Origin of the sequence: Streptomyces sp. NPDC014861, assembly GCF_043081625.1 — a bacterium.
GTDB lineage: Bacteria > Actinomycetota > Actinomycetes > Streptomycetales > Streptomycetaceae > Streptomyces.
This window is the reverse complement of record NZ_JBIBWV010000022.1, coordinates 74,159-125,564: the sequence shown is the minus strand read 5'-3', so window position 1 is coordinate 125,564 and position 51,406 is coordinate 74,159. Positions and strand designations below refer to the sequence as shown.

At 74.5% G+C, this 51,406-nt stretch carries 46 protein-coding genes, 2 tRNA genes and 3 pseudogenes; 33 read left to right on the top strand and 18 right to left on the bottom strand.

The window, feature by feature from the left end:
* Positions 1-105: pseudogene (locus ACF1BN_RS30680) on the top strand (IS481 family transposase); the annotation flags it as partial.
* 3 nt (positions 106-108) lie between these two features.
* On the opposite strand, the gene ACF1BN_RS30675 reads toward ACF1BN_RS30680, so the two are convergent.
* Together ACF1BN_RS30675 and ACF1BN_RS30670 are read right to left on the bottom strand one after the other, a co-directional pair.
* Positions 109-2,028 carry an AAA family ATPase gene (locus ACF1BN_RS30675; protein ID WP_392334846.1) on the bottom strand — a complete coding sequence of 640 codons (1,920 nt, stop codon included), beginning with the start codon at positions 2,026-2,028 and terminating at the stop codon, positions 109-111.
* Positions 2,029-2,337: 309 nt separating this feature from the next.
* Positions 2,338-2,967: a uridine kinase gene (locus ACF1BN_RS30670; RefSeq protein ID WP_392334845.1), complete on the bottom strand. Its 630-nt coding sequence runs from the start codon at positions 2,965-2,967 to the stop codon at positions 2,338-2,340.
* Positions 2,968-3,149: 182 nt separating this feature from the next.
* Here ACF1BN_RS30670 and ACF1BN_RS30665 point away from each other — a divergent pair, with 182 nt between their 5' ends.
* Both ACF1BN_RS30665 and ACF1BN_RS30660 read left to right on the top strand, forming a co-directional pair.
* Positions 3,150-4,517, top strand: a complete 1,368-nt coding sequence (locus ACF1BN_RS30665) for a peptidase C39 family protein (RefSeq protein ID WP_392334844.1) — start codon at positions 3,150-3,152, stop codon at positions 4,515-4,517.
* Positions 4,518-4,592: 75 nt separating this feature from the next.
* Positions 4,593-4,748: an SCO1431 family membrane protein gene (locus ACF1BN_RS30660; RefSeq protein WP_392334843.1), complete on the top strand. Its 156-nt coding sequence runs from the start codon at positions 4,593-4,595 to the stop codon at positions 4,746-4,748.
* A 12-nt stretch (positions 4,749-4,760) separates the two neighbouring features.
* Here the strand turns inward: ACF1BN_RS30660 and ACF1BN_RS30655 are convergent, their stop codons facing one another.
* The gene (locus ACF1BN_RS30655; RefSeq protein WP_392334842.1) at positions 4,761-5,123 is read right to left on the bottom strand and encodes a hypothetical protein; all 363 of its coding nucleotides are present in this window, start codon (positions 5,121-5,123) and stop codon (positions 4,761-4,763) included.
* A gap of 413 nt (positions 5,124-5,536) precedes the next feature.
* Between ACF1BN_RS30655 and ACF1BN_RS30650 the strand changes: the two genes are divergently transcribed.
* The 3 genes and pseudogenes from ACF1BN_RS30650 to ACF1BN_RS30640 all read left to right on the top strand — a co-directional run bounded on the left by ACF1BN_RS30650 (position 5,537) and on the right by ACF1BN_RS30640 (position 8,890).
* Positions 5,537-6,598 carry a hypothetical protein gene (locus ACF1BN_RS30650; protein WP_392334849.1) on the top strand — a complete coding sequence of 354 codons (1,062 nt, stop codon included), beginning with the start codon at positions 5,537-5,539 and terminating at the stop codon, positions 6,596-6,598.
* A gap of 129 nt (positions 6,599-6,727) precedes the next feature.
* Complete coding sequence (locus ACF1BN_RS30645) at positions 6,728-7,831, top strand: phosphotransferase family protein (RefSeq protein WP_392334841.1); 1,104 nt, start codon at positions 6,728-6,730, stop codon at positions 7,829-7,831.
* Positions 7,832-7,934: 103 nt separating this feature from the next.
* A pseudogene (locus ACF1BN_RS30640) lies at positions 7,935-8,890 on the top strand (IS481 family transposase).
* Here the strand turns inward: ACF1BN_RS30640 and ACF1BN_RS30635 are convergent.
* Together ACF1BN_RS30635 and ACF1BN_RS30630 are read right to left on the bottom strand one after the other, a co-directional pair.
* Positions 8,887-9,084, bottom strand: a complete 198-nt coding sequence (locus tag ACF1BN_RS30635) for a DUF1918 domain-containing protein (protein WP_392334840.1) — start codon at positions 9,082-9,084, stop codon at positions 8,887-8,889. The pseudogene ACF1BN_RS30640 and the gene ACF1BN_RS30635 overlap by 4 nt on opposite strands.
* Before the next feature lie 171 nt (positions 9,085-9,255).
* On the bottom strand, positions 9,256-10,206 hold the full coding sequence (locus ACF1BN_RS30630; RefSeq protein WP_392334839.1) for a DMT family transporter: 951 nt from the start codon (positions 10,204-10,206) through the stop codon (positions 9,256-9,258).
* Here ACF1BN_RS30630 and ACF1BN_RS30625 point away from each other — a divergent pair.
* The 4 genes from ACF1BN_RS30625 to ACF1BN_RS30610 all read left to right on the top strand — a co-directional run bounded on the left by ACF1BN_RS30625 (position 10,205) and on the right by ACF1BN_RS30610 (position 14,064).
* Positions 10,205-11,638 carry a PLP-dependent aminotransferase family protein gene (locus tag ACF1BN_RS30625; protein WP_392334838.1) on the top strand — a complete coding sequence of 478 codons (1,434 nt, stop codon included), beginning with the start codon at positions 10,205-10,207 and terminating at the stop codon, positions 11,636-11,638. The two genes, ACF1BN_RS30630 and ACF1BN_RS30625, sit on opposite strands and share 2 nt — an antisense overlap.
* Positions 11,639-11,728: 90 nt before the next feature.
* Positions 11,729-12,193: a GNAT family N-acetyltransferase gene (locus ACF1BN_RS30620; RefSeq protein ID WP_392334837.1), complete on the top strand. Its 465-nt coding sequence runs from the start codon at positions 11,729-11,731 to the stop codon at positions 12,191-12,193.
* Positions 12,194-12,261: 68 nt separating this feature from the next.
* The gene (locus tag ACF1BN_RS30615) at positions 12,262-12,855 is read left to right on the top strand and encodes a histidine phosphatase family protein (protein ID WP_392334836.1); all 594 of its coding nucleotides are present in this window, start codon (positions 12,262-12,264) and stop codon (positions 12,853-12,855) included.
* 48 nt (positions 12,856-12,903) lie between these two features.
* Positions 12,904-14,064, top strand: coding sequence for a methyltransferase (locus ACF1BN_RS30610; protein ID WP_392334835.1), 1,161 nt, complete (start codon positions 12,904-12,906; stop codon positions 14,062-14,064).
* Positions 14,065-14,091: 27 nt separating this feature from the next.
* On the opposite strand, the gene ACF1BN_RS30605 is transcribed toward ACF1BN_RS30610, so the two are convergent.
* Positions 14,092-15,138, bottom strand: a complete 1,047-nt coding sequence (locus ACF1BN_RS30605) for a DUF4440 domain-containing protein (RefSeq protein WP_392334834.1) — start codon at positions 15,136-15,138, stop codon at positions 14,092-14,094.
* A 174-nt stretch (positions 15,139-15,312) separates the two neighbouring features.
* Here ACF1BN_RS30605 and ACF1BN_RS30600 point away from each other — a divergent pair, with 174 nt between their 5' ends.
* Complete coding sequence (locus ACF1BN_RS30600) at positions 15,313-16,965, top strand: SMI1/KNR4 family protein (RefSeq protein ID WP_392334833.1); 1,653 nt, start codon at positions 15,313-15,315, stop codon at positions 16,963-16,965.
* A gap of 140 nt (positions 16,966-17,105) precedes the next feature.
* Here the strand turns inward: ACF1BN_RS30600 and ACF1BN_RS30595 are convergent.
* Positions 17,106-17,546: pseudogene (locus tag ACF1BN_RS30595) on the bottom strand (MarR family transcriptional regulator); the annotation flags it as partial.
* Entirely contained in the window at positions 17,543-18,115 is a 573-nt protein-coding gene (locus tag ACF1BN_RS30590; protein ID WP_392334832.1) for a MarR family winged helix-turn-helix transcriptional regulator, read from the bottom strand. The gene ACF1BN_RS30590 and the pseudogene ACF1BN_RS30595, both read right to left, overlap by 4 nt.
* 175 nt (positions 18,116-18,290) lie before the next feature.
* On the opposite strand from ACF1BN_RS30590, the gene argC reads away from it, so the two are divergent.
* Genes argC through ACF1BN_RS30565 form a run of 5 tightly spaced genes read left to right on the top strand, consistent with a single transcriptional unit; the run spans position 18,291 to position 23,121 of the window.
* Entirely contained in the window at positions 18,291-19,319 is a 1,029-nt protein-coding gene (argC, locus tag ACF1BN_RS30585; protein WP_392334831.1) for an N-acetyl-gamma-glutamyl-phosphate reductase, read from the top strand.
* A complete protein-coding gene (gene argJ / locus ACF1BN_RS30580; protein WP_392334830.1) occupies positions 19,316-20,482 on the top strand; it encodes a bifunctional glutamate N-acetyltransferase/amino-acid acetyltransferase ArgJ in 1,167 nt (388 codons plus the stop codon). Before argC ends, argJ begins: the two co-directional genes overlap by 4 nt.
* On the top strand, positions 20,479-21,384 hold the full coding sequence (gene argB, locus ACF1BN_RS30575; RefSeq protein WP_392334829.1) for an acetylglutamate kinase: 906 nt from the start codon (positions 20,479-20,481) through the stop codon (positions 21,382-21,384). Before argJ ends, argB begins: the two co-directional genes overlap by 4 nt.
* Complete coding sequence (locus tag ACF1BN_RS30570; protein ID WP_392334828.1) at positions 21,381-22,577, top strand: acetylornithine transaminase; 1,197 nt, start codon at positions 21,381-21,383, stop codon at positions 22,575-22,577. The genes argB and ACF1BN_RS30570 overlap by 4 nt, the downstream gene beginning before the upstream one ends.
* A 7-nt stretch (positions 22,578-22,584) precedes the next feature.
* Positions 22,585-23,121 carry an arginine repressor gene (locus tag ACF1BN_RS30565; protein ID WP_360315468.1) on the top strand — a complete coding sequence of 179 codons (537 nt, stop codon included), beginning with the start codon at positions 22,585-22,587 and terminating at the stop codon, positions 23,119-23,121.
* Between the two features lie 7 nt (positions 23,122-23,128).
* On the opposite strand, the gene ACF1BN_RS30560 is transcribed toward ACF1BN_RS30565, so the two are convergent.
* From ACF1BN_RS30560 to ACF1BN_RS30550, 3 genes are read right to left on the bottom strand one after another with little or no spacing between them, the layout of a single operon-like run.
* A complete protein-coding gene (locus ACF1BN_RS30560) occupies positions 23,129-23,869 on the bottom strand; it encodes a L,D-transpeptidase (protein WP_392334827.1) in 741 nt (246 codons plus the stop codon).
* Positions 23,870-23,908: 39 nt separating this feature from the next.
* A complete protein-coding gene (locus ACF1BN_RS30555) occupies positions 23,909-24,514 on the bottom strand; it encodes a pyridoxamine 5'-phosphate oxidase family protein (RefSeq protein WP_392334826.1) in 606 nt (201 codons plus the stop codon).
* A 4-nt stretch (positions 24,515-24,518) separates the two neighbouring features.
* Positions 24,519-25,721, bottom strand: a complete 1,203-nt coding sequence (locus tag ACF1BN_RS30550) for a hypothetical protein (protein WP_392334825.1) — start codon at positions 25,719-25,721, stop codon at positions 24,519-24,521.
* A 418-nt stretch (positions 25,722-26,139) separates the two neighbouring features.
* On the opposite strand from ACF1BN_RS30550, the gene argH reads away from it, so the two are divergent.
* A complete protein-coding gene (gene argH / locus ACF1BN_RS30545) occupies positions 26,140-27,570 on the top strand; it encodes an argininosuccinate lyase (RefSeq protein ID WP_392334824.1) in 1,431 nt (476 codons plus the stop codon).
* Between the two features lie 119 nt (positions 27,571-27,689).
* Here argH and ACF1BN_RS30540 read toward each other — a convergent pair whose 3' ends face one another.
* The gene (locus tag ACF1BN_RS30540; RefSeq protein ID WP_392334823.1) at positions 27,690-29,045 is read right to left on the bottom strand and encodes a DUF2716 domain-containing protein; all 1,356 of its coding nucleotides are present in this window, start codon (positions 29,043-29,045) and stop codon (positions 27,690-27,692) included.
* 370 nt (positions 29,046-29,415) lie between these two features.
* Between ACF1BN_RS30540 and ACF1BN_RS30535 the strand changes: the two genes are divergently transcribed.
* Together ACF1BN_RS30535 and ACF1BN_RS30530 are read left to right on the top strand one after the other, a co-directional pair.
* The gene (locus ACF1BN_RS30535; protein WP_392334822.1) at positions 29,416-29,967 is read left to right on the top strand and encodes a TetR/AcrR family transcriptional regulator; all 552 of its coding nucleotides are present in this window, start codon (positions 29,416-29,418) and stop codon (positions 29,965-29,967) included.
* Positions 29,964-31,508: an MFS transporter gene (locus tag ACF1BN_RS30530; protein ID WP_392334821.1), complete on the top strand. Its 1,545-nt coding sequence runs from the start codon at positions 29,964-29,966 to the stop codon at positions 31,506-31,508. The genes ACF1BN_RS30535 and ACF1BN_RS30530 overlap by 4 nt, the downstream gene beginning before the upstream one ends.
* A 66-nt stretch (positions 31,509-31,574) precedes the next feature.
* Here ACF1BN_RS30530 and ACF1BN_RS30525 read toward each other — a convergent pair whose 3' ends face one another.
* Positions 31,575-32,249 (bottom strand): lysophospholipid acyltransferase family protein, encoded by a 675-nt coding sequence (locus ACF1BN_RS30525; RefSeq protein ID WP_392334820.1) that lies wholly within the window; start codon positions 32,247-32,249, stop codon positions 31,575-31,577.
* Between the two features lie 224 nt (positions 32,250-32,473).
* On the opposite strand from ACF1BN_RS30525, the gene ACF1BN_RS30520 reads away from it, so the two are divergent.
* From ACF1BN_RS30520 to ACF1BN_RS30510, 3 genes are all read left to right on the top strand, one after another.
* Positions 32,474-33,661 (top strand): glycerophosphodiester phosphodiesterase, encoded by a 1,188-nt coding sequence (locus tag ACF1BN_RS30520; RefSeq protein WP_392334819.1) that lies wholly within the window; start codon positions 32,474-32,476, stop codon positions 33,659-33,661.
* Between the two features lie 106 nt (positions 33,662-33,767).
* Entirely contained in the window at positions 33,768-34,310 is a 543-nt protein-coding gene (locus tag ACF1BN_RS30515; protein WP_392334818.1) for a sigma-70 family RNA polymerase sigma factor, read from the top strand.
* 25 nt (positions 34,311-34,335) lie between these two features.
* Positions 34,336-34,815, top strand: a complete 480-nt coding sequence (locus tag ACF1BN_RS30510; protein ID WP_392334817.1) for a GNAT family N-acetyltransferase — start codon at positions 34,336-34,338, stop codon at positions 34,813-34,815.
* Between the two features lie 6 nt (positions 34,816-34,821).
* Here the strand turns inward: ACF1BN_RS30510 and ACF1BN_RS30505 are convergent, their stop codons facing one another.
* Positions 34,822-35,247, bottom strand: coding sequence for a hypothetical protein (locus ACF1BN_RS30505; RefSeq protein WP_392334816.1), 426 nt, complete (start codon positions 35,245-35,247; stop codon positions 34,822-34,824).
* Between the two features lie 2 nt (positions 35,248-35,249).
* Positions 35,250-35,612, bottom strand: a complete 363-nt coding sequence (locus ACF1BN_RS30500; RefSeq protein WP_392334815.1) for a hypothetical protein — start codon at positions 35,610-35,612, stop codon at positions 35,250-35,252.
* 716 nt (positions 35,613-36,328) lie between these two features.
* Here ACF1BN_RS30500 and ACF1BN_RS30495 point away from each other — a divergent pair.
* The 8 genes from ACF1BN_RS30495 to ACF1BN_RS30460 all read left to right on the top strand — a co-directional run bounded on the left by ACF1BN_RS30495 (position 36,329) and on the right by ACF1BN_RS30460 (position 47,655).
* Positions 36,329-37,399: a methionine ABC transporter ATP-binding protein gene (locus ACF1BN_RS30495; RefSeq protein WP_392334814.1), complete on the top strand. Its 1,071-nt coding sequence runs from the start codon at positions 36,329-36,331 to the stop codon at positions 37,397-37,399.
* On the top strand, positions 37,396-38,064 hold the full coding sequence (locus ACF1BN_RS30490; protein WP_392334813.1) for a methionine ABC transporter permease: 669 nt from the start codon (positions 37,396-37,398) through the stop codon (positions 38,062-38,064). The genes ACF1BN_RS30495 and ACF1BN_RS30490 overlap by 4 nt, the downstream gene beginning before the upstream one ends.
* A 78-nt stretch (positions 38,065-38,142) precedes the next feature.
* Positions 38,143-38,997, top strand: a complete 855-nt coding sequence (locus ACF1BN_RS30485; protein ID WP_376603126.1) for a MetQ/NlpA family ABC transporter substrate-binding protein — start codon at positions 38,143-38,145, stop codon at positions 38,995-38,997.
* Between the two features lie 165 nt (positions 38,998-39,162).
* Positions 39,163-39,798 (top strand): GNAT family N-acetyltransferase, encoded by a 636-nt coding sequence (locus ACF1BN_RS30480; RefSeq protein WP_392334812.1) that lies wholly within the window; start codon positions 39,163-39,165, stop codon positions 39,796-39,798.
* A gap of 73 nt (positions 39,799-39,871) precedes the next feature.
* A complete protein-coding gene (gene cbiE / locus ACF1BN_RS30475) occupies positions 39,872-41,095 on the top strand; it encodes a precorrin-6y C5,15-methyltransferase (decarboxylating) subunit CbiE (protein WP_392334811.1) in 1,224 nt (407 codons plus the stop codon).
* Between the two features lie 312 nt (positions 41,096-41,407).
* Complete coding sequence (gene cobT / locus ACF1BN_RS30470) at positions 41,408-45,091, top strand: nicotinate-nucleotide--dimethylbenzimidazole phosphoribosyltransferase (RefSeq protein WP_392334810.1); 3,684 nt, start codon at positions 41,408-41,410, stop codon at positions 45,089-45,091.
* Positions 45,092-45,504: 413 nt separating this feature from the next.
* Positions 45,505-46,746: a uroporphyrinogen-III C-methyltransferase gene (cobA, locus tag ACF1BN_RS30465; protein ID WP_392334809.1), complete on the top strand. Its 1,242-nt coding sequence runs from the start codon at positions 45,505-45,507 to the stop codon at positions 46,744-46,746.
* 90 nt (positions 46,747-46,836) lie between these two features.
* The gene (locus tag ACF1BN_RS30460; RefSeq protein WP_392334808.1) at positions 46,837-47,655 is read left to right on the top strand and encodes a TrmH family RNA methyltransferase; all 819 of its coding nucleotides are present in this window, start codon (positions 46,837-46,839) and stop codon (positions 47,653-47,655) included.
* 3 nt (positions 47,656-47,658) lie between these two features.
* Here ACF1BN_RS30460 and ACF1BN_RS30455 read toward each other — a convergent pair whose 3' ends face one another.
* Positions 47,659-48,831 carry a protein kinase gene (locus ACF1BN_RS30455; RefSeq protein WP_392334807.1) on the bottom strand — a complete coding sequence of 391 codons (1,173 nt, stop codon included), beginning with the start codon at positions 48,829-48,831 and terminating at the stop codon, positions 47,659-47,661.
* Between the two features lie 509 nt (positions 48,832-49,340).
* Between ACF1BN_RS30455 and ACF1BN_RS30450 the strand changes: the two genes are divergently transcribed.
* The 3 genes from ACF1BN_RS30450 (at position 49,341) to ACF1BN_RS30440 (ending at position 51,098) form a co-directional block, all read left to right on the top strand.
* Positions 49,341-49,508, top strand: a complete 168-nt coding sequence (locus ACF1BN_RS30450; protein ID WP_031005464.1) for a hypothetical protein — start codon at positions 49,341-49,343, stop codon at positions 49,506-49,508.
* A gap of 284 nt (positions 49,509-49,792) precedes the next feature.
* Positions 49,793-50,779 carry a phosphotransferase family protein gene (locus tag ACF1BN_RS30445; RefSeq protein ID WP_392334806.1) on the top strand — a complete coding sequence of 329 codons (987 nt, stop codon included), beginning with the start codon at positions 49,793-49,795 and terminating at the stop codon, positions 50,777-50,779.
* A 46-nt stretch (positions 50,780-50,825) separates the two neighbouring features.
* On the top strand, positions 50,826-51,098 hold the full coding sequence (locus ACF1BN_RS30440) for a zf-TFIIB domain-containing protein (RefSeq protein ID WP_376602715.1): 273 nt from the start codon (positions 50,826-50,828) through the stop codon (positions 51,096-51,098).
* A 112-nt stretch (positions 51,099-51,210) separates the two neighbouring features.
* Here ACF1BN_RS30440 and ACF1BN_RS30435 read toward each other — a convergent pair.
* Together ACF1BN_RS30435 and ACF1BN_RS30430 are read right to left on the bottom strand one after the other, a co-directional pair.
* Positions 51,211-51,282: transfer RNA gene (locus tag ACF1BN_RS30435), tRNA-Val, on the bottom strand.
* A 27-nt stretch (positions 51,283-51,309) separates the two neighbouring features.
* Positions 51,310-51,384: transfer RNA gene (locus ACF1BN_RS30430), tRNA-Val, on the bottom strand.
* Positions 51,385-51,406: the final 22 nt, after the last annotated feature.

Here is a 51,406-nt window from a genome sequence, read left to right as displayed (position 1 = left end):
CTGGCAGACTTCCTCCACACCTACAACCACCACCGCTGCCACACCGCACTCGACGGACACCCACCCATCACCCGCGTCAACAACCCTGCGGGTCATTACATCTAGGCGTCAGAACGGGGGGTCCTGCTGGGGGCCGCGGTCCGCCGGACCGCGGCCCGACAGGACCTCCCCGTAGGCCTGCATCAGGTCCCCGAGCCGCAGCGTCGCCAGGTCCTCGCGGGTGAGCGTCCCGGGATAGCCGGACAGCCGCAGGTCCCGGTAGGCGCAGGACTTCTCGTACAGGGTGCGCAGGAAGCGGCCGTTGCCCAGCTCGTCGATCCAGCCCTGCTCCACCACGTGGGCGCTGATCGAGCGCAGCTCCTCCAGCGCCTCCTCGTCCCAGCCGTCGCCGTTGGCCGCGGCCAGCACCTTCCCGATGGCGGTGAGCTCCAGCGGCCGGTAGGAGGGGAAGTCGACCCGGGTGGTGAACCGGGAGGAGAGCCCGGGATTGGCGGCGAGCAGCCGGTCCATCCCCTCCGGGTAGCCGGCCAGGATCACCACGAGGTGGTCCCGGTTGTCCTCGGCCCGCTTCAGCAGCACCTGGAGGGCCTCGTCGCCGTAGGCGTCGCCCTTGCTGTAGCCGGAGTTGGAGAGCGCGTACGCCTCGTCGACGAAGAGCACCCCGCCGACGGCGGAGTCGATCAGCTCGTTCGCCTTCACCGCCGTCTGGCCCAGGAACTCGCCGACGAGATCGGCCCGCTGGGCCTCGACCAGATGGTCGCCGCCGAGCAGGCCGAGCGCGTAGAAGACCCGTCCCAGGATCCGGGCCACCGTCGTCTTGCCGGTGCCGGACGGCCCCGAGAAGACGAAGTGCCGCTTCGGCGGCTGCACCGGCAGCCCCTGCCCGGCGCGCAGCCGGGCCATCTCCAGCTGTGCCGAGAGCGCCTTGACCTGCCGCTTCACCGGCTCCATCCCGACCATGCCCTCCAGCTCCGCGAGGGCCTCGGCGAGCAGCACCGGATCGGTCGGCCCGGCCGGGAAGCGCGGCGGCCCGGGCTGCGCGGGCACCGGCGAACTGTGGCGTACGACCTCCGGCGGCGGCGCGGGCGCGCCGGGCGGCACCGGGTCGGGGGAGCGGCGCAGTCCGTCGCCGCCGGGCGGCCCGGGCTCCGTCTCCGGCCCGGCGGCGGTGTCGGTGCCGTCCTGTCCGGGTCCCGCGCCCGCGGTGCCGAGGGCGACGGCGGCGAGACCGGCCTGCTCGTCCATGCCGTCGAGCCCGTCGAAGCCGTCGTACTCGGCGATGGCGGCGAGCCGGGCGGCGGTGTCCATGAAGGCCGGATCGACGCGGTGCACCGCGCGGTAGAGGGGGAGTGCCGCGGCGCTGCGGCCGGTCCCCTCGTGGGCGCGGGCGAGCCAGTAGCGCAGCTCCTTGCGCTGCGGCTGCTCGCTGCGGCAGCGCATCAGCGCCGCCGACAGCAGCGGCTCGGCCTGCCCGTACATCTCCAGGCGCACCCGGGCCATGCCGCCGAAGAGCCCGGCCTCGATGCCGAGGAGCGGGTCGTCGACGAGGGGTTCGGTGTGCCGGACCAGCTGTTCCCAGTCCTTGACGAGGTAGGCGCGACAGGCGTGCAGGAAGCGGACCTGCGGGTCGGTGTCGACCGGCGGCAGCTCCGCGAGCGCCCGGTCGAGCTCGGGCACGTGCCGTCCGTCGAGCCAGTGGGAGGCGTGCGCGAGGAGCAGGTCGCGCGGGCTCTCCAGCACCGGCTGCACCCACCAGCCGAGCCAGTACCAGGAGTTGAGGGTCCGTCGGTGCCGGGTGCGCTGCTCGCCGAAGCGCTCGCGGTTGCGGTACATGCGCAGCAGCGCGGCCGTGGTGTCCACCCGGAGCGCGTGCAGCCCCAGCCAGGCGTCCGCCATGCCGGGGTCGCTCCTGACCGCCGCCCGGAACTCCTCCTCGGCCTGCGGATAGGCGCCCATCGTGTAGGCGTCCACTCCGCGCAGCCAGGCGAGCTCGGCGGGGCCCTGCCCGCCCTGCGTGCCGATGTCCATCGGGTCCCCCACAACCGTCGGCGTATGGACGGGATTTGACCGCACCTGGGGGCATCGTACCTGCGCAGGGGCGGTGCGCTCAGGGAGAAGCGCAAGATCCGGAATCGGTGACCCTGGGTGAGCGAAGAGGGTCGGAAGCCGTCCGGGAAGAGGGCTGGAGGGCAGAACGAAGCCCCCGATCACGGGGGAACAACCGGGGGCTTCGTGTCTGCGGCGGCTGTGGAAAAGCCGCACATTGAGAACGTAAGACCTGTACGCCCCCGGGGTCAAGCGCAGTTGAGGCACTTGCGGAAGCGGAATTCCGGGGGCTCAGTCCACCGCCATCACGCCGTCACGGTGGGTGATGATCTGGTCCGGGCCCGCTGTCACACCAGGCCCGGGGAGCCAGTCGTAGCCCTCCGTCCGCTCCCGCACCAGGGTGTCGGCGAAGGGTCGCGAGGGGTCCGCGGCGAAATGGCGAGTCTCCGCCACCACCCAGCCGTCCCAGAAGTCCGCCTGCTCCGGTCCGTCCCGGTGCCGGCCGCGGTCCCAGGAGGCCCCGGCCGGCCGCTCCATCCACAGCAGCCACGCCAGCCACGGGCGCAGCTCGCGCCGTCCGGACCCCACGCCCTCCACCAGCACGACCGGCGCGGGCGGCAGAGGGCGGGCGGGGCCGAAGCGCCGCCGGGTCCAGTCGTACGGGTGGTAGTGCGCGGTCGCGCCGCGCTCCAGCGGTTCCAGGACCTGCTCGCGCAGCCGGCCCGTCCAGGCGAAGAGCTCGTCGTGGGTGGCGAGGTCGTCGAGGCGCAGGACGGGCGCGCCGCCGAGCGCGGCGGCGAGCCGGCCGGCGAGCGTGGACTTGCCGGAGCCGGCGTGTCCGTCGACCGCGACCAGCCGGACGGGGCCGAGCGAGGGCGGCAGCCGGCGCAGCGCGCGGGCCGCGCGGTCGAGGTCGTCCATGCGGCCCAGCGTAGGTCAGGGGTGCCGTCGCAGGTCAGCGAGGTGCCGCCGTCAGTGGTCTCTACCCATGTCGATGGCGGCGACGCGGGCCGAAGTGCTGGCGGAGCCCCCTTCCAGCCGGGATAGTGGGCCCGCGCAGCCCCGCCCGATCGCCGTTCCGTCCTCGACTGGGGGTCCTCGCCATGCCCGGATCAGCCTCACGCCGGACCGTCCTCGCCGCAGCGCTCGCGGCCGCCGCGGGCACGGCCTCGGCCGGTGCCGCACCGGCCTCCGCGTCCGCACCCGGCGGTACGGGGGAGGGCGCCGGCGCGGCGGCCCCGGAGACCGTCGCCAACCGCTTCTGGTCCACCTTCACCGACTGGCGGTCCGGCGCGGCCGACGGCACCCGGGCCGTCGCCGGGATCCGCCCGGGCCTGGTCCTGGACGCGCCCCTGGGCCGTACCGACTACACCGATCCGCACACCGGGCTCACCTCGTCCTGGGAGTACGCCCGCTGGACCTCGCCCGCGCACGCCCCGGCGGTGCCGGCCACCGAGCTGATCGCCTCCTGGAACGCCCGCACCCCGGCCGGTACCTGGCTCCAGGTCGAGCTGTCCGGCACGTACACGGACGGCACGGCGACCCCGTGGTTCGTGATGGGCCGCTGGGCCTCGGGGGACACCGACATCCGGCGGACCTCGGTCGACGACCAGACCGACGGCCGGAGCAGCGTCTGGACGGACACCCTCGCGGTCGACGACCCCGCGAGCGGCCTCCGGCTGGCCGCGTACCGGCTCCGCCTCACCCTCCACCGCCGCCCCGGCACCACCCTCACGCCCACCGTCTGGCGGCTCGGCGCGATGGCCTCGGACGTCCCGGACCGCTTCACGGTCCCGGCCTCGGCGCCCGGCCTCGCCCGCGAGCTGCCCGTCCCCCGCTACTCGCAGAACACCCACGTCGGCCAATACCCGGAGTACGACAACGGCGGCGAGGCCTGGTGCAGCCCGACCTCGTCGCAGATGATCCTGGAGTACTGGGGCCGGCGTCCCTCCGCCGCCGAGCTGGCCTGGGTGAACCCCGACTACGCGGACCCGCAGATCTGCCACGCGGCCCGGTACACCTACGACCACCAGTACCAGGGCTGCGGGAACTGGCCCTTCAACGCCGCCTACGCGGCCGCCTACCCGTCGATGAACGCCGTGGTGACCCGGCTCCGCTCGCTCACCGACCTGGAGACCCTGATCCGCGCCGGCATCCCCGCCATGACGTCCCAGTCCTTCCGCGCGGAGGAGCTGACCGGCGCGGGCTACGGCACCTCCGGCCACCTCATGACGGTGATCGGCTTCACCGCCGCCGGCGACGTGATCGCCAACGACCCGGCCTCCCCGACCAACGAGGCCGTCCGCCGGGTCTACCGCCGCCGCGAGTGGGAGAACATCTGGCTCCGCACCAAGCGGTACAACGCGAGCGGGAAAGTGGTCTCCGGCACAGGCGGGGTCTGCTACCTGTACTTCCCCGAACGGCCGACTGCCGCGCAGCGCAAGGCGCTTCAGGCCGTGGGCGTGCTCTGATCCGGCCGGGGGCGGGCCGGAGGTGTGAGGGACGTCTCTGGTCCGGGGGCGCCACCGTGCCTCATGGTGGTGGCCATGAGCGCCACCACCACTCCCGCCGGCCGTCTCCTCTCGCGCACGCGCACGGGCGGTCCCGAGGACGACAAGGGTCCCGAGCTGCTGGAGCACGTGCTCGGCTGGACCCTCGTCGTCCTCCTCGCCGTGCTGGTCACCCGAGCGGGTCTCATGTGACCCGCCGCGCGGTCACCGCCTCCCGCCCGGCGGGAGCAGGACCCCGCTGACCCGTACGGTCCGGTCGGCCCAGACGGGTGCCGCGGCCAACCGCGTCCACTCGGCGTCCCGGCGCCCGGGCAGGGCGCGCCCCTGGCTGGCCCAGAGCGAGTACAGGGCCTGGTAGATCGGCGGGTCCGGATGGACCTGCACCGGTACGGGGGCGGGCAGTGGTCCCGGGACCGGTACGGGGGCGGGCAGCGGTCCCGGCACCGGTACGGGCACGGGGGCGGGAAGAGCCACGGGCATCGGTGCGACGACGGTGGGCGTGGGGGCCGCCACCGGCATCGGCACGACGGCGGTGGGTGTCCTGACCGCCGGTGCCGGAACGGGCACGGGTGTCGCTCCGGGGGCCGGGGCCTGCGCGGGAAGCGGTGCCGGTGCGGCGCCCTCGGGGGCGGGGCCGGGCGCGGCGGGCGCCTCCGGAAGCCGGTGAGGAACGTGCGGAACCGATTCTTCACCGCGTGGTTCGGTCTGCCGATGCCGACCGACTCCGCTGGGTGTGGAGTACAGCGTGGTCATGCCCGGACCAACGCATCCCGGGCCGCCCGGGTCACCGCCGGACGGATTCGGGCGAGAGTTCGCCCCTTACCCGCTCCCGCGCGTCCGCCCGCCCGGCGCACGCCTCTGGTCCTCGCCCCAATGCCTGACGTACCGTCAGATCCTCTTCGAGGACCAGGAGGTCAGCCGTGGACGACGACCGGCCCGTCGCGCTCGACGAATACCCCGTGCACCAGGCCCCGCTGTCGATGAAGCACCACGTGAGCGGCGACCGGAACGTCTACGACCGCTGCATCTTCCACGTCCTCGACCACGCGGGCCGCGCCCTCCTCGTCGCCGGGCTCGGCGTCTACCCCAACACCGGGGTCGTCGACGCCTACGCCACCCTGCGCAGCGGCGACCTGCTGCACGCCGTCCGCGCCTCCGACGCGCTCGGCGACGACCGGATGCGCCTGGAGGTCGGCCCGCTCCGGATCACCGTCGACGAACCCCTCCGGCGCTTCACCCTCAGCTGCGCCGCCGACCCCGCCGACCCCGACGGGCTCTCCTTCGAGCTCACCTGGACCGCCGACTTCCCGGCCCTCTGGGAGCCGCACCACTTCCAGCGCACCGGGAACCGGCTCACCCTCGAAGGCCGCCGCTTCGTCCAGGCCGGCCGCTGCGAGGGCGTGATCAGGGCCGGTGGCGAGCGGTTCGAGGTGACGGCGGGGGAGTGGACCGGCACCCGCGACCGCAGCTGGGGGGTCCGCCCGATCCCCGGGGAGGAGCCCGGCCGTGCCGCCGAGTCCCGCCCCGAGGGCTTCCACTGGCTCTGGATCCCCATGCGCTTCGAGGACCGCTTCCTGATGGTCGTCGCACAGGAGGACGCCGACGGTTACCGCACCCTCAACCAGGCCCAGCTCGTCCGCGCGGGACACCGGGACGTCCAGCTCGGCTGGCCCCGCACCGAGATCGCCTACCGGACCGGCACCCGCCACCCCGAGAGCGCGGTCGTCCACCTCACCGACCCCGGCGGCAAGCCCCTGGAGATCGGCGTCGAGATCCTCGCCTCCTCACCCCTCGCCGTCGGCGCGGGCTATCCGCCGGCCGGCGACTGGCAGCACGGCACCTGGCAGGGCCGCGACTGGACGGACCGGCGCGTCCACGACCTCTCCGACCCGTCGGCCCATCCCCTCGCCGCGTACGGGGTGACCGACCACGCGGCCCGCTTCACCCTCGACGGGCGCACCGGCCACGGCATCTTCGAGCACGGCTCCTTCGGCCGCCACGACCCCAGCGGCTTCACCGACTTCGCCTCCACCGCCCGCTGAGCCCGGCTGCGGAGCGCCCGCCGGGTCTGCCGGAGGAGCGTGCGGGCTCACGGTCCCGAGCACGGGCGGGGCCGTGACCCCGGCGCGAGGCGCCCCGGCGGCGCACCGCGCCCCGAGAAGAGGAGACCCATGGCCACGGCACCGCGTCCCCGCACCACCACCCGCGACCCCGAGGAACTGGCCGTCCGGCTCACCGCCTGGCTCGACCGCAGGCTCCCCGGCGCGACCGTCTCCGGTCTCGCCGTCCCCGGCTCCAACGGCATGTCCAGCGAGACCCTGCTCTTCGACCTGGAGCACCCGGACGCCCCGGTGCGCGGCTGCGCGCTGCGGCTGGCCGCCGACCCGGCGGCGTACACCGTCTTCCCGGTCTACGACATGGCCCGCCAGCACCGGGTGATGGCGCTCGTGGCGGAGCACACCGACGTGCCCGTACCGCGCGTGCTCTGGCTGGAGGAGGACCCGGAGCCGCTCGGCGCCCCCTTCTTCGTGATGGCGCGCGCCGAGGGCCGGGTGCCGCCGGACGTCATGCCCTACACGTACGAGGGAAACTGGCTGCACGCGGCCTCCGACGCCCAACGCGCCTCGCTGGAGGCGGAGTCGGTGGCGGTCCTGGCCAGGCTGCACGACCAGGTCCCGGCGAAGGAGGCCGAGTTCCTGCTCCCGGACGGCTCCGGCAGTCCGCTGCGCCGTCATGTCGACGCCCAACGCGCCTACTACGCCTGGGTGGTGGAGGGGCTCGCGCCCTCACCGCTCATCGAGGCCGCCTTCGCGCGCCTGGAGGAGCTGTGGCCGGACGACGAGGGGCCCGCCGTGCTCTGCTGGGGCGACGCCCGGATCGGGAACATCGTCTACGACGGCTTCACGCCGACCGCCGTCCTCGACTGGGAGATGGCGGCCTGCGCGCCCCGCGAGGTCGACCTCGGCTGGACCGTCTACCTGCACCGCTTCTTCCAGGACCTGACGGTGGGCTTCGGCCAGCCGGGGCTGCCGGGCCTCCTGCGGCGCGAGGCCGTCGAGCGGCGGTACGCCGGACTGACCGGGCACGCCCCGCGCGCGATGGAGTTCCACACCCTCTACGCGGCGCTGCGGCACGCGATCGTGATGCTGAGGATCGCGTACCGGCAGGCGTACTTCGGAGAGGTCGAGGTCCCCGCGGACCCCGACCGCCTCATCCTGCACCACGCCACCCTCGCGGCGATGGTGCGCGGAAGCTACTGGACCGGTGTGGGCTAGATGTATTGATCACGAGCGTTGTTGACACCGGCTCGGTCTTGAAGATGGCGAAGACCTCCGGTGTGGTGGGAGCTGTCTAGGAACTCACCGCACGGAGGTCTTCGTGTCCCACCGTAATGCCCGGCTGACCGTCTTCGGTAGGAGGCTGCTGGTCGAACGTGTTAGCTCTGACCGTCCGGTCGCTCATGTGGCTGCCGAGATGGGTATCTCCCGGGCCACGGCCCACAAGTGATCCGCCGGTGGCGGTCCGAGGGAGACGCGGGTCTGCACGACCGCTCCAGCCGGCCTCGCACCACCCCGCACCGGACCGCGTCCGACATCGAGGCCCGGGTCTGTGGCCTGCGGCGGACCCGCAAGCTCGGCCCGGCCCGGATCGGCCCGATCGTGGGCCTTCCCGCCTCGACCGTGCACCGGATCCTGACCCGGCACCGCCTCAACCGGCTCGCCTGGCTGGACCGGCCGACCGGGACGGTGATCCGCCGCTACGAACGCGAACGTCCCGGTGAACTGATCCATGTGGACGTGAAGAAGCTCGGCCGGATCCCTGACGGCGGCGGCCACAGGACCCTGGGACGCCAGGCCGGCCGGGCCACCCGCAGCAGCATGGGTTTCGACTACGTCCACTCCGCCGTCGACGACCACTCCCGCCTCGCCTACAGCGAGATCCACCCCGACGAGAAAGTCGCGACCTGCGCGGCCTTCCTGGCCCGCGCGGCCGCGTTCTTCCACAGCCAGGGCATCACCCGGATCGAACGGGTCCTGACCGACAACGCCTGGGCCTACCGCAAGGGCCTGGCCTGGAAGAACGTCCTGGCCGACCTCGGCGCGACCGGGAAACTCACCCGGCCCTACCGGCCGCAGACCAACGGCAAGGTCGAACGCTTCAACCGCACCCTGCTCGACGAATGGGCCTACCAGCGGCCCTACACCTCGAACCACGAGCGGACCGAAGCCCTGGCAGACTTCCTCCACACCTACAACCACCACCGCTGCCACACCGCACTCGACGGACACCCACCCATCACCCGCGTCAACAACCCTGCGGGTCAATACACCTAGCGCCGCTGTCCGGGGTGGCGGACGACGGTGTCGGGGCCCGGCGACATCAGGGCCTCGTGACCGTCGTCGTCGTACTTCACGCGGTACGGGGGAGTGCCGTTCTCCCCCAGTACCTGGATGACCTCGGCCGTGCGGTCGTGTCGACCCACGGTCCGGCCGTGCACCAGCAGTTTGTCGCCCACACTCGCCTGCATCGCGGGACCTCCTCGCGCGGGTAGGGCCTCTGCCTGCCATTGTGACGCAGGTCATGGCGGCCCGTCGCGTCAGTTCCTCGGGTCGGCTCGTCGGCGGGCTCGTCGCGTCAGCTCTGCGGGTCGGCTCGTCGCGTCAGTCCTCCAGGTCGGCTCGTCGGCGGGCCCGTCGCGTCAGCTTCTCGCGCGCTGGGTCACCGCGATGCAGACGAGCACGCCGACGGCGGCGAGCGGTGCGGCCAGCGGCAGGGACTCGCCGAGGAGGAGGACCGACCAGACCAGGGTGAGCAGCGGCTGGGCGAGCTGGAGCTGGCTGGCGCGCGGGATGCCGATCGAGGCCATGCCCCGGTACCAGACGTACAGGCCGAAGAAGGTGGAGCCGGCCGCGACCCAGGCCAGGCCGATCACACCGTGGGCGGTGAGGTGCACGGGTTCGAGGGCGAGCGCCACCGCCGAGGCCGGGACCATCAGCGGCAGGCAGAACACCAGCGCCCAGCCGATCACCTGCCAGCCCGGCATCAGCCGGGCGAGCCGGCCGCCCTCGGTGTAGCCGGCGGCGCAGACCAGCAGCGCGCCGAAGAGGTAGAGGTCGCCGGTCGACAGCGTGCCGCCGCTCTGCTGGACGGTGAAGGCGATGACGACGGCGGCGCCGGCGAGGGCCGCGGCCCAGAAGGTGCGGGACGGGCGGCGGCCGGTCCGCGCCGCGGCGAACGCGGCCGTGGTGAGCGGCAGCAGGCCCACGACGACGGCGGCGTGCGAGGTCGTCGAGGTCTGGAGGGCGAGCGTGGTCAGCAGCGGGAAGCCGATCACCACGCCGCCCGCGACCACCGCGAGCCCGGCCAGGTGGCGCCGCTCCGGCAGCCTCACGCGGCCCACGAGCAGGAAGGCGCCGGCGATCAGCGCGGCGAGGGTGGAGCGGACGGCCACCAGCGACCAGGGGCCGAAGCTCTCCAGGCCCCACACAGTGGACGGGAAGGTCAGCGAGAAGGCGACCACGCCGAGGAGGGCGAGCAGCGTGCCCCGGGCACCGGGGGACGCGGCGGCGGGGGCGGACCCGGTCGTGCTTCCGGCCGAGGCGCCGACCGCTATCGTCCTCGGGGCAGTAGCGCTATTCTGTGCTCTCATGCATGAGCGTAGCAGCGTGTCCGAGCTGGTGAAATCCCTGAGAGCGGAGCTCGACCGCTACTCTCCGGGTGGAAAGCTGCCGTCGAGCCGGGTACTGGTCGAGCGCTACCGGGTCTCCCCGGTGACCGTCACCCGTGCCCTCGCCCAGCTCGCCGCGGAGGGGCTCGTCGTCACCCGCCCCGGCGCCGGCGCCTTCAAGGCCGAGGCCCGCACCGCCGCCACGGCGGGCGACACCTCCTGGCAGCAGCTGTCCCTCAGCGCCGACGCCGCCGCCGAACTCGTCCCCCGCGCCGTCGACGCCTCCGGTGTCCTCGTCACCCTCGCCGCGCCCCCGCCCGGCGTCGTCGAGTTCAACGGCGGCTACCTCCATCCGTCCCTCCAGCCGGAGCGGGCCCTCTCCGCCGCCCTCGCCCGCGCGGGCCGCCGCCCCGGCGCCTGGGGCCGGCCGCCCACCGACGGCCTCACCGAGCTCCGCGAGTGGTTCGCCCGCGAGATCGGCGGCGGCGTCACCGGCGCCGAGATCCTCATCACCGCCGGCGGCCAGTCCGCCCTCACCACCGCCCTGCGCGCCCTCGCCGCGCCCGGCACGCCCGTGCTCGTCGAGTCCCCCACGTACCCCGGCATGCTCGCCGTCGCCCGCGCCGCGGGACTGCGCCCGGTACCGGTCCCCGCCGACGCCGACGGGGTCCGCCCCGACCTCCTCGAAGCGGCGTTCCGCGCGACCGGCGCCCGGGTCCTGGTCTGCCAGCCGCTCTTCCAGAACCCCACCGGCGCGCTCCTCCCGCCCGACCGCCGCCGCGAGGTCGTCCGCATCGCCCGCGCCGCAGGGGCCTTCGTCGTCGAGGACGACTTCGCCCGCCGGCTCGTCCACGAGGACGCGGCGCCGCTCCCGCCGCCGCTCGCCGCCGACGACCCCGACGGTGTCGTCGTCCACGTCCGCTCCCTCACCAAGATCACCTCGGCCAGCCTCCGCGTCGGCGCCCTCGCCGCCCGCGGCCCGGTCCTCGAACGCCTCCGCGCCATCCAGGTCGTCGACAGCTTCTTCGTCCCCCGCCCCCTCCAGGAGGCCGCCCTCGAACTCGTCGGCTCCCCGGCCTGGTCCCGCCATCTGCGGACCGTCTCGCAGGAACTGAAGGCCCGCCGCGACGCCCTCACCGCCGCCGTCGCCCTCCGCCTCCCCGAACTCGCGCTGCCCCACGTCCCCTCCGGCGGCTTCCACCTCTGGCTCCGCCTCCCCGACGCCCTCCCCGAGGCCGCCCTCGTCGCCGCCGCCCTCCGCGCGGGCGTGGCCGCCGCACCCGGCCGGCCCTACTTCTGCGCCGAGCCCCCGGCAGGCCACATCCGGCTGAGTTTCGCGGGTGTCGCCGGGCCCACCGAGATCGCCGAGGGCGTCCGCAGGCTCCGGGCCGCCGTGGACGAACTCCTTCCGTGAACCCGACGGACCGCCGCCGCCTCCCCGGCCGGCCGCGGCGGACCGGAAAACCCGCCTGACACATGCCGGGCCCCCTGGCATCCTGCGCCCATGAGCGAGACCACCGCCTCCGTACCCGCCTCCGTACCCGCCGTCCTCCACGGGGCGTACGAGATCTCCGCCGACCCGGCCCGCCTCGACCCCGCCCGCGTCCACCACTGGCTCTCCACCGACGCGTACTGGGCCCTCGGCCGACCTCGGGAGAAGCAGGACAGCGCCATCGCCGGCTCGCTCAACTTCGGCGCCTACCACCGCGACACCGGCGAGATCGCCGCCTACGCGCGCGTGGTCACCGACTACGCCACCTTCGCCTGGCTCTGCGACGTCTACGTCGACCGCCCGGCCCGCGGCACCGGCCTCGGCACCGCCCTCGTCACCGCCGTCCGCGACCACCTGGAGCCGTACGGCATCCGCCGCGTCATGCTCTCCACCGCCGACGCCCACGCCGTCTACGAGAAGGTCGGATTCACGCCACTGCGGAATCCGGACAAGTGGATGGCTCTCGGACAGCAGTGAACCGGGACCTCCCGGTCCCCCGTACCCGCCCCTTGACCCGGCGCCCCACCGGCCTCACGATCGCGGCCATGGGTCTTCGGGTCACGCTGGTCGCGGCGGCACGCAGTTCCTCCCTGCTCGCCGAACGCTTCGACGACGACCGGCCGCTCGACGAGGCCGGCTGGTACGAGGTGCAGCAGGCCGCGCCCGGGCTCCTCGCCCTCGGCGCGGCCGAACTCCGCTACTGCTCCCCGACCCTGCGCAGCCGCGCCACCGGCACGGCCCTCGGCTACGCCCCGCTCGCCCAGCCGGCCCTCCGCGACTGCGACATGGGCCGCTGGCGAGGACTCACCCTCGCCGAGGTCGCCGCCCTCGAACCGGCCGCCGTCGACGCCTGGCTCGCCGACGCCCGCTCCGCCCCGCACGGCGGCGAACCCCTCCTCTCCTTCATCTCCCGCGTCGGCGGCTGGCTCGACACCCGCCCCGCCGACGACGACACCGCCGCCGGCGTCACGGTCGTCGCCGTCGCCGAACCCTCCGTCGTCCGCGCCGCCCTCGTCTACGCCCTCCGGGCCGCCCCCGCCACCTACTGGAGCGTCGACGTCCGCCCCCTCTCCACCGTCACCCTCGTCGGCCGCCCCGGCGCCTGGCACCTCCACCTGGACGCCCCGGCCCTCCGCTGAGCGGGCCCGTCGTCCCGGCCGGGACCGAGCGGCTAGCCTGGAGACACAATGAACCGTCTGACCACGCCATGGGGCGACGTCACGCTCACCCGCCACCCCCAGGACCCGCGCGATCCGCTGCGCGCCTGGGACGCGGCCGACGAGTACCTGCTCCACCACCTGGCCGAGAGCGGCACCGACCTCTCCGGCACCGTCGCCGTCCTCGGCGACCGCTGGGGCGCCCTCGTCACCGCGCTGCGCGCCGCGGGGACCGCGGAGCTCGTCCAGATCTCCGACTCGTACCTCGGCCGTGAGGCCACCCGCGCCAATCTCGCGCGCGCCGGTGCCGACCCCGGAGCCGTCCGGCTCCTCACCACCCAGGACCCGCCGCCCGCGCGGATCGACGTCCTCCTCGTCCGCGTCCCCAAGAGCCTCGCGCTCCTGGAGGACCAGCTGCACCGGCTCGCCCCCGCCGTCCACGCGGGCACGGTGATCGTCGGCACCGGCATGGTCAAGGAGATCCACACCTCCACCCTGACCCTCTTCGAGCGGATCCTCGGCCCCACCCGCACCTCGCTCGCGGTGAAGAAGGCCCGGCTCATCCACACCACCCCCGACCCGGCCGCCGCGCCCGGGCCGAACCCGTGGCCCCTCCGGTACGCCCTCCCGGCCGACACCCCCGCGCCCGGCCTCCCCGGCCGCACGGTCGTCAACCACGCGGGCGTCTTCTGCGTCGACCGCCTCGACATCGGCACCCGCTTCCTCCTCGGCAACCTGCCGACCGGCCTCGGCCACGCCCGCGTCGCCGACCTCGGCTGCGGCAACGGCGTCGTCGGCCTGGCGGTGGCGCTCGCCGAGCCCGACGCCGAACTGTTCTTCACCGACGAGTCCTACCCGGCCGTCGCCTCCGCCGAGGAGAACTTCCGCACCCACGCGGGCGCCGACCGCAAGGCCGTGTTCACGGTCGGCGACGGGCTCGCGGACATCCCCGACGGCACCCTCGACCTCGTGCTCAACAACCCGCCCTTCCACAACCACCAGGCCACCACCGACCGCACCGCCCGCCGGATGTTCTCCGACGCGCGGCGCGCGCTGAGCCCCGGCGGCGAACTGTGGGTGGTGGGCAACCGCCACCTCGGCTACCACGTCACCCTCCGCCGCATCTTCGGCAACAGCGAACTGGTCGCGAGCGACCCGAAGTTCGTGGTGCTGCGGGCCGTCAGGCGCTGACCGGACGCCGCCGCCCCGGGCGCCCCTTCAGGCGTCCGGGAAGATCAGGTCCAGGGCGCGCAGGCGCTCCGGCGCCGTCGTGATGTCGAGGGTGACGATCCGCTCCCCGCGGAACCCGAACGCGACCGCCCCGACGGGGTGCCCGGCCGCGAACGCCACCAGACCGGCGGCGCCCTCGACCAGCGCGGGCCGGACCGTGCGCCCCGACCGCACCGACAGGGCCGCGGCGGCGGCCGGCGCCACAGCCGCCGCCCCGTGCACCGGGCCCCCTTCCGTGTACGCCACGGCCTCCGGGTCGAGCAGGGCGGCGAGCGCGCCGGCGTCACGCGCGCGTGCGGCGGCCAGAAAGGCGTCCACGAGCGTCCGCCGCCGTCCCGGACCACCCCCGGCGCCCGCCGCGTCACCGTCCCTCAGGGCGCCACCGTGCCGCGCGGCGTCACCGTTCCTCGCCGCACCGCCGTTCCCTGCCGCAGCGCCGCTCCTCGCCGTGTCGTCATGCCGCACCGGCCCGCCCTCACGCGCCGCACCGCCGTTCCTCACCTGACCGCCGTCCCATGCCGCACCGCCGTTCCTCACCTGACCGCCGTCCCATGCCGTAGCGCCGTCTCCCACCGCACCGCCGCCCCGCAGTCGCTCCCGCGCCCGCCGGGCCTCCCGGGCGGCCCCGGCGGCGGAGCCGCCCATCACCCGGGCGGTCTCCCCGGGGGCGAGACCGAAGACGTCGTGCAGCAGGTACGCCAGCCGCCGCCGGTCCCCGAGCCGGTCCAGTACGCCGAGGAATCCCAGGAGCACCGCCTCGTCCAGGCCCTCCGCGACCGGCTCCGGCGGCCCTTCCCCCGCACCCACGCGCGCGTGCCCCGCCGCGTCCAGACACGCGCGGGCGACCAGCGCCGTCAGGAGGAGGCGGGCCATGTCCGGTGCCCCCGAACCCAGCTCGGCCCGCACCCGGTCGAGCGCGGCCTCCGCCTCCCGCTCCGCCCCCGCGCCGAGCAGTCGCAGGGCGACGCCCCGCAGTCGTACCTCGTCGGCGTCGAACCGCGCGCCCAGCGCGGTCACCACAGCGTCGTCGTGCATGGATCCCACTTCCCGTCAGGTGCCGTCACCGGACCGACGCGTCCGCCGCCGTCTTTGTGACGTGGGCCGGGAGCGGCGCTGTCGGTGCCGGGTGTCACGATCGGGAGCGAGGACGCACACGGCACGGGCACGGCACGAACAGGGCACGGGCACGGGCACGGGCACGGCACGGACATGGGGGAGAGCGCGGTGCGGGCAGAGCGGGAGCGAGCGGTCGGGGAACTCGTCGAGGGGTTTCTCCAGAAGGCCCCGGAGGGCTGGGCCGAAGGGCGGTTGACCTGGACGGAGGACGATCACGGCCTCGGGTGCAGGAGCGAGTTCAGGACGGAGGGCGGCTCCTGGCAGCCGGTGACCGGCCGAGGGTCGTACGAGGCGATCGCCGCACCGGCCCGGGCGCTGCGGCCGTCCGGTGGGCCCCCGGGCGGCACGGGCGAGCTCGTGTGCGCGCCGGGAGGGGCGTACCGCCTGGTCGTCGCCCCCGGCACCACCGTCCGGGGCGGCCCGGGCGGCTATCTGATCGTCCTCGACCCGGACGCCCGGCTGCCCGAGCCGGGGCGCGAGGAGGAGACCGGAACGGCTCCGCCGGCCGGGGACCCGGCGGAGGCGGTCGCGCTCTTCCGGGCGATCATGGCGCGGCGTGCCGCACTCCTGGGCGGCCCCGAGCGGCTGCCCGCGCCCGCTGCCGAGAGCGCGATCGCGGAGGCGGAGCGGCGGCTCGGGCTCCGGCTGCCCGCCGATCTCCGAGCCCTGTACGCCCTGGCCGACGGCGACGCGGTCGACGGCTGGCACCGCTGGCTCCTCGTCGAGGGCGGCTGGCTGAGCCTCGACCGGCTGGTCGCCGTGCACGGGCAGCAGCGGCGGCCCGACTGGACGGGCTGGAGCCTGGCGTGGCGGGCGGTGATCCTCGACGCCGCTCCACCCGGCCGGGTGCGGCGCTGCACCGGGGATCCGACCAGGATCCCCTTCCTCACCGGCGAGGACGGCAACTACGTGGCGGTCGACCTGGCTCCGGCCCGGCAGGGCCGCCCGGGGCAGGTCATCGCCATCGGCCGTGACCACGCCCACGGAGCGGCGCACCTCGCGGAGTCGGTGACGGCGCTGCTGCGGCGCGTGCTCGGCGAGCTGGAGCGGGGCGCGTGCGAAGTCGACGACGGGAACGTGTGGCTCGACAGCAGCCTCCGCGGCGCCGCGCGCCGACCCGGCCCCGGAACCGTGGCGGAACGCCCCGGACCGGCGACCCAGGAAGTCCTGCACCACGGCGCGGACGGCGGCCCGGTCGACCTCACCGCGCTCGCGGGCGCCCCCGCGCTGCGCGAGGTGGGGCTCCACGGCGGCGCGGTGGCGCGGGACCTCGGGCCGCTGCGCGAGACTCCGGTCGAATCGCTGACCACCGGCGTCACCGGCACCGCCCTGGCCCCGCTGGCCGGCCACCCCCGGCTCCGCGCCCTGTGCCTGACGGGCGCCGACGCCGCGGTGGACCTGGCCCCGCTCCGTACGGTCCCCGGGCTGTGCGGCCTCGACCTGAGCGCGGTGCAGCTCGCCGGTCCCGAGGTCCTGGCCGAACTGGCAGGGCTGCGGTATCTGGCGCTGGACCGGGCGCAATGGGCGGCGCTGCTGCGCGAGGGCGGCCCGGCGAAGGGGCTCGCCGCGGCCCGGCTGGCCGGACCGGACGCCGCGCTCGACGAGGCGCTGGCGCTGGCCGCGCGGCTGGGCCTGCCCCTGGAGGCGTTCCGGGCCGAGCGGGCCGGCACCGGCCCCGGTCCCGCGACGAGGAGCGAGCCGGTCGCGGCCCCGAGGAGCCCCGGCCCGCCCGGGCCCGCGTCATGACCTGTCGGAGTCGACGGTTCCGGGAGGGGGCCGGGGAGGGATCAGCTCTCGGGCGACGGGCTCTGCGCGGCCGCGTTCTCCGGCGCCGCGTTCTCCGACACCGTGTTCTCCGGCGCCGCGTTCTCCGACACCGTGGCCTCCAGCGCGGCGAGCTCCCGGTCGGCGCGTGCGGTGACGAGGGCGAGGACGCGGCCGGCGGCGGCCAGGTCCTCGGCCGGGATGTCGCCCCAGACGCGCGCGGAGACGGGCGCGGTCTCGGCGCCGACGGCGGCGAGCAGCGAGCGGCCCGCGTCGGTGGGGAGCAGGTGCGGTCCGTTGTGGGCGAGCAGGCCCTTGGTGCGCAGGGCGTCGAGGACGGCGCGGGCGTCGGCGGGGTCGCCCTTGACGGCGGCGCGGATCCGGGCGACCAGTTCGTCCGGGGTCGCCGGGGCCTCGGCGGTGACGGCCGCGCGCAGCGCGACCTGCTCCAGGAAGGTGGCGCCGTGCCGGGCCAGGAGGTGTTCCAGCAGGCCCCGGGCGGCGTAGTGGGCCAGGCCGAGCATGCGGGCGTCGGCGACGGGTGAGGCGGTGGTGGTGGTCATGGTGTGGCCCCCTGAGCGGTCGGATCGGCGGTCTCGGGCGAGGCGGGAACGGGCGGAGCGGGTGACGCGGGCGGTGCGGGTGACGCGGGCGGTGCGGGTGACGCGGGCGGAGCGGGCGGGGCGAGTGGGACGTCGAGCAGGGTCCTCAGCTCCTCGGTGAACGCGCCGGTCCGTGCCCCGTCCCGGCCCCCCAGCGGTTCGAGGAGCTGTTCCAGCAGGTCCTGCACCACGTCGATGGCCCGCTGTGTGACGGTCCGCCCCTCCTCGGTGAGGGAGAGCTGGACGGCGCGCGGGTCGCGCGGGTCGCGGGTGCGCTCGATCAGGCCGGCCGACTCCAGCGAGCGGGCCAGCTTGGACACGTACAGCGCCTCCATGCCGGTGTGGTCGGCGAGCCGCCGCTGGCTGGGCCGCTCGCCGGTGCGCTGCATGCCGTACAACGACGCGACCAGCGAGTACTGCGCGTGGGTGAGGCCCAGCGGGCCCACGGCGCGATCGACCGCGACCCGCCACTTGTTGGCGAGCCGCCACACCAGAAATCCGGCCGAGGGGCCGGGGGAACCCTTGCTCATGCCGAATAGAGTACATGGCTACTATGTTCATGGCTATCAAATTCGCCGAACGCGGTGTGTGCCCCCTGGCCCCGCCCGGCACTCTCGAGGAGAGGCTCCGGCCCGCACGGCGGCACCGTCGTTGCATAAAACTACGACGCCGCGTATAGTCATGCCATCTATGAGGAGGGTTTCGATGACGGTACGAGCAGCAGTCGCGGGCGCGAGCGGATACGCGGGTGGGGAACTCCTGCGCCTTCTCCTCGCCCACCCCCACGTCGAGATCGGCACCCTGACCGGCCACTCCAACGCCGGACAGAAGCTCGGCGGACTCCAGCCCCACCTGCTGCCGCTCGCCGACCGCGTCCTCGCGCCCACCACCGCCGAGGAGCTGGCCGGCCACGACGTCGTCTTCCTCGCGCTGCCGCACGGCCAGTCCGCCGCCGTCGCCGAGCAGCTCGGCCCGGACGTCCTCGTCGTCGACATGGGCGCCGACTTCCGGCTGAAGGACCCGGCCGACTGGGAGACGTACTACGGCTCCCCGCACGCCGGCACCTGGCCCTACGGCCTCCCCGAACTGCCGGGTGCCCGCGCCGCGCTGGAGGGGTCCAAGCGCGTCGCGGTGCCCGGTTGCTACCCCACCGCCGTCTCGCTCGCCCTCTTCCCGGCGTACGCGCACGGGCTCGCCGAGCCGGAGGCCGTGATCGTCGCCGCCTCCGGCACCTCCGGGGCCGGCAAGGCCCTCAAGCCGCACCTGCTCGGCAGCGAGGTCATGGGCAACATGACCCCCTACGGCGTCGGCGGCGGCCACCGGCACACCCCCGAGATGATCCAGAACCTCAGCGGGCCGGCCGGCGAGCGGGTCACCGTCTCCTTCACGCCGACCCTGGCCCCGATGCCCCGCGGCATCCTCGCCACCTGCACCGCCGCCGCGAAGCCCGGCACGACCGCCGAGGCCGTCCGCACCGCCTACGAGAAGGCGTACGCGGACGAGCCCTTCGTCCACCTCCTCCCCGAGGGGCAGTGGCCCGCCACGGCGTCCGTCCACGGTTCCAACGCCGTTCACATCCAGGTCGCGTACGACGCGAACGCGCACCGGATCATCGCGATCAGCGCCATCGACAACCTCACCAAGGGCACCGCGGGCGGCGCGGTCCAGAGCATGAACATCGCCCTCGGCCTTCCCGAGGACACCGGACTCTCCACGATTGGAGTCGCTCCATGAGCGTCACCGCAGCGCAGGGATTCACGGCGGCGGGGATCGCCGCCGGGATCAAGTCGAACGGCAATCCGGACCTGGCCCTCGTGGTCAACACCGGTCCCCGTCGTGCCGCCGCGGGAGTCTTCACGTCCAACCGCGTCAAGGCCGCCCCCGTCACCTGGTCCCAGCAGGTCCTCGCCGACGGCGAGCTGACCGCCGTGGTCCTCAACTCCGGCGGCGCCAACGCCTGCACCGGCCCCCAGGGCTTCCAGGACACCCACGCCACCGCCGAGAAGGTCGCCGAGGTCCTCAGCGGGCAGGGCGCGGAGGTCGGCGCCGGCGAGGTCGCCGTCGCCTCCACCGGCCTCATCGGCGTCCTCCTCCCCATGGACAAGCTCCTCCCGGGCGTCGAGAAGGCCGCCGCCGAACTCTCCGCGCACGGCGGCGAGAAGGCCGCCATCGCCATCAAGACCACCGACACCGTCCACAAGACCGCCGTGGCGGACAAGGACGGCTGGAAGGTCGGCGGCATGGCGAAGGGCGCGGGCATGCTCGCCCCGGGCCTCGCCACCATGCTCGTCGTCCTCACCACCGACGCCGACGTCGACGCCGAGGCCCTCGACGCCGCCCTCCGCGACGCCACCCGGCTCACCTTCGACCGGGTCGACTCCGACGGCTGCATGTCGACCAACGACACCGTCCTCCTGCTCGCCTCCGGCGCCTCCGGCGTCACCCCCGCCCGGGCCGACTTCGCCGAGGCCGTCCGGGAGGTCTGCGCCGACCTCGCCCGCCAGCTCATCGGCGACGCCGAGGGCGCCAGCAAGGACATCCGCATCGAGGTGGTCAACGCGGCCACCGAGGACGACGCCGTCGAGGTGGGCCGCTCCATCGCCCGCAACAACCTCCTCAAGTGCGCCATCCACGGCGAGGACCCCAACTGGGGCCGGGTGCTCTCCGCCATCGGCACCACCGCCGCCGCCTTCGAGCCCGACGCGCTGAACGTCGCCATCAACGGCGTCTGGGTGTGCAGGAACGGCTCCGTCGGCGAGGACCGCGACCTCGTCGACATGCGCTACCGGGAGGTCGTCATCACCGCCGACCTCGCCGCCGGCACCGAGTCCGCGGTCATCTGGGCCAACGACCTCACCGCCGACTACGTCCACGAGAACAGCGCGTACTCGTCATGACCAACGCCACGCGGAAGCACACCGCCCTCCCCAAGGCCCAGACGCTGATCGAGGCCCTGCCCTGGCTCACCCGCCACCACGGCAAGACCGTCGTCATCAAGTTCGGCGGCAACGCCATGATCGACGACGACCTGAAGGCCGCCTTCGCGCAGGACGTCGTCTTCCTGCGCCACGCCGGCCTCAAGCCCGTCGTCGTGCACGGCGGCGGCCCCCAGATCAGCGCCGCCCTCGACCGGCACGGCATTGTCAGCGAGTTCAAGGCCGGCCTCCGGGTCACCACCGAGGAGGCCATGGACGTCGTCCGCATGGTGCTCGCCGGCCAGGTCCAGCGCGAGCTCGTCGGACTGCTCAACCAGCACGGCCCGCTCGCCGTCGGCCTCACCGGCGAGGACGCCCACACCATCACGGCCGTCAAGCACCGGCCGGAGATCGCCGGCGAACGCGTCGACATCGGCCGCGTCGGCGAGATCACCGCGCTCGACACCGGCGCCATCCGGGCGCTCCTGGACGACGGCCGCATCCCGGTCGTCTCCTCCATCGCCCGCTCCGAGGACGACGGACATGTCTACAACGTCAATGCTGATACGGCGGCTGCGGCACTCGCTGCGGCGCTGGGCGCCGAGACGCTGATGGTCCTCACCGACGTCGAGGGCCTCTACGAGGACTGGCCGCACAGCGACGAGGTCATCAGCCGCCTCACCGCCACCCAGCTGGAGAAGCTGCTGCCCGACCTCTCCAGCGGCATGGTCCCCAAGATGGAGGGCTGCCTGCACGCCGTCCGCAACGGCGTCACCACCGCGCGCGTCATCGACGGGCGCGTCCAGCACTCCATCCTGCTGGAGATCTTCACCGACGAGGGCATCGGCACGATGGTCGTGCCGGACGGACAGGGGGAATCATGACCAACGGACAGCTGACCCAGCGGTGGCAGGGCTCGCTCATGAGCAACTACGGCACCCCGCGCCTGCCCCTGGTCCGCGGCGAGGGCGCCAGGGTCTGGGACGCCGACGGCAAGGAGTACCTCGACTTCGTCGGCGGCATCGCCGTCAACGCCCTCGGCCACGCCCACCCGGCCGTCGTCGAGGCCGTCACCCGGCAGATCCAGAGCCTGGGCCACGTCTCCAACCTCTTCGTCGCCGAACCGCCCGTCGCCCTCGCCGAGCGGCTCCTGTCGCTCTTCGGCCGCCCCGGGAAGGTCTTCTTCTGCAATTCCGGCGCCGAGGCGAACGAGGCCGTGTTCAAGATCGGCCGGCTCACCGGACGGACCCACATGGTCGCCACCGACGGCGGCTTCCACGGCCGGACCATGGGCTCCCTCGCCCTCACCGGCCAGCCCGGCAAGCAGGGCCCCTTCCTGCCGCTGCCCGGTGACGTCACCCACGTCCCGTACGGCGACGCGGAGGCACTGCGCGCCGCCGTCACCGAGGAGACGGCCTTCGTCATCATCGAGCCGATCCAGGGCGAGAACGGCGTCGTCGTCCCGCCGGCCGGCTACCTCACGGCCGCCCGGGAGATCACCCGCGCCACCGGCACCCTCCTCGTCCTCGACGAGGTGCAGACCGGCATCGGGCGGTGCGGCCACTGGTTCGAGTACCAGGCCCACGAAGGGGTGGAGCCCGACGTCGTCACCCTCGCCAAGGGCCTCGGCGGCGGCCTCCCGCTCGGCGCCACCGTCGCCTTCGGCGCGACCGCCGAACTCTTCGCCCCCGGCCACCACGGCACCACCTTCGGCGGCAACCCGGTCGCCTGCGCCGCCGGTCTCGCCGTCCTCGACACCCTCGGCGCCGACGCGGCCCTCGACCACGTCAAGTCCGTCGGCGAGCGGCTGCGCTCCGGAATCGAGGGTCTCGGGCACCCGCTGGTCTCCCATGTCCGTGGCTCGGGCCTCCTGCTGGGTATCGTGCTCACCGAGCCCCTCGCGCCCCAGGTGCAGCAGGCGGCTCAGGACGCCGGCCTCCTGGTGAACGCGCCCGCCCCCGACGTCGTACGGATCATGCCCTCGCTGGTCCTCACCGACGACGAGGCGGACCGCTTCGTCCGGGCCCTGCCGGCCGTTCTCGACGAGGTGAACGGGCCAGGACGAACCGGAGAATGAGGCGACGATGACCGACGCGCAGGGGAACGAGCCCGGAGGGCCGTCGGTCCCGCAGACCCGCACCGCACGCCACCGCAGGATCGTCGACATCCTCAACCGGCAGCCGGTGCGGTCGCAGAGCCAGCTCGCCAAGCTCCTCGCGGACGACGGGCTGAGCGTCACCCAGGCGACGCTCTCCCGCGACCTCGACGAGCTCGGCGCGGTGAAGATCCGCAACACCGGCGGCGAGCTGATCTACGCGGTCCCCAGCGAGGGCGGCTTCCGCACCCCGCAGGCCCCGCTCGGCGAGTCCGCCAAGGAGGAACGCATGCGCCGCCTCTCCGGCGAACTCCTCATCTCCGCAGAGGCGTCCGCCAACCTCGTCGTGCTGCGGACCCCGCCGGGCGCCGCCCAGTTCCTCGCGTCGGCCATCGACCAGGCCGAGCTCCACGCCATCCTCGGCACCATCGCGGGAGACGACACCCTGCTGCTCATCTCCCGCGAGCCGACCGGCGGCCAGGCCCTCGCCGACCACCTGCTGCGCCTGGCGCAGAAGGGCAACTGAGCCCCGCTCAGTACCGCGTGATCGCCGTCGCGCCCCGCCGGGTGCCGACGGCGATGTGCGGGCGCCGGTCCGGCTCCGCCCAGGCGAGGATCGCGCGCATCGCGCCGGCCGGCACGGAGACGCAACCGGCGGTCGCCCCGCGCCCGTTCACGTGCAGGAAGATCCCGGCGCCGCGCATCCGCACCGGGCGGGCGTAGTTGAAGCCGATGACGAGCGCGTGCGCGTACTGCGTCCCGTACGCGACGAGGTGCTCGGCCTCCGCGGGCCGGCAGTCCGCGGGCAGCCCCTCGACCCAGCGGTTGTACGCGCGCGAGTCGTTGTCCTGGCACCACCACGAGTCCCGGCCGGCCCGCACGTACCGGTACGCCGTGCCCGGCGGCGCCGGGCGGATGCCGAAGGCGTACGGCAGGTCGAAGAGGCCGGTCGGTGTGGTGTGCGTGCCCTGCCTGCGGGTGGCCCCTTCGGCCAGGCCCTTCGCGCCGAACCGGGCCGGCGCCGACCCCGCCCGCACCCAGCGCCCGCCGCGCCGGTCCCACCAGGTGACGGTGCCGGTGGTGGCCCGCGTGTCCGCGGCGACGGCGGTGATCAGCTGGGAGCCTCCGCCGGTGTCCGCCATCCGCGCGGGCAGCGGAACCCCCGCGGAAGCCGCTGGGGAGACCGCGGTGGAGTGCACCGAGGAACCTGCCGGGAGAGCCGGGGCCGAGGCCAGGCAGAGCAGCGCGCCGCCGAGCGCGAGGAGGGTACGCATGGCGGCGAGGCTAGGCCGCCCGCGCACCCCCCCGCCACGTCAGTGGCCCGAGTGGGGGAGCGGAGGCAGCGGCAGCGGCAGGGCGGGCAGCCCGTCGAGGCTGGTGGCGATGTGCTCCTTGCCCTCGCAGTACGCGTTGAACTCGTCGTCCGTCTTCCGGTTGAAGAACTCGGCGTGCAGTGTCCGCTCCTCCTGGTAATCCATCAGCGGGATCGCGAAGCCGCAGGAGTCGCTGACCCGCCGGGCGTGCACCAGGACGATCGCCCGCGCGCTGATCTGGTCCTTGACCGCCTCCTCGGGGAAACGGGCGAAGAGTTCGGGCCAGCGCGGGTCGTCACGGAGGACCGCCTCGCCGGTGCCGTGCACCCGCACCACGGTCGGCGGGCCGGAGAAGGCCGTCCACATGAGGGTGATCCGGCCGTTGCCGGGCTCGCGGAGGTGGGCGACGGTCTCGGCGCTGCTGCCGCCGAAGTCGATGTAGGCGAGGGTCAGTTCGTCGAGGACGACGAGGGTGCCCTTCCGTCCCTTGGGGGAGAGGTTGACGTGCCCGTCGCCCGACAGGGGCGCGGTGGCGGCGAAGTAGACGGGCTGGTCCTCGATGAAGGCGCGCAGCCGCCCTTCGATACGTTCATACGTTTTTCCCATGAGGTCATTCTCCTTCGCGGCGGGAGAGCCGTGTCGCCGCGCCCCACGGCCGCCCGCTCCCGCCGCCCCACGGGCGCAGGGCACGTGCCGCCTCCCGTACGACGCCGGGCTCGGGGTCGTCCAGCAACTCCTCCATCCGCCGCGGGTCCACGGCGTCGAGCAGCCGCAGCCCGACCACCGCCGAGGCCCGCACCCTGCCGTTCGGATGCCCGGTCAGCTCCCGCAGCAGGGCCGCGTCCACGGCTCGCGTCCCGCACTCGCCGAGCCCGAGCGGCGCACGGTCCGGCACGTCCGCCCCCGCGCAGGCGGCCCGGTACACGCCCGCCGGATCGCCCCCGCCCTGCCGCACCACCCAGCGCGCGCAGGCCCGCGTCCGCCCCGACCGGTCGAGGAGGTACGGCTCCGCCTCCGCGTGCCGGCCGGCGCCGCGCAGCGCCGTCACCCCCGCCGCCCGCACGCGTCCGGAGCGGGCGCCCAGCAGGACCGGCACGGTCGCGTCGGGCACGCCGGCCGCCACCGCCGCCGAGGCGGCCCGCTCCTGGACGACCGGGTCGTGGTCCCCGGCGGCCACCAGGGCCAGGCCGAGTCCGTCGTACAGCCCCCGGTCGAGGACGACGGCGAGGGCGGCCCGCCGGGTGGCCGCGTCGCTGCAGCCGAGGAGCAGCCGGGTGACGGCCGCTCCCGGCTGGGTGCGCAGCAGCCCGTCCAGCAGCGCGACGGCCTCCCCGCCCCGCCGCCGGCCGGCGAGCCGCAGGATCACCGGCGCCGTGACGGCGAGCGTCCCGCAGGAGGCGGTGGGCAGCTCCGCCCGCAGCAGGTCCAGGGCACGCGCGCGTACCGGCCCCGCCCAGTCCGAGGTCCGGACCGCGACCAGCGGGAGCAGCTCCGGCCGACCCGCCGTGTACGGCAGCGCCGCCTCCCGGATCCGCCCGTCGGGGTCGCACAGGGCGAGCGCGAGCCGCGCCTCCGAAGGCGCTGCCGGGGCGGGCGCGGAGGGCTTCCGCCACAGCCGCCGCCACCCGGGGCCCGAGGCTCCGGTCAGCCAGTCGTGCGACGGCCGTCGCTCCCCGTGGGCGACCGCCCGCCGGACGTCCTCGTCGAGATCGGCCCACGCCTTCGGCCGGGTCACGTCCAGCACCCGCTCCAGCGGGAGCCCCCGCCCCAGCCGCCGTACCGCCGCCCGCCGCGACTCCGCCTCGTTCGTCATGCGCGGAGGCTAGACGCCCCGGGGCCGCACCCGCGCGCGGTTTTCCGGGGCGGGGAGGGGGCTCACCCGCCGGGGGCGGCCCCGGCGGTGGTCGGGGCTCACCCGCCGGGGGCCGCCCGGCGGTGCTCCTTCCGCTCGGCGTCCGCCTCGGCGGGGAGCAGGGTCTCGGCACGGCACGGCACCGCCCGCGCCCGCCTCGGAGGCCGTGTCCTCGCCGTGCGGCGGGCGTTCTCCCGCACGAGGGTGTGCGTGGGGTCCGGCGGCGTCCGGTCGTCGTCGGGCGGCGGGTCGTACCCCGGGGCCCGCCACCCGGTCCGGGGTTGTCGTCCACCGGGCACCCGATTGACGAATCATGCAGAGTTCTGCATACTCATGCATTGTTACGGGTTTCGGTCATCGAGGCGAGGAGCAACCAGAAGTGAGCAGCAACAACGGTGACGTCCGGCTCTGGGGCGGCCGCTTCGCCGACGGTCCCGCCGAGGCCCTCGCGAAGCTCTCCGCCTCCGTCCACTTCGACTGGCGTCTCGCGCCCTACGACATCGCCGGATCCCGGGCCCACGCGCGCGTGCTCCACAAGGCGGGGCTGCTCACCGAGGACGAGCTGACCCGGATGCTGGCCGGCCTGGACCGGCTGGAGGCCGACGTCGCCGACGGCTCCTTCGTCGGCACCATCGCCGACGAGGACGTCCACACCGCCCTGGAGCGCGGCCTCCTGGAGCGCCTCGGCGCCGAGCTCGGCGGCAAGCTGCGGGCCGGCCGGTCCCGCAACGACCAGGTCGCCACCCTCTTCCGGATGTACCTCCGGGACCACGCCCGGATCATCGGCGGGCTCGTCGCCGACCTCCAGGACGCCCTCGTCGGCCTCGCCGAGGCGCACCCGGACGTCGCCATGCCCGGCCGGACCCACCTCCAGCACGCCCAGCCGGTGCTCTTCGCCCACCACGTGCTCGCCCACGCCCAGTCCCTCTCCCGGGACGCCGAGCGGCTGCGCCAGTGGGACACCCGGACGGCGGTCTCCCCGTACGGCTCCGGCGCCCTCGCCGGCTCCTCCCTCGGGCTCGACCCGGAGGCGGTCGCCAAGGACCTCGGCTTCGAGCGCGGCTCGGCCGGCAACTCGATCGACGGCACGGCCTCGCGCGACTTCGTCGCCGAGTTCGCCTTCATCACCGCGATGATCGGCGTCAACCTCTCCCGGATCGCCGAGGAGATCATCATCTGGAACACGAAGGAGTTCTCCTTCGTCACCCTCCACGACGCCTTCTCCACCGGCTCGTCGATCATGCCGCAGAAGAAGAACCCGGACATCGCCGAGCTCGCCCGGGGCAAGTCCGGCCGCCTCATCGGCAACCTCTCCGGCCTCATGGCCACGCTCAAGGCCCTCCCGCTCGCCTACAACCGCGACCTCCAGGAGGACAAGGAGCCCGTCTTCGACTCCTGCGACCAGCTGGAGGTCCTGCTCCCCGCCTTCACCGGCATGATGGCCACCCTCACCGTCAACAGGGAGCGCATGGAGGAGCTGGCCCCGGCCGGTTTCTCCCTCGCCACCGACATCGCCGAGTGGCTGGTCAAGCAGGGCGTCCCCTTCCGGGTCGCCCACGAGGTGGCCGGCGAGTGCGTGAAGGTCGCGGAGTCCGAGGGCAAGGAGCTGGACGAGCTGACGGACGAGCAGTTCGCCAAGATCTCCGAGCACCTCACGCCCGAGGTCCGCTCGGTCCTCAACGTCGCCGGCGCCCTCGCCTCCCGCGACGGCCGCGGCGGCACCGCCCCCTCCGCGGTCGCCGTCCAGCTCATCGAGGTCAAGGCCGATCTGGTCGTCCAGCACGCCTGGGCCACCGCCAAGCAGAAGTAGCGGCCGGGCGGGAGTGACCCCCGGTCGGAGCCGCCCCCGATGAACGCCGCCGTCGAGAGCCGGCCGGAGCGGTCCGGCCGGCTCTCGACGGCTGTCGGGCCCCGGCGGGCCCGTGCCCCTCAGCCGAACGTCCAGACGTTCCCGGTGTTGCGGCCCCCTCGGCGCATCACCGTGCCGAGCTCGGCCGTGAGCTCGTCCTCGACCTCGGTGAGCAGCTCGGCGCCGAAGACGCACAGGGACTCCTCCCACGGGTGCCAGAAGGTGCCCATGCGCAGGTCGCGCGTGAGGAGCTTGTGGTACTCGCCCTCCCCGCACACCGCCCCGGGCCAGGCCGGCCTGCCGGGGCCGCCGACGCGGGCGGGGTCGAACCGGTAGCCCTGGTGCCACCAGCTCACCGCGTAGAGCTGCTCGCCGGGCCGGACGCGGGCGCGCAGCCCGCGTTCGACGATGTCCTGGACGCGCGCCACCCGGTGGTCGCCGGGGAGGTCCCGCAGCGGTGTGTGCCGGGTGTCGGTGATGTCGCCCACGTGCCAGGTGACCGAGTCGGGCGGCTCTTCGATGCCCGGGCAGGAGGCGGGGCCGGGCTTGAAGGAGAAGTCCGCCCGGAAGGCGTCGCAGAGCGCGGTGTGCTCCGGGTCGTCGAGCAGCATGGACACCGGGCGCCGCGCGGCGGGCGGTGGGCCGGGCGGGCTCCAGCGGTAGGCGCGCATGCTCGACACGGCGTGGAATCCGGCGGCGAGGAGGGCGTCCAGGATCGGCCCCTCCGGCGCCTCGGCGGTGAAGTGGCGGCGCTCCGGCGCCTTGCCGGTGCCCAGGTGGAGGGCCCGGCTGTCGCGGGCCCACGCGACCCAGCGTGGCAGGAACTCGGTGTGCGGGCCGGTCATGCCGCGGACGGCGACGAACTCCGTCGACCCGACGGCCTCCGCCCAGCCGGCCCCGAGGACGCGGGTCTCCGCCTCCAGCAGCTGCACGTTCAGGGCCCAGCACAGCAGGTTTCCGTGGTCCTCGCGCAGGTCCGCCAGGTCGCGCGGGTACGGACCGCGGGCCGCGACCAGGCGGTCGAGCCCCCGCGTCCGGTGGTGGCGGCGGTCCAGCCGGCGCACGCGCAGGCCCCGCGCCGGTGCCGCCGTGCCCGTCAGCTCGTCGATCCGGGCGACGAGGAGGATCCGGGGCGGCCCGACGGGCGCGAACCCGGCGGCGCGCAGCGGCCCGTCCAGGGGGACCGGGTCGTGGCCGTACGCCCGCCACTCGACCGGTTCGCACCGGGCGGCGAAGGCCGCCTGCTGCCGGCGGATCAGCGCGTCGACCTCCGCCGGCCCGGTCTCCCGACCCAGCGGGGAGTGCCGAACGGTGCCGTGCGTGCCGTGATGGCACCGGACCACCGGCCCGTCCCGCTCGATCACGGACCCCGTCGGCGCCCGTTCCGGAACATGTCCCCTGACCTGCTCGTCGTACGCGTCCAGCAGCGCGTCCACCTCATCGCTCGCGTCCTCGGCCGGGCGGACCTCCGCCCACGGCCTCGGCGATCATCGCGGCGATCGCCGCGCCCGGCCACCGAATATCGCCGCGCCCGTCCACGGAGTCTCGCCGCGCCCCGCCACGGAGTCTCGCCGAGGCCGGCCACCAAACATAGCCACGCCCGGCCACGGAGTCTCGCCGCGCCCGGCCACCGAACATCGCCCCGCCCGGCCACGGAGTCTCGCCGCGCCCGCCTCGTAAAGACCGCCACCCCCGGCCACCCGACAAGGGTCCCCCGGCAGGTCACCGCGCCGTCGTCGCCATCTCGCCTGAGGCATCACCCTTCCACATGAGACATTCATGTCTCATGTGGTGTATGGTCGTCTCATGTCAGTCGACCGCACCCAGGTGCTCCGCACCGCCGCCACCCTGCTCTCCCGCAAGGCGACCGCCACCATGGACGAGGTCGCCCGGGCCGCGGGCATCGGCCGGGCGACCCTGCACCGGCACTTCGCCGGGCGGGACGCGCTCGTGCGGGCGCTGGAGGAGATGTGCATCGAGGAGGCCGAGGCCGCGCTCGACGCGGCCCGGATCGAGGAGGGACCCGCCGACGAGGCGGTCCGCCGGCTCGTCACCGCCTCGCAGCCCGCGGCCCCGCTGCTCGCCTTCCTCGTCACCGAGAACCAGCTGTTCGAGGGTGACGCGCAGAACGAGGGCTGGTCCCGGCTCGACGCCCGGCTCGTCGAGCTCTTCCGGCGCGGCCAGGAGGAGGGCACCTTCCGGATCGACCTGACCCCCGCCTGGCTGTGCGAGGCCTTCTACGGGCTGATCGGCTCGGGAGCCTGGGCCGTCGCCGACGGGCGGGTCGCCCCCAACGACTTTTCTTACATGATCGCCGAGCTGCTGCTCGGCGGAGCGCGCAGGAGCGTGGAGAAGTGATCACCGAAACCGTTCAGCACGAGAGCCATATCGGGGGCGTGCGCCGTCCCGGCCGGTGGCTCGCCCTCGCCGTGCTCGTCCTGGCCGTGCTGCTCGTGGCCGTGGACGCCACCGTGCTCGGCCTGGCGACGCCGTTCCTCTCCGAGGACCTGAAGCCCTCCGGCACCCAGCTCCTGTGGATCGGCGACGTCTACTCCTTCGTCATCGCCGGTCTGCTGGTCTCCATGGGCAGCCTCGGCGACCGCATCGGCCGCAAGAAGCTGCTCCTCGTCGGCGCCGTCGCCTTCGGCGCCGTCTCGGTCCTGAACGCCTACGCGACCAGCCCCGAGATGATGATCGCCGCCCGCGCCCTGCTCGGCGTCGCCGGCGCGACCCTGATGCCGTCCACCCTGGCCCTCATCCGGAACCTCTTCCACGACCCGCGCGAGCGCAGCCTCGCCATCGGCATCTGGGGCGCCATGGCCTCGGCCGGTGCCGCCGTCGGCCCGGTCGTCGGAGGCTTCCTCCTGGAGCACTTCTGGTGGGGCTCGGTCTTCCTCATCAACCTGCCCGTGATGGCCGTCCTGGTCGTCGTCGGCGTCAAGTTCATCCCCGAGTCGAAGAACCCGAACCCGGGCCCGTGGGACCTGCCCAGCGTCGGTCTCTCCCTCGTCGGCATGATCGGCGTCGTCTACGCCGTCAAGGAACTGGCCTCGCACGGCCTCACCCTCGACGTGGCCGTCGCCACGCTCGTCGGCGCCGGCGGCCTCACCTGGTTCGTCCGCCGTCAGCTCACCCTGCCGGCCCCGCTCCTGGACATGCGCCTCTTCCGCAACCGAGGCTTCTCCGGCGCCGTCCTCGCCGACCTGCTGACCATCCTCGGCCTCGCCGGCCTGGTGTTCTTCCTGTCCCAGTACTTCCAGCTGGTCCAGGGCCGCGCACCGCTGGAGGCCGGCCTCGCCGAACTGCCGGCCGCCATCGGCTCGGTCACGGCCGGTCTGCTCGCCGGCCGGTTCGCCCGCCGGTTCTCGGTCCGCACGGCCGTCGCCGGCGGCCTCGCCGCCATCGGTCTCGCCCTCGCGGTCCTGACCGTCATCGGGCGCACCACCGACTACCCGATCCTCGGCGCGAGCCTGCTCGTCGTCGGCATCGGCGCCGGACTCGCCTTCACCGTCACAGCCGACGTGATCCTCTCCAGCGTCCCCAAGGAGCAGGCCGGATCCGCGTCCGCCGTCTCCGAGACGGCGTACGAGCTCGGCGCCGCGCTCGGCATCGCCGTCCTCGGCTCCATCGTGACCGGCGTCTACCGGGGCTTCGCCACTCCGGCCGGCGTCCCGTCCGACGTCGCCGCGGCCGCCCACGACTCGCTCGGCGGCGCGGTCGAGGCGTCCGGCGCCCTCGACCCCGCCAGCGCCCAGGCGCTGGTGACGGCGGCCCAGGACGCCTTCGTGGAGGGCCTCCGGATCGCCGCGGGCGTCGGCGCGGCCGTCCTCCTCGCGACCGCCGTGGCCGCCTGGTTCCTCCTCAGGGATCAGAAGCTCGCCGACCACGTCGAGCACTGACCCCACGCACGAAGGCGCCCCCGGAACGACTCCGGGGGCGCCCTCACGCGTACGACCGGGCGGGCCCTACGCGGCTTCCTTCGCCTTCGTGGCGTACATGTCCACGTACTCCTGACCCGACAGGCGCATGACCTCCGCCATCACCGAGTCCGTCACGGCCCGCAGCACGTAGCGGTCGCGGTCCATGCCCTCGTACCGGGAGAACTCCAGCGGCTCGCCGAAGCGGACCGTCACCTGCGCCGGGCGCGGGAAGCCCGCCCCGCTCGGCTGCGCCTTGTCCGTGCCGATCACCGCGAAGGGCACCACCGGGGCGCCGGTCATCAGCGTCAGCCGGGCCACGCCGGTACGGCCCCGGTAGAGCCGGCCGTCGGGGGAGCGGGTGCCCTCCGGGTAGATCGAGAAGATCTTCCCCTGCTCCAGCACCCGGCGGCCCGTCATCAGCGCCGCGACACCGCCCCGGCCGCCGTCCCGGTCCACCGGGATCATGCCGACGCTGGTGAAGAACCAGGCCATCAGCCGGCCCTTGAGCCCCTTGCCCTTCACGTACTCGTCCTTGCCGATGAAGTAGACCGGGCGGTCCAGGCAGATCGGCATGATCATGGAGTCGATGAAGGTGAGGTGGTTGCCCGCGAGGATCACCGGACCGTTCCCGGGGACGTTCTCGGCTCCCTCGACACGGGGGCGGAACATCAGGCGCAGGACCGGACCGAGAGTGGCCTTCACGATCGCGAGACGGGACAACGGTTCCTCCGGTGTCGGGCGGGCGGCTCCGGGGGAGCCGACGGTGCAGCACGCGACGATACTCGCGGGTCACCGCCCCGCGCACATCGGGTTCACCGAACGGATACACGGTGTTGACGCGAGTTTCCGCCATGTTCGGCCCAGGTCCGCCGCCCGTAGGGGATCGCTGCCTAGCGTCGGATCCACCCGTTGACAGGTGCGGGACATCACACAGGAGGACCTCCATGACCCAGGGCGCACCCCGGACCCCGGCCCGCCGCACGGTACTCGGAGCGGCCGGCGCCGCCGCGTTCGGCGCAGGCGCCGGCCTCGCCGCCGGCGCGGGCACCGCCCAGGCCGCCGAGACCGCTGGACCGCGGAGCGGAGGCGCCGGCCGGGGCCACGGGCGCGGCTACCGCTCGCTCCCCGTCCCGACCGTCATCGCCCACCGCGGCGCCAGCGGCTACCGCCCCGAGCACACCCTCGGCTCCTACGCCCACGCCCTGGACCTCGGCGCCCACGTCATCGAGCAGGACCTCGTCCCCACCAAGGACGGACACCTGGTCTGCCGTCACGAGAACGACATCACCGGCACCACCGACGTCGCCGACCACCCCGAGTTCGCCTCCCGGAGGACCACCAAGTCCGTCGACGGTGTCCCGTACACCGGCTGGTTCACCGAGGACTTCACCCTCGCCGAGCTGAAGACCCTCCGGGCGAAGGAGCGCATCCCCGGCACCCGCCAGGAGAACACCCTGTACGACGGCCGCTGGACCGTCCCCACCTTCGAGGAGGTCCTGCGCTGGGCCGACGAGGAGGGCCGCCGCCGGGGCCGTGAGATCTGGCTCCACGTCGAGACCAAGCACCCCTCGTACTTCCGCTCGATCGGCCTCGGCCTGGAGGAGCGCCTGGCGAAGCTGCTCCGCCGCTACGGCCGCCACCGGGCGCACTCCGCCGTCTTCCTCCAGTCCTTCGAGCCCAGCAGCGTCCAGCGCCTGTCGAAGCTGGTCGACTCCCCGCTCGTCGTCCTCCTCTCCGGCGCGGCCACCCGCCCCTGGGACTTCGTCGAGGCCGGCGACCCGCGCACCGTCGCCGACCTCGTCACCCCCGCCGGGCTCCGCTGGATCGCCTCGTACGCCCAGGGCATCGGCCCCACCCTCGACCTGGTCGTCCCCAAGGACGCCGGCGGCCGGCTCGGCACCCCGACCACCCTGGTGCGCGACGCCCACGCGCAGGGCCTGATCCTCCACCCGTACACCCAGCGCAACGAGAACACCTTCCTGCCGGCCGACTTCCGCAGGGGCACCGACCCGGCCGCCTACGGCGACGCCTTCGGCGCGCTGAAGCGGTACTTCGAGACCGGCATCGACGGCGTCTTCTCCGACAACCCCGACACCGCCCTGCTCGCCGCCGCGGACTTCCGCGACCGCTGACCCGGGCACCCGGACGACCGGGCCACCCGGCCGGCGCCGTACGCCGACCGGGTGGTTCCCGGGCCGGAGCGCAACCGCGCCCCCGCGCCGCCGCATCGTGGCGGGCATGACCTCCCCGGAAACCCTCCTCGCCACCCTCACGCCGCTCCTCGCCGCCGAGTCCCGGGCCGAGGCCGCGGCCGCCGGGATCGACCCCGCCGACCTCGAACAGGCCGTCTGGCTGCGGCTCCTGGAACGCCTCCGAGCCGACGACGCCCCCGACCGCCCCGCCGACTGGCTCCGCCGGGCCGTCCGCGCCGAGGCCCGCCGCGCCCGGCGCACCAGCGGACGCGAACGCCCGTACCACGAGGAGACCCCGCACGGCCCGGACCCCGACCACGGCTCCCCGGAGGGCTCCGCCCTCACCGCCGAACGCCGCCGCACCCTCCGCGCCGCCGTCACGCGGACCCCCGGCCGCTGCCCCCGTCTCCTCGACGCGATGCTCGACCCCGCCGACCCCACCTACCGCGAAATCGCAGGAACGTTGGGTATCTCACAAGGCAGTCTGGGGCCGATGCGTTCCCGTTGCCTGGGATGCCTGCGCAGAATGCTCGCGGCAGAGGTTCCCGCGTCCGGCCGAAAGGGAAGGGTGCGGGGTACCGATCGGTGACCAGATGAGCGGGAGGCATGCGCACATGGGCCTGAGTGTGACCATCTCGGTGGCGGACGCGCGCGACGCGGAGCAGATCCTGAAGCTGCAGTACCTCTGCTACCAGAGCGAGGCCGAACTGTACGGCGACTGGTCCATCGAGCCGCTCACCCAGTCGCTCGACGCCGTCCGCGCCGAACTGGCGGCGGGATACGGCCTGGTGGCCCGGCTCGGCGACGAGGTGATCGCCTCCGTCCGCGCCCGCACCGACGAGGACGGCACCGCGCACATCGCCAAGCTCATCGTCCACCCGCGCATGCGCCGCCACGGCATCGGCGGCCGGCTCCTCGACGCCATCGAGCGCCACCCGGCCGGGACGGACGCCGCCCCCAAGCGCTTCCAGCTCTTCACCGGCCACCGCAGCGAGGGCAACCTCCGCCTCTACCGCGCCAAGGGCTACGCCCAGGTCGACGCCCGGGAGGTCGGCCCCCGGCTCACCCTCGTCACCCTGGAGAAGGCCGCCTGAGGGCCCTCAGGACAGGCGCGACCGCCGCAGCCACCAGATGCCGCTCAGCGGCAGCAGCACCGGGATGAAGACGTAGCCGTAGCCGAACTCCGACCAGACCGTGGAGTCCGGGAAGGCCGACGGCTCCACGAGCGTCCACGTCCCCACCACCAGCACGCCCGCGAGCTCGGCGGCGCAGCACACCAGCGCCGCCCTGCGGGCCGTCTCGCCGCCGCGCACCAGCGTGTACGTGATGAAGACGTAGACGACCGCCGCGACCGCCGAGAGCGTGTACGCCAGCGGCGCCTCGTCGAACTTGGCGCTGATCTCGTACACCGAGCGCGAGGCCGCGCCCACCGACATCACGCCGTACAGCCACAGCAGCAGCATGCCCGGGCCCTTGACGAGCCGGGTCCGCGTGCCCGTCTCCGTCGGCTCCGTCGTCCCCGCCATGGTCAGCCCACCGTCCAGATGTCGAAGAGGCGCACCTCGAGCACGGCGAGCACGACCGCGCCCGCCGCCACCGTCGCCGAACCCCAGCGGGTCCGCTCGGCCAGCGACATGAAGCCGGCGATCGGGACCGCGCACAGCGCGCCGAGCAGATAGGCGACGAAGATCGTCGTCCCCTCCTCGGCCTTCTCGCCACGGACCAGCTGCACGATCCCGACGACCAGCTGGACCAGCACCAGGAAGGTCACCACGGCCATGCCGATGAAGTGCCAGTCCTTGGTCGGCTGGTCCCGGAAGGCGGCGAAGCCGCACCAGGCGGCGAGGGCGAGCGCGGCCACCGAGACCGCGACCGTGAGGGCGTCAAGCATGCGCCCGAGGGTATTACGGCCCGATAGGCCCGATGCGCTCGCCCCCACCACGCCCCCACCGCCCCGACACACCCCCACCGCCCCGCCACACCCCCACCGCCCCACCGCGTCCGGCGCCCGCAGTACCCACCGCCTCCGTCGTCACCACGCCCCCGCGCGGACCCCGCCGCGCCCCGGCTCCGTCCCGCGTCCACCCCGAGCCCGCCCCGCCCCGCCCCGTCGCGACGCCGTGGCCTTGGCCACATTCGGCCCCGCCCGCCCCTTCTCCCGCGCCGCTCCGCGGCCCCCTCCGGCCCAGGCCGCACCGGGCGGAGACCGCCCCTCGCCGCCTCTGCCACGTCCGCTCGGCGTCTCAATGACGTCCGGAATGCGGACAGTGCACTTCCGTTCGCGACTGCGCATGCTTTACTTGCAGCCATGACCACGACGAGCAGCCGCATCCTTGCGACCGAGGCGAACACGACGCCCGGTGCTCGTTGTATGTGTCGAATGTGCGCCTTCTGAGGGCCCCCGCCTGAGCCTCGCGCCCCGAAGCGAGACCCCGACGGCCGAGCCGTTCCGCCCGCCCACCGGCGCCGGACCGTGCCTGCCCCGCGCACCACCGCCACCCCGGCCACCCGCCGGAGCGGCCTCCCGTGCGCCTGACTGTCCGAATGACGAATGCCCCGTGCACGGCGGACCCACGCGTCGCGCACTCGACAGTGACGGAAACCCCTGTGATCACCACTTCGGGCCTGACCAAGGTCTACGAGTCACGCGGCCGCCAGGTGACCGCCCTGGACGGCGTCGACCTCCACGTCCGCGAGGGCGAGGTCTTCGGCGTGATCGGCCAGAGCGGCGCCGGCAAGTCCTCGCTGATCCGCTGCGTCAACCTCCTGGAGCGGCCCACATCCGGCACGGTGACCGTCGACGGCGTCGACCTCACCGCTCTCGCCGGCAAGGGCCGCCGCGCCGGCAAGGACCTGCGCCTGGCCCGCAGCCGCATCGGCATGGTCTTCCAGCATTTCAACCTGCTGTCCTCCCGCACCGTCAAGGACAACATCGAGCTCCCCCTGGAGATCCTGGGCGTCCCGGCCGCCGACCGCTCCCGCCGCGCCCTCGAACTCCTCGACCTCGTCGGCCTCGCCGACAAGGCCAGGAACTACCCCGGCCAGCTCTCCGGCGGCCAGAAGCAGCGCGTCGGCATCGCCCGCGCCCTCGCCGGCGAGCCCAAGGTCCTCCTCTCCGACGAGGCCACCAGCGCCCTCGACCCCGAGACCACCCGCTCCATCCTCCAGCTCCTGCGCGACCTCAACCGGCAGCTCGGCCTCACCGTCCTGCTCATCACGCACGAGATGGACGTCGTCAAGACCATCTGCGACTCCGCCGCCCTCATGCAGAAGGGCCGGATCGTGGAGTCCGGCACCGTGAGCGAGCTCCTCGCCACCCCCGGCTCCCAGCTGGCCGCCGAGCTGTTCCCGGTCAGCGGCCGGGCCGCCGGGCCCGACCGCACGGTCGTCGACGTCACCTTCCACGGCGAGGCCGCCACCCAGCCGGTGATCTCGCAGCTCTCCCGCACGTACAACATCGACATCTCCATCCTCGGAGCCGCGATGGACACCGTCGGCGGGAAGCAGATCGGCCGCATGCGGATCGAACTGCCCGGACGGTACGAGGAGAACGTCGTCCCGGTCGGCTTCCTGCGCGAGCAGGGCCTCCAGGTCGAACGCGTCGAAGACCCGCGGGACGACACCGCGCCCGCGGTGCCCGCCCAGCAGCACGTGCTCGTGAAGGAGAGTGCCAAGTGACCTGGGAAGAGATGCGCCCCCTGCTCGAACAGGGCACGGTCGACACCCTCTACATGGTCCTCTGGGCCACCGTCGTCACCATCGTCGGCGGCCTCCCGCTCGGCATCCTCCTCGTCCTCACCGACAAGGGCGGACTGCTCCAGAACCGGCCCCTGAACAAGGTCGTCGGTGCGATCGTGAACATCGGCCGCTCGCTGCCGTTCATCATCCTGCTGATCGCCCTGATCCCCTTCACGACCTTCGTCGTCGGCACCTTCATCGGCCCCACCGCCATGATCGTGCCGCTCGCCATCGGCGCCATCCCCTTCTTCGCGCGCCTCGTCGAGACCGCCGTCCGCGAGGTCGACCACGGCCTCGTCGAAGCCGTCCAGTCCATGGGCGGCGGCATCCCGACCATCGTCCGCAAGGTGCTGCTCCCGCAGGCCCTGCCCTCGCTGATCGCCGCCGTCACCACCACCGTCATCGTGCTCATCGGCTACTCGGCGATGGCCGGCGCGGTCGGCGGCGAGGGCCTCGGCTCCAAGGCCGTCACCTACGGATACCAGCGCTTCGACACCACCTTCATGCTCGTCACCGTCGTCGTCCTGGTCGCGATCGTCACGATCGTCCAGCTCGTCGGGGACGGCGTCGTACGGCTCCTCGCCCGCCGGGGCCGTACCGCCTGACGGCACCTCAGACCTTCACCCCAGAGCCCGGACTTGTTGTCCAGGCGTCCACCGCTCCACATGAAAGAGGCACTCTTCGTGCGTAAGAACATCAAGCTCGCCGCCGGCTTCGCGTCCGTCACCGCCCTCGCCCTCGGCCTCTCCGCCTGCGGCACCGCCTCGGACCCGGCCTCCGCCAAGGACGGCGCGGCCTCCGCCGACAAGCCGCTCGTCGTCGCCGCGTCCCCGACGCCGCACGCCGACATCCTCAACTTCGTCAAGGACAACCTGGCCGCCAAGGAGGGCCTGAAGCTGGAGGTGAAGGAGTTCACCGACTACGTGCTGCCGAACACCGCCACCCAGTCCGGCCAGGTCGACGCCAACTTCTTCCAGCACAAGCCGTACCTCGACGACTTCAACAAGAAGAACAAGACCACCATCGTCCCCGTGGTGAACGTCCACCTGGAGCCGCTCGGCCTCTACTCCAAGAGCCTGAAGTCGGTGAAGGACATCAAGGCCGGCCAGACCGTCGCCGTCCCCAACGACACCACCAACGAGGGCCGCGCGCTCCACCTCCTCGCCGAGAACGGCCTCATCACCCTCAAGGACGGCGTCGGCACCGACGCCAAGCTCTCCGACATCACCGACAAGAAGGGCCTGGAGTTCAAGGAGCTGGAGGCCGCCACCGTGCCCCGCGCCCTGAACGACGTCGACGCCGCCGTCATCAACGGCAACTACGCGATCGAGGCCGACCTCTCCCCGTCGAAGGACGCCCTGGTCCTGGAGAAGGCCGAGGGCAACCCGTACGCCAACTTCCTCGCCGTCAAGGAGGGCAACGAGAAGGACGCCCGCGTCGAGAAGCTCGCCAAGCTCCTCAACTCGCCCGAGGTGAAGAAGTACATCGAGGACACCTACAAGGGCTCCGTCATCCCCGCCTTCGGCGCCGCCAAGTAAGGCCACCGGTAGCCTCCTTGAGCGGAAGGCCCCGCCCGCCCCGTCCGGCGCGCGGGGCCTTCCGCGCGCCGGACCCGCGTCCGACCCGGCCATGCGCGTCCGCCGCCCCATGCTGCATGCTGTGCGTTCACGGTCTCAACGGACGGTCTCGGTACGGAGCTGCGCATGACTACCACCTTTCCGGACATCTCCATCAGCACGGACCGGCTGGTGCTGCGCGCGCTCGAAGAGGCCGACGTCCCCGCCTTCGTCGAGATGATGAACGACGAACTCGTCACCGCCTGGACGACCGTCCCGCACCCCTACACCCGCGCCCACGCGGAGGACTGGATCCACAGGGCCGCCCCGGCCGAGCGGACCGAGGGCCGCGGCATCGTCCTCGCCGTCACCGAGTTCCTCACCCAGCGCCTCGTCGGCACCGTCCACCTCCACGACACCGACTGGCGCGTCCGGTCCACCGAGGTCGCCTACGTCACCGCCCCCTGGGCCCGCGGAGAGGGGTACGCCACCGAGTCCGTCCTCGCCGCCGCCCAGTGGCTCTTCCGCGACCGCGGCTTCGAACGCCTCCAGCTGCGCATCGCCGCCGACAACACCGCCTCCCAGCAGGTCGCCCAGAAGATCGGCTGCATCAGCGAGGGCGTCCTGCGCAACGCCTGGATAGCGCGCAGCCTCACCGAGAGCGGCGAGTGGACCGACATCCGCACCGACCTCATCGTCTGGAGCCTCCTCCCCGAGGACCTCGACGGCGTGGCCGACCAGCTGGCCGACGCCGGATACTCCTCGTACACGGACTGGAGCTGAGCTCCGCGACCACCGACCCGGGGTACGCTCGGCGCGCCCCCGACCTGCGACGACACAACAGGAGACAGACGCGATGGCCGACCGGGTCACGGTGATCGGCTGGGACGGCTCACCCCTCACCGAGGCGGCCCGGTCCGCGCTCTCGGCCGCCACCCTGGTGGCCGGCGCCGCCCACCACCTGGCGCTCCCCGAAGTACCCCCCGGCGCCGAGCGCGTCCGGCTCGGCAGCGTGGGCCTCGCCGCCCGCCGCATCGCCGGACACCGCGGCACCGCCGTCGTCCTCGCCGACGGCGACCCCGGCTTCTTCGGCGTGGTCCGCACCCTGCGCGCCCCCGAGCACGGCCTGGAGGTCGAGGTCGTCCCCGCCGTCTCCTCGGTCGCCGCCGCCTTCGCCCGGGCCGGCATGCCCTGGGACGACGCCCGCGTCGTCGTCGCCCAGCAGCGCACCCTCCGCCGCGCCGTCAACGTCTGCCGCGCCCACCCCAAGGTCGCCGTCCTCACCTCCCCGGGCGCGGGACCCGCCGAACTCGCCCTCCTCCTCGACGGCGTCCACCGCACCTTCGTCGTCTGCGAGGAGCTGGGCACCACCCGCGAACAGGTCTCCGTCCTCACCTCCGACAAGGCCGCCGACCACACCTGGCGCGACCCCAACGTCGTCCTCGTCATCGGCGGCGCCGGAGGCGCCGGGGCCTCCGCCGCCCCCTGGCTGATGGGCCACGACCCGGCCGCCGGATCCGTCCGGGGCTGGGCGGAGCAGAGCGGGGAGTACGACTCCGACGGGCGGCCCGACATCGCCCAGGACCCCACGCTGCGCGCCGTCCAGCTCGCCCGCCTCGGCCCCCGCACCGGCGACCTCGTCTGGGACGTCGGCAGCTCCGGCGGGGCCTTCGCCGTCGAGGCCGCCCGGTTCGGCGCCGCCGTCATCGCGATCGACCTGAACCCCGTCGCGCACACCGTCGCCGAGGCCGCCGCCCGCCGCCACGGCGTCCTCCTCCAGACTGTCACCGGCCGCGCCCCGCACGTCCTGGAGAGCCTCCCCGAACCCGATGTCGTACGGGTCGGGGCGGGCGGCGTCCCCGTCGTCTCCGCCTGCGCCGACCGCCGCCCGGAACGGATCGCCGCCCACGCCACCACCCGCGACGAGGCCGAGGCGATCGGCACCGCCCTCACCGCCGGCGGCTACACCGTCGAGACCGTGCTCCTGCAGACCGTCGGCCTCGATCCCGAGGACTGGAACGAGCGCGAACGCTCCGTCGTCTTCCTGCTCACGGGCCGTAGGACCACCGGCGCCCCGTGACCCGCCCCTTCGGCGGGCAGGTAGGCTGGCCGATTGTTGTACCGCACGGGGACGTTCGGCGTGTTGTTCGTCAATGTCCTGAAACGACGACCGTCTTGACCTGTTCTCGACGTTCACCGACGTGCGGGACATCGGGGGGACCGCGCGACGTGGCGCAGTCCACAGCGCACCGTGGCGGATCCGCCTGCCACGATGGCCGCGGGCCGCGACAATGCTTGGGTGTCGGCGCGCCTCCGTGCCGCGCGGCGCACGCGCTCGTTCTCGTTGACGGGCGCAGCTCTGAACGAACACAACGATGGGCGAGGGGTACGCATGACGGACACCGGCCAGGTCCCGGGCGAGGGACTGCCGGAGAACGCAGGCATGGTCGAGCAGCCGGGCATCCCCGCTCCGGGCGCGTACACCTTCCTGGACCCCTCCGGCCCGCTCCCCGGGCAGCTCCCCGAGGACGACGACATGCTCCTGATGCCGGGCGCCCAGGGCGCCTGGAGCGAGCACGCCCCGGGCATCGCGCCCGCGCCGCCGATCGCCGTCCCCGCCCCGCCCGTGGTCCCCGCGCAGGGCGCCCCCGAGGGCGCGGACCACGGCGCCGTGCCGCAGGCCGCCCCGCTGGGCGACCCGCTCACCGACCCGCTGCCGGACCCCCTCACCGGCCCCCTCCCGGACGGCCTCGTCCTCGCCGACCAGCTGACCGCCCCGGCCACCCCGGCGCACGGCGTGCCGCTCGCCCCGCAGCCCGGTCCGGGCACCCCGGCGCACGGCGTTCCCCTCGCCCCGCAGGAGCCCGTCGCCACCGCCCACGGCTACGAGCCCGGCATCCTCGACACCGGCGCCCACGAGGCGGCCGGCCGCGACTCCGGTTCCGTCGACCTCGGCGGCGTCCGCGTGCCCCCGCCGGCCGCGCCGTCCCGCCGCCCGCTCCACATGGGCCCCCCGGTCCCGGACGCGGCCACCGGCGGCGTCGTCCGCTCGCTCGCCGACCGAGGCCCGGCCGCCCCGGTGCCCGCCGCTCAGCCGGCCCCGGCGCCCGTCCCCGAGCCCCTGGTCGCCACCGGCCCCGCGCCCGTGCCCGTCCGCAATCCCGGGCCGCCCACCACCGGACCCGAGTACTTCGAGATCGCCCAGGAGCAGCAGACGGCCCCGCAGGGCGCCGAGCCGTGGGCCGCGCAGCCGCAGGAGCCCCTCGCGCCCGCCGAGGCCCCCGCAGAAACGGTCGTCCCGCAGAGCGGCGGGTTCGTACAGGTCGAGGGCTCGGTCCCGACCGCCGCGCAGCCGGCCCCGACGCCCACCCCGGCCGCCGGGACCCCGGTCGTCGAGCCGGAGCCCGTCGAGACCGCCGCCGCGTCCCCGGCCCCCGAGGTCGTCGTCCCCGCCCCGCGCGAGGGCGAGCCCGCCGCCGAGGCGGCGCCGGCCCCCGAGCCCGCGCCCGCCGAGGTCCCGGCCCCCGAGGTCGTCGTCCCCGCCGAGGCCCCGGAGGCCGTCGTCCCCGCCGAGGCCCCGGAAGCCGTCGTCCCCGCCGAGGACCCTGCCCCGGTGGCGGCCGCGCCCGACGAGGCCTCCGCGCCCGTGGCCCAGCAGCCGGCCGAGCCCTCGCAGCCGGAGGCCCCGGTCGAGGCCGAGCCCCAGGAGCCGGTGGCCGAGACCCCGGAGCCCGCCGCGCCCGCCGACGTACCGACCGAGTCCGCCCCGGAGCCGGAGACGGCCCCGCAGCCCGAGGCGGAGGTCCCGGCAGCCCAGTCCCCGGCGGCCAAGCCGGCCGTCGAGCCGCGGCCCGTCGCCGAGCCCGAGGCCCCCGCCGCGGTGCAGCCCGCCGCGCCCGCCCCGGCCGAGGAGCCGCAGCTGCCCGCCGAGGAGCCGGTCGCGGTCGAGGAGCCGGCCGCCGTCGCCGCGACCGTCGAGGAGCAGGCTCCCGAGCAGCCCGTCGCACCCACGGAGGCCCCTGCCGCGGACATCCCGGCCGCGGAAGCCCCGGCCATCGACGCCCCGAACGCCGAGATCCCGGCCGCCGAGACCCCGGCCGAGCCCGCCGCCGAGCCGGTGGAGGCCGAGGACGCGGCCGAGCCCGCCGTGACGGAGCCCGCCGTGACGGAGCCCGCCGCGACGGGGCCCGTCGGCGCCGAGGCCGCCGTCGCGCCCGTCCCCGCCGACGTGTTCGCCGACGCCTCCGCGGAGGAGCCCGCCGAGGCCCCCGTCGTCGCCGTGGCGGAGGAGATCCCGGTCGTCGCCGAGGAGCCCGACGAGGAGGCCCCGGACACCGAGCCCCGCCCCGCCGCGGCCGGCTACGACGACGCCGAGCGCGAGGCCGTCCTCCGCGTGATGCGCGAGCGTCGCGACATCCGCAACGGCTTCCGCTCCGACCCGATCCCGCACGAGGTGCTGCTCCGCGTCCTGGAGGCCGCCCACACGGCCCCCAGCGTCGGCCACTCGCAGCCCTGGGACTTCGTCGTCATCCGCTCCGCCGAGACCCGGCAGACCATGCACGAACTGGCCCAGCGCCAGCGCGAGGCGTACGCCAAGTCGCTGCCGAAGGCCCGCGCGAAGCAGTTCAAGGAACTGAAGATCGAGGCCATCCTCGACACCCCGGTCAACATCGTGGTGACCGCCGACCCCACCCGGGGCGGCCGCCACACCCTCGGCCGCTACACGCAGCCGCAGATGGCCCCGTACTCCTCCGCCCTCGCCGTCGAGAACCTCTGGCTCGCCGCCCGCGCCGAGGGCCTCGGCGTCGGCTGGGTCAGCTTCTTCGACGAGCGCGAGATGGTCCGCGCCCTCGGCCTCCCCGACCACCTGGAGGTCGTCGCGTACCTCTGCGTCGGGTACGTCGACGAGTTCCCCGACGAGCCCGAGCTGATGCAGGCCGGCTGGTCCCAGCGCCGCCCGCTGGCCTGGGTGGTCCACGAGGAGACGTACGGCCGCCGCGCTCTGCCCGGCGAGGAGCCGCACGACCTGCTCCAGGAGACCGTCGCCTCCATCCGCCCGCTCGACGCCAAGGCGCTCGGCGAGGCGTGGGAGCGGCAGAAGCGGATGACCAAGCCGGCCGGCGCGCTCGGCATGCTGGAGATCATCTCCGCGCAGCTCTGCGGCCTCTCCCGGGTCTGCCCGCCGCCGATCCCGGAGCCCGCCGCCGTCGCGATCTTCGCCGGCGACCACGGCGTGCACGCCCAGGGCGTCACCCCCTGGCCGCAGGAGGTCACCGGCCAGATGGTGGCCAACTTCCTCGGCGGGGGAGCGGTCTGCAACGCCTTCGCCAACCAGGTCGGCGCCGAGGTATGCGTCATCGACGTGGGCGTCGCCACCGAGCTGCCCGCCACCCCGGGGCTGCTGCCCCGCAAGGTGCGCGCCGGCACCGGCGACTTCACCACCGGCCTGGCGATGACCCACGAGGAGACGATCGCCGCCATCGAGGTCGGCATCGAGACCGCCCGTGACCTCGTCGCGGCCGGGAACAAGGCGCTCCTCACCGGCGAGATGGGCATCGCGAACACCACCGCGTCCGCCGCCCTCATCTCCGTCTTCACCGGCGTCGACCCGGCCGAGGTCACCGGCCGCGGCACCGGCATCAACGACGAGACCCACGCCCGCAAGGTCGACGTGGTCCGCCGCGCCCTCGACCTGCACAAGCCCGACCCGAAGGACCCGATCGGCGCCCTGTCGAGGATCGGCGGCCTGGAGCACGCGGCCCTCGTCGGCTTCATCCTGGGCGCCGCCTCGCTGCGCACCCCGGTGATCCTCGACGGCGTCTCCACCGGCGCGGCCGCCCTGGTCGCCCGCGCCATCGCCCCCGAGTCGCTGGCCGCCTGCATCGCGGGCCACCGCAGCGCCGAGCCCGGCCACGTGGCCGCGCTCAACAAGCTGGGCCTGCGCCCGCTGGTCGACCTGGACCTCCGCCTCGGCGAGGGCACCGGTGCCCTGCTGGCCCTCCCGCTGGTCCAGAGCGCGGCCCGCGCCATGCACGAGGTCGCGACCTTCGACTCCGCGGGCGTCACCGAGAAGTAGTCCGTACGGCCCCGGTGCCACCGCCTCCTCACGACGGGGGCGGCGGCACCGGGGCCGCGCCGTGCCCACCCGCCCGTCCCGGCACCGCGTCCGGCTCCCCGCACCCCGCCCCGGAGGAACCCAGGGACGAGGGTCACAGGGTGCCCATGGCGTGTCACCGATATCGTGGTGACCGGGCCGTACGCCCGCCCACCAGCCGCTTCACCGCCGCAGCGGCCCTGGAGGGCCTGCCTGACCGTTCCTGTCGGGCCCGGCCCGCCCGGCACGCACGCCCGGTGCACGGCCGGAACGCCCCGGTAGCTCCGCTACGAGGGTGTCCCTGCCGCACCCCGGCCGCACGCACCGAACAACCCGGCCTGATCCGACGCGAACGGTCAGACAGGTCCCAGCCCCGTCCGAGGAGCCGCCCGCACATGGCCCAGCACGTCGAGCCCGCCGAGCACCCCGCCTACCCCGTCGGCCTCCGCCTCGCCGGCCGGCGCGTCGTCGTCCTCGGCGGCGGCACGGTCGCCCAGCGCCGCCTGCCCGCCCTCATCGCCGCCGGCGCCGACATCACCCTGATCTCCCCGTCCGCCACCCCCTCCGTGGAGGCCATGGCCGAGACCGGCGAGATCACCTGGGTCCGGCGCCGGTACGAGGACGGCGACCTGACCGACGCCTGGTACGCGCTCGTCGCCACCACCGACCCGGCCGCCAACGCCGCCGCCTCCGCCGAGGCGGAGCGCGCCCGCGTCTGGTGCGTCCGCTCCGACGACGCCGAGGCCGCCACCGCCTGGACCCCGGCCACCGGCCGCGGCGACGGCGTCACCGTCGCCGTCCTCACCGGCCACGATCCCCGCCGCTCCGCCGCCGTCCGGGACGCGATCCTGGAGGGCCTGCGCGACGGCTCCCTCGCCGCCCCCGCCCGGCGCGCCCGAACCCCCTTCGTCGCCCTCGTCGGCGGCGGCCCCGGCGACCCGGACCTCATCACCGTCCGGGGCCGCCGGCTGCTCGCCGAGGCCGACGTCGTCATCGCCGACCGGCTCGGCCCCCGCGACCTCCTGGACGAGCTGCCGCCGCACGTCGAGGTGATCGACGCGGCGAAGATCCCGTACGGCCGCTTCATGGCCCAGGAGGCCATCAACAACGCGCTGATCGAGCACGCCAAGGCCGGGAAGTCGGTGGTCCGCCTCAAGGGCGGCGACCCGTTCGTCTTCGGCCGGGGCATGGAGGAGGCCCAGGCGCTCGCCGCCGAGGGCATCGCCTGCACCGTCGTGCCCGGCATCTCCAGCTCCATCTCGGTCCCCGGCGCCGCCGGCATCCCCGTCACCCACCGCGGCGTCGCCCACGAGTTCACCGTGGTCAGCGGCCACGTCGGCCCCGACGACCCGCGCTCGCTCGTCGACTGGGCCTCGCTGGCCAAGCTGACCGGCACCCTGGTGATCCTCATGGGCGTCGACAAGATAGGAAAGATCGCCGAGGCGCTCGTCGCCCACGGCAAGGCCCCCGACACCCCGCTCGCCCTCGTCCAGGAGGGCACCACCGCCGCCCAGCGCCGGGTGGACGCCACCCTCGCCACCGTCGCCGAGGTCGTGAAGGCCGAGGAGGTCCGCCCGCCGGCCGTCATCGTCATCGGCCCGGTGGTCGCGGAGGGACCCGGCAGACTCACCCGCTGACACCCACCGAAGGAGCGCGGTGACGGGCGGCGGCGACCGCCGCCCGTCCCACGCATTGGCACCACACCCCGGACAAGGCAGTATCACCCCGTGGCCGAACTCATCACGATCACCGACCCCGACGACCCCCGCCTCAGCGACTACACCGGCCTGACCGACGTCGAGCTGCGCCGCCGCCGCGAACCCGCCGAGGGCCTCTTCATCGCCGAGGGCGAGAAGGTCATCCGCCGCGCCAAGCAGGCCGGCTACGAGATGCGGTCGATGCTGCTCTCCGCCAAGTGGGTCGACGTCATGCGCGACGTCATCGACGAGGTGCCCGCCCCGGTGTACGCGATCCAGCCCGACCTCGCCGAACGCGTCACCGGCTACCACGTGCACCGCGGCGCCCTCGCCTCCATGCAGCGCAAGCCGCTCCCGGAGGCCGCCGAACTCCTCGCCGGCGCCCGCCGGGTCGCGGTCATGGAGTCGGTCAACGACCACACCAACATCGGCGCCATCTTCCGCAGCGCCGCCGCCCTCGGCATGGACGCCGTGCTGCTCTCCCCGGACTGCGCCGACCCCCTCTACCGCCGCTCGGTGAAGGTCTCCATGGGCGCCGTCTTCTCCGTCCCGTACGCCCGCCTGGACACCTGGCCGCGCGGACTGGAGGCGGTACGGGAGGCCGGCTTCAAGCTGCTCGCCCTGACCCCGGCGGAGAAGGCCACCGCCATGGACGAAGCCGCCCCGCACAGGCTCGACCGGGTCGCCCTGATGCTCGGCGCGGAGGGCGACGGACTGTCCACCCAGGCGCTGCGCGCGGCCGACGAGTGGGTCCGCATCCCCATGGCCCACGGCGTGGACTCGCTCAACGTCGGCGCGGCGGCGGCCGTCGCCTTCTACGCGGTGACGGCGGGCCGCCCGGAGGCGTAGGGCTCAGCCCTGGAGGGCCTGGGCGGCGGCGATGCCCAGGGCCACCAACAGCGTCACCACCACGAAGACGACGAGCCGCTGGCGCAGCAGCCTCGGATTGGCCGGGCGGCGGCCGGTGGACGTCGTCCGGTTCCCGGGACGGGTGCCCGGCCGCGACTGCGGGTTGCGCGAGCCGCCGCCGGTACGGGAGGGCGCCGAGGGCCGCGAGGACGGCCCGGACCCGCGGCCCCGGGAGGCGGCCCGCTCGGGCTCCCGGCCCGGCGTGTCCCGCTCCGTGTACCGCTCGGTCGGCCGCAGCGTGCCGCGCTCCTCCGTCCGCTCGCGCGGGGCCGGCGGCCGGGCGGCCGGCAGCCCCTGCGCCTCGCGGGCGGCGATCTCCTTCAGCCGCATGGACAGCTGGAGTGTGCTCGGCCGGTCCTCCGGGTCCTTCGCGAGACAGGCCCGGATCAGCGGCGCGAGCGCGTCCGGCACGCCCTGGAGCTGCGCCTCCTCGTGGACCACGCGGTAGAGCATCACCTCGGAACTGCCGTGCCCGAAGGGGGAGTCGCCCATCGAGGCGTACGCGAGGGTGGCGCCGAGCGAGAAGACGTCGGTCGCCGGGGTGACGGCGGCGCCCCGCACCTGCTCGGGCGCGAGGAAGCCGGGCGAGCCCACGGCGGTCCCGACGTGGGTGAGGGTGCTCGCCCCGGTGGCCCAGGCGATCCCGAAGTCGATGATGCGGGGGCCCTTGGGGGAGAGCAGGATGTTCGACGGCTTCAGGTCGCGGTGCACGACCCCGGCCTCGTGGACGGCGACCAGGCCCTCGGAGAGCGCCGCGCCGATCGACGCCACGTCGGCGGCCCGCAGCGGACCCTCCTCGGCGACCCGGTCGTGCAGCGAGGGCCCGGGCACGTACTGGGTGGCGAACCAGGGCCGCTCGGCGTCCAGATCGGCGGCGACCAGCCGGGCGGTGCAGCCGCCCCTGATCCGCCGGGCCGCCGACACCTCGCGGGCGAACCGCGACCGGAACTCCTGGTCCTCGGCCAGGTCGGGCCGGATCACCTTCAGGGCCACCCGCTGACCGCGCCGGTCGGAGCCGAGGTACACGACCCCCATGCCTCCGGCGCCCAGCCTGCGGTGGAGCCGGAACGCCCCGACGATCCGCGGGTCCTCGCGCCGGAGCCGCATCATCGCCATGTCCGTCCCCTCCGTCCGTTCGACGTGGCACAGCTTACGTAGTGCCGCCCCCGCGCGCTCATAGGCCGCGCCCTCCCTCCCGCATCGATTGTCAGTACTGAGGGGGACGACGACCCCGTCCCGCACCGAACGGTCCGCTCAACACCCCTTCCCGCCCACCTCACTTGACGAGACCGCCGGGCAACTCCCGCCGCCCCGCGCCCGCCACCGGGGCACCCCCGCACGCCTCCTCCCGGTCCTTCCGCCCTCGCACGTGACCCATGTCACGAGGGGCGCCCCCTCCGGGAAGTCCCCCACCCGCGGCCCCCGGTCTCCACCCAGGGGAGTACTCCAGGAGGAGCGGCGTCATCCTCCCGTAGGCCAGAAAGCCGGTACGCGGGCATGACGCCCCGGCCGTCCCGGCTCCCTAGTGTTGAGGTCATGCGGTGGGCGCGACTCTCGTCCCCCGAGGAATACGCGCCCACCGCACCGAAATCCACCGCAGCGACAGAGATCGACAGGAGAGGACCATGGCCTTCACGGCACACCGGTCGACCCCCCGCCCCGCGGGACGCCGTCACCCCCTGGTCGCCACCGCCATGGTCCTCCCTCTCGCGGCCCTGCTCGTGGTCGTCTTCGGCGGCTGGGAAGCGGTGGTCACACAGGCGTCGTCCGTGGGCGTGATGCTGGGGCGCTGAGCGGCGCCCCGGACCCGGGAGAGCGGCCCGGGTCGGGAACATCGGCCGACAGCCCCGTGGGGACGGGGGTGCGGCGGACGACAGCGCAAGGGCCGGTCGGCCGGGGAGCCGACCGGCCCTTCCGCGTGCTCGGACTATCCGCGTGACCGGCCCTTCCGCGTGCTCGGCTTTTCCACGTGTCCGGCTCCTCCACGTGTCCGGCACCTTCATGTGCCCGGCTCCTCCGCGCACCCGGGGCTCCTCCGCGCACCCGGCTCCTCCCGCGCGCCGCGTACGCTCGCCGGATGGACGCAGAGATCCCGCACCAGGGCCCCCGGCCCCCGGACGCCGACGTGCCCGGGGCGCTCGCCCGGATCGCCGGCGCCGCCGTGCACGCCGGGGGAGCCTGCCGCTGCGACCCCGGGGAGATACGGGTCCTGGCGGACCGTGAGGACGGCACCGTCGTCCGCCACGGCGGCCTCGTCGCCAAGGCGCACGCGCCCGGCATCGAGGACGGCCCGCACGCGGCCCGACTCGCCCTCGCCGCCGACCCGGACCTCGCCGGGATCCTCCTCCCGCCGGTCCCGGGCCCCCGCGCGGAGCGCGTGGCCGGCCGGCCGGTGACGGTCTGGCCGTACGGCCCGCCGGTCGACCCGGCGGATCCCGACGCCGCGCCCTGGGAGGAGGCCGCCCGCCTCCTCGCCCTGCTCCACCGCACCCCGCCGCCGGCGGGGCCCGTCGGCCCGCTGCCCGCGATGCGCGCCCCGGAGAAGGCCGCCCTGGCCGTCGCCCGGATGCGCCGCACCGCCGGTCACCGTCCGGCCACCGCCACCGTCCTCGCGGCCTGGCGGACCGTCACCGCCACGGCGGCCGCCCCCGGAACCGGGGCCACGCGCGCGTACCTGTGCCACGGCGACTTCCATCTCGGCCAGCTCGTCCGGGACTTCAGCGGCGACTGGCGCCTCATCGACGTCGACGACGCCGGACTGGGCGACCCCGCCTGGGACCTGGCCCGGCCCGCCGCCTGGTTCGCCGCCGGCCTGCTCCCGGCCGAGGTGTGGTCGCGGTTCCTCGGCGCGTACGAGGCGGCCGGCGGCCCGGCCTGCGGCGCCGACCCGTGGGCGCGGCTCGACCTGCCGGCCAGGGCCCTGACCGTGCAGACCGCCGCGCTGGCGCTCGCCAAGTCCACGGCGGAGGGCCGCGAGATCGACGAGGTCGAGGGCGTGATGATCGACACCTGCGCCAGGATCGCGGACACCCGAACCGCCCCCACCTCCGCCGCGTCCCCATAAAGTGAGGTCATCATTCGAACGGCAACGGCAGGGAGTTGAGCCGAGCATGCAGTGCCCCAAGTGTCACGCGGCGATGCACACGTACAACCGCAACGGCGTCCAGATCGAGCAGTGCAGCGGCTGTCGCGGAATCTTCCTGGATTACGGGGAGCTGGAGGCCCTGACCCGCCTGGAGTCCCAGTGGCAGGCCCCGCCCGCCCCGCCGGCCGCCTACCCGGCCCAGGCCGCCCCGGCCGCTCCCGCCTGGGGCGCCCCGCACGGCGGCCACCACGGCCACCACCGCCCGCGCGGCTTCGGCCGGATGCTCTTCTCCTCCTGAGCCCCGCCCCGGCCCCGGATCCGTCCGCACGGATCCGGGGCCGGCGCCTGCCCACCCGGGCCCGCGCACGACGAAGCCCCCGGCCGCGATGGCCGGGGGCTCCGTCTTCCTGTGCGCGATACTGGGATTGAACCAGTGACCTCTTCCGTGTCAGGGAAGCGCTCTCCCGCTGAGCTAATCGCGCGGGACGCACCCGAGGGTGCGAGAGATGTGGTGCGCGATACTGGGATTGAACCAGTGACCTCTTCCGTGTCAGGGAAGCGCTCTCCCGCTGAGCTAATCGCGCGGGACGCACCCGAGGGTGCGAG

Coding starts and splice junctions, on each gene's coding strand:
- ACF1BN_RS30675 (WP_392334846.1), bottom strand. CDS start 2,028: ATGGACATCGGCACGCAGGGCGGGCAGGGCCCCGCCGAGCTCGCCTGG.
- ACF1BN_RS30670 (WP_392334845.1), bottom strand. CDS start 2,967: ATGGACGACCTCGACCGCGCGGCCCGCGCGCTGCGCCGGCTGCCGCCC.
- ACF1BN_RS30665 (WP_392334844.1), top strand. CDS start 3,150: ATGCCCGGATCAGCCTCACGCCGGACCGTCCTCGCCGCAGCGCTCGCG.
- ACF1BN_RS30660 (WP_392334843.1), top strand. CDS start 4,593: ATGAGCGCCACCACCACTCCCGCCGGCCGTCTCCTCTCGCGCACGCGC.
- ACF1BN_RS30650 (WP_392334849.1), top strand. CDS start 5,537: ATGAAGCACCACGTGAGCGGCGACCGGAACGTCTACGACCGCTGCATC.
- ACF1BN_RS30645 (WP_392334841.1), top strand. CDS start 6,728: ATGGCCACGGCACCGCGTCCCCGCACCACCACCCGCGACCCCGAGGAA.
- ACF1BN_RS30635 (WP_392334840.1), bottom strand. CDS start 9,084: ATGCAGGCGAGTGTGGGCGACAAACTGCTGGTGCACGGCCGGACCGTG.
- ACF1BN_RS30625 (WP_392334838.1), top strand. CDS start 10,205: ATGCATGAGCGTAGCAGCGTGTCCGAGCTGGTGAAATCCCTGAGAGCG.
- ACF1BN_RS30630 (WP_392334839.1), bottom strand. CDS start 10,206: ATGAGAGCACAGAATAGCGCTACTGCCCCGAGGACGATAGCGGTCGGC.
- ACF1BN_RS30620 (WP_392334837.1), top strand. CDS start 11,729: ATGAGCGAGACCACCGCCTCCGTACCCGCCTCCGTACCCGCCGTCCTC.
- ACF1BN_RS30615 (WP_392334836.1), top strand. CDS start 12,262: ATGGGTCTTCGGGTCACGCTGGTCGCGGCGGCACGCAGTTCCTCCCTG.
- ACF1BN_RS30610 (WP_392334835.1), top strand. CDS start 12,904: ATGAACCGTCTGACCACGCCATGGGGCGACGTCACGCTCACCCGCCAC.
- ACF1BN_RS30605 (WP_392334834.1), bottom strand. CDS start 15,138: ATGCACGACGACGCTGTGGTGACCGCGCTGGGCGCGCGGTTCGACGCC.
- ACF1BN_RS30600 (WP_392334833.1), top strand. CDS start 15,313: ATGGGGGAGAGCGCGGTGCGGGCAGAGCGGGAGCGAGCGGTCGGGGAA.
- ACF1BN_RS30590 (WP_392334832.1), bottom strand. CDS start 18,115: ATGAGCAAGGGTTCCCCCGGCCCCTCGGCCGGATTTCTGGTGTGGCGG.
- argC (WP_392334831.1), top strand. CDS start 18,291: ATGACGGTACGAGCAGCAGTCGCGGGCGCGAGCGGATACGCGGGTGGG.
- argJ (WP_392334830.1), top strand. CDS start 19,316: ATGAGCGTCACCGCAGCGCAGGGATTCACGGCGGCGGGGATCGCCGCC.
- argB (WP_392334829.1), top strand. CDS start 20,479: ATGACCAACGCCACGCGGAAGCACACCGCCCTCCCCAAGGCCCAGACG.
- ACF1BN_RS30570 (WP_392334828.1), top strand. CDS start 21,381: ATGACCAACGGACAGCTGACCCAGCGGTGGCAGGGCTCGCTCATGAGC.
- ACF1BN_RS30565 (WP_360315468.1), top strand. CDS start 22,585: ATGACCGACGCGCAGGGGAACGAGCCCGGAGGGCCGTCGGTCCCGCAG.
- ACF1BN_RS30560 (WP_392334827.1), bottom strand. CDS start 23,869: ATGCGTACCCTCCTCGCGCTCGGCGGCGCGCTGCTCTGCCTGGCCTCG.
- ACF1BN_RS30555 (WP_392334826.1), bottom strand. CDS start 24,514: ATGGGAAAAACGTATGAACGTATCGAAGGGCGGCTGCGCGCCTTCATC.
- ACF1BN_RS30550 (WP_392334825.1), bottom strand. CDS start 25,721: ATGACGAACGAGGCGGAGTCGCGGCGGGCGGCGGTACGGCGGCTGGGG.
- ACF1BN_RS30535 (WP_392334822.1), top strand. CDS start 29,416: ATGTCAGTCGACCGCACCCAGGTGCTCCGCACCGCCGCCACCCTGCTC.
- ACF1BN_RS30520 (WP_392334819.1), top strand. CDS start 32,474: ATGACCCAGGGCGCACCCCGGACCCCGGCCCGCCGCACGGTACTCGGA.
- ACF1BN_RS30515 (WP_392334818.1), top strand. CDS start 33,768: ATGACCTCCCCGGAAACCCTCCTCGCCACCCTCACGCCGCTCCTCGCC.
- ACF1BN_RS30510 (WP_392334817.1), top strand. CDS start 34,336: ATGGGCCTGAGTGTGACCATCTCGGTGGCGGACGCGCGCGACGCGGAG.
- ACF1BN_RS30505 (WP_392334816.1), bottom strand. CDS start 35,247: ATGGCGGGGACGACGGAGCCGACGGAGACGGGCACGCGGACCCGGCTC.
- ACF1BN_RS30500 (WP_392334815.1), bottom strand. CDS start 35,612: ATGCTTGACGCCCTCACGGTCGCGGTCTCGGTGGCCGCGCTCGCCCTC.
- ACF1BN_RS30480 (WP_392334812.1), top strand. CDS start 39,163: ATGACTACCACCTTTCCGGACATCTCCATCAGCACGGACCGGCTGGTG.
- cbiE (WP_392334811.1), top strand. CDS start 39,872: ATGGCCGACCGGGTCACGGTGATCGGCTGGGACGGCTCACCCCTCACC.
- cobT (WP_392334810.1), top strand. CDS start 41,408: ATGACGGACACCGGCCAGGTCCCGGGCGAGGGACTGCCGGAGAACGCA.
- cobA (WP_392334809.1), top strand. CDS start 45,505: ATGGCCCAGCACGTCGAGCCCGCCGAGCACCCCGCCTACCCCGTCGGC.
- ACF1BN_RS30455 (WP_392334807.1), bottom strand. CDS start 48,831: ATGGCGATGATGCGGCTCCGGCGCGAGGACCCGCGGATCGTCGGGGCG.
- ACF1BN_RS30450 (WP_031005464.1), top strand. CDS start 49,341: ATGGCCTTCACGGCACACCGGTCGACCCCCCGCCCCGCGGGACGCCGT.
- ACF1BN_RS30445 (WP_392334806.1), top strand. CDS start 49,793: ATGGACGCAGAGATCCCGCACCAGGGCCCCCGGCCCCCGGACGCCGAC.
- ACF1BN_RS30440 (WP_376602715.1), top strand. CDS start 50,826: ATGCAGTGCCCCAAGTGTCACGCGGCGATGCACACGTACAACCGCAAC.